The 57,671-nt window shown below is 66.6% G+C and carries 52 protein-coding genes (2 of these 52 running past the window's edge); 46 read left to right on the forward strand and 6 right to left on the reverse strand.

Annotated elements, in window-relative coordinates:
• Together glnD and map are read right to left on the reverse strand one after the other, a co-directional pair.
• On the reverse strand, positions 1–758 hold the start of the coding sequence (glnD, locus tag U743_RS05980; RefSeq protein ID WP_043766364.1) for a [protein-PII] uridylyltransferase. The gene continues 1,909 nt to the left of window position 1, outside the view; only the first 758 of its 2,667 coding nucleotides appear in the window; it begins with the start codon at positions 756–758; its stop codon lies beyond the left edge, outside the window.
• A gap of 7 nt (positions 759–765) precedes the next feature.
• Positions 766–1,548 (reverse strand): type I methionyl aminopeptidase, encoded by a 783-nt coding sequence (gene map / locus U743_RS05985; RefSeq protein WP_043766367.1) that lies wholly within the window; start codon positions 1,546–1,548, stop codon positions 766–768.
• A 211-nt stretch (positions 1,549–1,759) separates the two neighbouring features.
• Between map and rpsB the strand changes: the two genes are divergently transcribed.
• From rpsB to U743_RS06140, 31 genes are all read left to right on the forward strand, one after another.
• Complete coding sequence (rpsB, locus tag U743_RS05990) at positions 1,760–2,569, forward strand: 30S ribosomal protein S2 (RefSeq protein WP_043766370.1); 810 nt, start codon at positions 1,760–1,762, stop codon at positions 2,567–2,569.
• On the forward strand, positions 2,566–3,447 hold the full coding sequence (gene tsf / locus U743_RS05995; RefSeq protein ID WP_043766373.1) for a translation elongation factor Ts: 882 nt from the start codon (positions 2,566–2,568) through the stop codon (positions 3,445–3,447). Before rpsB ends, tsf begins: the two co-directional genes overlap by 4 nt.
• Before the next feature lie 105 nt (positions 3,448–3,552).
• Complete coding sequence (pyrH, locus tag U743_RS06000; RefSeq protein WP_043766376.1) at positions 3,553–4,272, forward strand: UMP kinase; 720 nt, start codon at positions 3,553–3,555, stop codon at positions 4,270–4,272.
• A 21-nt stretch (positions 4,273–4,293) separates the two neighbouring features.
• Positions 4,294–4,851, forward strand: coding sequence for a ribosome recycling factor (gene frr / locus U743_RS06005; RefSeq protein ID WP_043766379.1), 558 nt, complete (start codon positions 4,294–4,296; stop codon positions 4,849–4,851).
• 4 nt (positions 4,852–4,855) lie between these two features.
• Positions 4,856–5,572, forward strand: a complete 717-nt coding sequence (gene uppS / locus U743_RS06010) for a polyprenyl diphosphate synthase (RefSeq protein WP_043766382.1) — start codon at positions 4,856–4,858, stop codon at positions 5,570–5,572.
• The gene (locus U743_RS06015) at positions 5,573–6,391 is read left to right on the forward strand and encodes a phosphatidate cytidylyltransferase (protein ID WP_043766385.1); all 819 of its coding nucleotides are present in this window, start codon (positions 5,573–5,575) and stop codon (positions 6,389–6,391) included.
• Entirely contained in the window at positions 6,388–7,569 is a 1,182-nt protein-coding gene (dxr, locus tag U743_RS06020; protein WP_043766387.1) for a 1-deoxy-D-xylulose-5-phosphate reductoisomerase, read from the forward strand. The genes U743_RS06015 and dxr overlap by 4 nt, the downstream gene beginning before the upstream one ends.
• Complete coding sequence (gene rseP, locus U743_RS06025; protein WP_043766390.1) at positions 7,566–8,927, forward strand: RIP metalloprotease RseP; 1,362 nt, start codon at positions 7,566–7,568, stop codon at positions 8,925–8,927. The genes dxr and rseP overlap by 4 nt, the downstream gene beginning before the upstream one ends.
• Positions 8,928–8,949: 22 nt before the next feature.
• Complete coding sequence (gene bamA / locus U743_RS06030) at positions 8,950–11,253, forward strand: outer membrane protein assembly factor BamA (protein WP_043766393.1); 2,304 nt, start codon at positions 8,950–8,952, stop codon at positions 11,251–11,253.
• 50 nt (positions 11,254–11,303) lie between these two features.
• Positions 11,304–11,804: an OmpH family outer membrane protein gene (locus tag U743_RS06035; protein ID WP_043766397.1), complete on the forward strand. Its 501-nt coding sequence runs from the start codon at positions 11,304–11,306 to the stop codon at positions 11,802–11,804.
• Positions 11,805–11,815: 11 nt separating this feature from the next.
• Entirely contained in the window at positions 11,816–12,883 is a 1,068-nt protein-coding gene (gene lpxD, locus U743_RS06040; RefSeq protein ID WP_052367591.1) for a UDP-3-O-(3-hydroxymyristoyl)glucosamine N-acyltransferase, read from the forward strand.
• Positions 12,880–13,356: a 3-hydroxyacyl-ACP dehydratase FabZ gene (fabZ, locus tag U743_RS06045; RefSeq protein ID WP_269530599.1), complete on the forward strand. Its 477-nt coding sequence runs from the start codon at positions 12,880–12,882 to the stop codon at positions 13,354–13,356. Before lpxD ends, fabZ begins: the two co-directional genes overlap by 4 nt.
• Positions 13,353–14,135 (forward strand): acyl-ACP--UDP-N-acetylglucosamine O-acyltransferase, encoded by a 783-nt coding sequence (lpxA, locus tag U743_RS06050; RefSeq protein ID WP_043766400.1) that lies wholly within the window; start codon positions 13,353–13,355, stop codon positions 14,133–14,135. Before fabZ ends, lpxA begins: the two co-directional genes overlap by 4 nt.
• Positions 14,136–14,144: 9 nt before the next feature.
• A complete protein-coding gene (gene lpxB, locus U743_RS06055; RefSeq protein ID WP_043766402.1) occupies positions 14,145–15,284 on the forward strand; it encodes a lipid-A-disaccharide synthase in 1,140 nt (379 codons plus the stop codon).
• The gene (locus U743_RS06060) at positions 15,281–15,847 is read left to right on the forward strand and encodes a ribonuclease HII (protein ID WP_043766404.1); all 567 of its coding nucleotides are present in this window, start codon (positions 15,281–15,283) and stop codon (positions 15,845–15,847) included. Before lpxB ends, U743_RS06060 begins: the two co-directional genes overlap by 4 nt.
• Complete coding sequence (dnaE, locus tag U743_RS06065) at positions 15,844–19,365, forward strand: DNA polymerase III subunit alpha (protein ID WP_052367592.1); 3,522 nt, start codon at positions 15,844–15,846, stop codon at positions 19,363–19,365. The genes U743_RS06060 and dnaE overlap by 4 nt, the downstream gene beginning before the upstream one ends.
• Before the next feature lie 64 nt (positions 19,366–19,429).
• The gene (locus tag U743_RS06070; RefSeq protein WP_043766410.1) at positions 19,430–20,392 is read left to right on the forward strand and encodes an acetyl-CoA carboxylase carboxyltransferase subunit alpha; all 963 of its coding nucleotides are present in this window, start codon (positions 19,430–19,432) and stop codon (positions 20,390–20,392) included.
• The gene (gene tilS, locus U743_RS06075) at positions 20,370–21,701 is read left to right on the forward strand and encodes a tRNA lysidine(34) synthetase TilS (RefSeq protein ID WP_052367593.1); all 1,332 of its coding nucleotides are present in this window, start codon (positions 20,370–20,372) and stop codon (positions 21,699–21,701) included. The genes U743_RS06070 and tilS overlap by 23 nt, the downstream gene beginning before the upstream one ends.
• 112 nt (positions 21,702–21,813) lie before the next feature.
• Positions 21,814–24,459: a DNA gyrase subunit A gene (gene gyrA / locus U743_RS06080; RefSeq protein WP_043766413.1), complete on the forward strand. Its 2,646-nt coding sequence runs from the start codon at positions 21,814–21,816 to the stop codon at positions 24,457–24,459.
• A 13-nt stretch (positions 24,460–24,472) separates the two neighbouring features.
• Entirely contained in the window at positions 24,473–25,555 is a 1,083-nt protein-coding gene (gene serC, locus U743_RS06085) for a 3-phosphoserine/phosphohydroxythreonine transaminase (protein WP_043766416.1), read from the forward strand.
• Positions 25,556–25,588: 33 nt separating this feature from the next.
• On the forward strand, positions 25,589–26,761 hold the full coding sequence (locus U743_RS06090) for a phosphoglycerate dehydrogenase (RefSeq protein WP_043766419.1): 1,173 nt from the start codon (positions 25,589–25,591) through the stop codon (positions 26,759–26,761).
• Positions 26,761–27,867 carry a prephenate dehydratase gene (gene pheA, locus U743_RS06095; protein WP_043766422.1) on the forward strand — a complete coding sequence of 369 codons (1,107 nt, stop codon included), beginning with the start codon at positions 26,761–26,763 and terminating at the stop codon, positions 27,865–27,867. Before U743_RS06090 ends, pheA begins: the two co-directional genes overlap by 1 nt.
• Before the next feature lie 155 nt (positions 27,868–28,022).
• The gene (gene hisC, locus U743_RS06100; protein ID WP_052367594.1) at positions 28,023–29,165 is read left to right on the forward strand and encodes a histidinol-phosphate transaminase; all 1,143 of its coding nucleotides are present in this window, start codon (positions 28,023–28,025) and stop codon (positions 29,163–29,165) included.
• The gene (locus tag U743_RS06105) at positions 29,162–30,043 is read left to right on the forward strand and encodes a prephenate dehydrogenase (protein ID WP_043766425.1); all 882 of its coding nucleotides are present in this window, start codon (positions 29,162–29,164) and stop codon (positions 30,041–30,043) included. Before hisC ends, U743_RS06105 begins: the two co-directional genes overlap by 4 nt.
• Complete coding sequence (gene aroA, locus U743_RS06110) at positions 30,033–31,367, forward strand: 3-phosphoshikimate 1-carboxyvinyltransferase (RefSeq protein ID WP_043766428.1); 1,335 nt, start codon at positions 30,033–30,035, stop codon at positions 31,365–31,367. The genes U743_RS06105 and aroA overlap by 11 nt, the downstream gene beginning before the upstream one ends.
• Positions 31,364–32,038 (forward strand): (d)CMP kinase, encoded by a 675-nt coding sequence (cmk, locus tag U743_RS06115; protein WP_043766431.1) that lies wholly within the window; start codon positions 31,364–31,366, stop codon positions 32,036–32,038. The genes aroA and cmk overlap by 4 nt, the downstream gene beginning before the upstream one ends.
• A 16-nt stretch (positions 32,039–32,054) precedes the next feature.
• Positions 32,055–33,812 carry a 30S ribosomal protein S1 gene (rpsA, locus tag U743_RS06120; RefSeq protein ID WP_269530603.1) on the forward strand — a complete coding sequence of 586 codons (1,758 nt, stop codon included), beginning with the start codon at positions 32,055–32,057 and terminating at the stop codon, positions 33,810–33,812.
• A 132-nt stretch (positions 33,813–33,944) separates the two neighbouring features.
• Entirely contained in the window at positions 33,945–34,244 is a 300-nt protein-coding gene (locus U743_RS06125; RefSeq protein WP_043766437.1) for an integration host factor subunit beta, read from the forward strand.
• The gene (locus U743_RS06130) at positions 34,237–34,536 is read left to right on the forward strand and encodes a lipopolysaccharide assembly protein LapA domain-containing protein (RefSeq protein ID WP_052367595.1); all 300 of its coding nucleotides are present in this window, start codon (positions 34,237–34,239) and stop codon (positions 34,534–34,536) included. Before U743_RS06125 ends, U743_RS06130 begins: the two co-directional genes overlap by 8 nt.
• Positions 34,537–34,538: 2 nt before the next feature.
• Positions 34,539–35,696 carry a tetratricopeptide repeat protein gene (locus tag U743_RS06135; protein WP_052367596.1) on the forward strand — a complete coding sequence of 386 codons (1,158 nt, stop codon included), beginning with the start codon at positions 34,539–34,541 and terminating at the stop codon, positions 35,694–35,696.
• A gap of 46 nt (positions 35,697–35,742) precedes the next feature.
• On the forward strand, positions 35,743–36,741 hold the full coding sequence (locus U743_RS06140; protein ID WP_043766439.1) for an NAD-dependent epimerase/dehydratase family protein: 999 nt from the start codon (positions 35,743–35,745) through the stop codon (positions 36,739–36,741).
• A gap of 7 nt (positions 36,742–36,748) precedes the next feature.
• Here the strand turns inward: U743_RS06140 and U743_RS06145 are convergent, their stop codons facing one another.
• From U743_RS06145 to U743_RS06155, 3 genes are all read right to left on the reverse strand, one after another.
• Entirely contained in the window at positions 36,749–38,200 is a 1,452-nt protein-coding gene (locus U743_RS06145) for a M48 family metalloprotease (RefSeq protein WP_198021953.1), read from the reverse strand.
• A 94-nt stretch (positions 38,201–38,294) separates the two neighbouring features.
• Entirely contained in the window at positions 38,295–39,161 is an 867-nt protein-coding gene (gene asd, locus U743_RS06150; RefSeq protein ID WP_043766442.1) for an archaetidylserine decarboxylase, read from the reverse strand.
• On the reverse strand, positions 39,158–39,772 hold the full coding sequence (locus tag U743_RS06155; protein WP_043766444.1) for an SCO family protein: 615 nt from the start codon (positions 39,770–39,772) through the stop codon (positions 39,158–39,160). Before U743_RS06155 ends, asd begins: the two co-directional genes overlap by 4 nt.
• A 101-nt stretch (positions 39,773–39,873) precedes the next feature.
• Here U743_RS06155 and prmB point away from each other — a divergent pair, with 101 nt between their 5' ends.
• Together prmB and aroC are read left to right on the forward strand one after the other, a co-directional pair.
• Positions 39,874–40,815, forward strand: a complete 942-nt coding sequence (gene prmB / locus U743_RS06160) for a 50S ribosomal protein L3 N(5)-glutamine methyltransferase (RefSeq protein ID WP_052367597.1) — start codon at positions 39,874–39,876, stop codon at positions 40,813–40,815.
• Complete coding sequence (aroC, locus tag U743_RS06165; RefSeq protein WP_043766447.1) at positions 40,805–41,908, forward strand: chorismate synthase; 1,104 nt, start codon at positions 40,805–40,807, stop codon at positions 41,906–41,908. The genes prmB and aroC overlap by 11 nt, the downstream gene beginning before the upstream one ends.
• 26 nt (positions 41,909–41,934) lie before the next feature.
• Here aroC and U743_RS06170 read toward each other — a convergent pair whose 3' ends face one another.
• Positions 41,935–43,233: a S8 family peptidase gene (locus U743_RS06170; protein WP_052367598.1), complete on the reverse strand. Its 1,299-nt coding sequence runs from the start codon at positions 43,231–43,233 to the stop codon at positions 41,935–41,937.
• Positions 43,234–43,415: 182 nt separating this feature from the next.
• On the opposite strand from U743_RS06170, the gene leuC reads away from it, so the two are divergent.
• The 13 genes from leuC to U743_RS06235 form a co-directional block, all read left to right on the forward strand.
• On the forward strand, positions 43,416–44,819 hold the full coding sequence (gene leuC / locus U743_RS06175) for a 3-isopropylmalate dehydratase large subunit (RefSeq protein ID WP_043766450.1): 1,404 nt from the start codon (positions 43,416–43,418) through the stop codon (positions 44,817–44,819).
• Between the two features lie 3 nt (positions 44,820–44,822).
• On the forward strand, positions 44,823–45,473 hold the full coding sequence (gene leuD, locus U743_RS06180; protein ID WP_043771380.1) for a 3-isopropylmalate dehydratase small subunit: 651 nt from the start codon (positions 44,823–44,825) through the stop codon (positions 45,471–45,473).
• Positions 45,470–46,570, forward strand: coding sequence for a 3-isopropylmalate dehydrogenase (gene leuB / locus U743_RS06185; RefSeq protein ID WP_043766451.1), 1,101 nt, complete (start codon positions 45,470–45,472; stop codon positions 46,568–46,570). Before leuD ends, leuB begins: the two co-directional genes overlap by 4 nt.
• A gap of 37 nt (positions 46,571–46,607) precedes the next feature.
• Positions 46,608–47,630 (forward strand): aspartate-semialdehyde dehydrogenase, encoded by a 1,023-nt coding sequence (locus U743_RS06190; RefSeq protein ID WP_043766453.1) that lies wholly within the window; start codon positions 46,608–46,610, stop codon positions 47,628–47,630.
• Positions 47,631–47,741: 111 nt separating this feature from the next.
• Positions 47,742–50,672 carry a FimV/HubP family polar landmark protein gene (locus U743_RS06195; protein WP_043766455.1) on the forward strand — a complete coding sequence of 977 codons (2,931 nt, stop codon included), beginning with the start codon at positions 47,742–47,744 and terminating at the stop codon, positions 50,670–50,672.
• A complete protein-coding gene (locus U743_RS06200) occupies positions 50,673–51,362 on the forward strand; it encodes a hypothetical protein (RefSeq protein WP_043766457.1) in 690 nt (229 codons plus the stop codon).
• Entirely contained in the window at positions 51,359–52,138 is a 780-nt protein-coding gene (gene truA, locus U743_RS06205) for a tRNA pseudouridine(38-40) synthase TruA (protein WP_043766458.1), read from the forward strand. The genes U743_RS06200 and truA overlap by 4 nt, the downstream gene beginning before the upstream one ends.
• Before the next feature lie 21 nt (positions 52,139–52,159).
• On the forward strand, positions 52,160–52,807 hold the full coding sequence (locus tag U743_RS06210) for a phosphoribosylanthranilate isomerase (RefSeq protein ID WP_043766461.1): 648 nt from the start codon (positions 52,160–52,162) through the stop codon (positions 52,805–52,807).
• Positions 52,782–53,996 (forward strand): tryptophan synthase subunit beta, encoded by a 1,215-nt coding sequence (gene trpB / locus U743_RS06215; RefSeq protein ID WP_043766464.1) that lies wholly within the window; start codon positions 52,782–52,784, stop codon positions 53,994–53,996. Before U743_RS06210 ends, trpB begins: the two co-directional genes overlap by 26 nt.
• 151 nt (positions 53,997–54,147) lie before the next feature.
• Positions 54,148–54,957 carry a tryptophan synthase subunit alpha gene (gene trpA / locus U743_RS06220; protein ID WP_043766467.1) on the forward strand — a complete coding sequence of 270 codons (810 nt, stop codon included), beginning with the start codon at positions 54,148–54,150 and terminating at the stop codon, positions 54,955–54,957.
• A gap of 45 nt (positions 54,958–55,002) precedes the next feature.
• Positions 55,003–55,875 (forward strand): acetyl-CoA carboxylase, carboxyltransferase subunit beta, encoded by an 873-nt coding sequence (gene accD / locus U743_RS06225; protein ID WP_043766470.1) that lies wholly within the window; start codon positions 55,003–55,005, stop codon positions 55,873–55,875.
• Between the two features lie 10 nt (positions 55,876–55,885).
• Complete coding sequence (locus U743_RS06230; RefSeq protein ID WP_043766473.1) at positions 55,886–57,115, forward strand: bifunctional folylpolyglutamate synthase/dihydrofolate synthase; 1,230 nt, start codon at positions 55,886–55,888, stop codon at positions 57,113–57,115.
• On the forward strand, positions 57,112–57,671 hold the 5' portion of the coding sequence (locus U743_RS06235) for an SPOR domain-containing protein (protein WP_043766476.1). 88 nt of this gene lie beyond the right edge of the window; the window shows 560 of its 648 coding nt (coding positions 1–560); its start codon is at positions 57,112–57,114; its stop codon lies off the right edge, out of view. Before U743_RS06230 ends, U743_RS06235 begins: the two co-directional genes overlap by 4 nt.

Raw genomic sequence — 57,671 nt, forward strand, 5'->3', positions numbered from 1 at the left:
GAGAGAAAGCCGCGCTCGCGCAGGTCGGCGAGGGAGCGCGCGTCGAAATGCCGCTTGGCCACCCATGCGACGGTCTGGATGTCGCGCAATCCCCCGGGGCTTTCCTTGACGTTGGGCTCCAGCTTGTAGCCCGTGTCATCGAACTTGGCGTGGCGTGCCGCCTGTTCGGCCTTCTTGGCGCGGAAGAAGTCGGCGCTGGGCCAGACGTTATCCGGTCCCAGCTCGCGCTCCAGCGTTTCCACCAGCTTCGGGCTGCCGACGAGCAGACGGTGTTCGGTCAGTGTTGTGAAGATGCTGAGATCGTCGCGCGCCTGCTCGCGGCAGTCGGCGGGTGTGCGCACGGAGGCACCGACTTCCAGGCCGATGTCCCAGAAAAAGGCCATCATCTGCTCGATACCGGCGCGGTGGCGTTCCAGGCCTTCCTCGGAATGGAGAACGAGCAGGTCGATGTCCGAATGCGGTAGCAGCTCGCGGCGACCGTAGCCGCCGACGGCGAGCAGGGCGAGGTCGTCGCCGGCTTCGCCGACGTGTAGCTGCCAGGCGGCGTGCAGTAGCTCGTCGACGAGCTGAGCGCGGGCGCGCACCAGGTTTTCTGCCGGCGCGCCCTCGTGAAACAGGGCCGTCAGGCGCTCGCCGCCCCAACGCAGCGTGTCGCGGAAGCGCGCGATGCGCCCATCGGCATCGCCGCGCAGCCGCTTGCGGATGCTGTCCGGGCTGAAAGTGACGTCGTTCTCGCTAACGGCTTCGTCGAGATCCATGGTGGGCTCAGACGGCGCCGTTGCGCAGGGTCAGGACTTCGTAGCCCGAGTCGGTAACGGCGATGGTGTGCTCCCACTGCGCCGACAGCGAGTGGTCGCGGGTCACGACGGTCCAGCCGTCAGGCAGCTCGCGGGTGCCGGGCGCGCCGGCGTTGACCATCGGCTCGATCGTGAAGGTCATGCCGGTCTTCAGCACTTCGCCCGCACCGGGCTTGCCGTAGTGCAGCACCTGCGGGTCCTCGTGGAAGACACGGCCGATGCCGTGGCCGCAGTACTCGCGCACGATGGAGAAGCCCTCGGCCTCCGCTACCTGCTGGATGGCGTGACCGATATCGCCCAGAGTGGCGCCCGGGCGCACCTGCTCGATGCCGGCCACCATGGCGGTGTGCGCCGTTTCGGATAGGCGCCGGCCCAAGACTGTGGGCTCGCCGACGTAGAACATCTTCGAGGTGTCGCCGTGCCAGCCGTCCTTGATGACGGTGACGTCGATATTCATGATGTCGCCGCGCTTAAGCTTCTTGTTGCCCGGAATACCGTGGCAGACGACGTGATTCACCGAGGAGCAGATGGCGCCGGGGAAGGGCGGCCGGCTGCCACCGGCGGTATAACCGATGGTCGCAGAAGTGCAGCCGAGCGGACCGAGCACGTATTCCCGTGCTAGATCGTCGAGCTGGCCGGTGGTGACGCCGGGCTGCACGTGGTCTTCGAGGTACTGGAGCACGCTGGCAGCAGCCTGACAGGCGGCACGCATGCCTTCCAGCTCCTCGGCGTTCTTGATCGTGATAGCCATCGACGTCCCGCCATTGTTGGCAAAAGGCGCGGCATGGTATAAAGCGCGCCCCCGTTTGGCAATGCAGCATCCATGCCGTTCAGGGGCGTGGCCGGCTTTTCCCTCGTGGAAGTGTCCGGTGGCGTAATTCCATTCGCGCGACCGTCCTGGGTGGCCCTTCAAGGGTTCGAACGATGCGGCGCGCGATCTGCAGACAACCCAAGGAGTCAACATGGCTGACATCACCATGCGCCAGCTGCTGGAAGTGGGCGCGCATTTCGGTCACCGTACGCGGTATTGGAACCCGAAGATGGATCCGTACATCTTCGGGCACCGCAACAAGGTGCACATCATCAACCTTGAGCATACGCTTCCCATGCTCAAGGACGCTTGCAACTACGCTGGGCGGCTGGCCGCCAACGGCGGCACCATCCTCTTCGTTGGCACCAAGCGCGCTGCGCGCGATGTCATCGAGGAAGAGGCCAACCGTTGCGGCATGCCCTACATCAACCAGCGCTGGCTGGGTGGGGCGCTGACCAACTTCAAGACGGTCAAGGCCTCCATCAATCGCCTGCTCGATATGGAGCGGCAGGTCGAGGACGGCAGCATCCACCGCCTGCCCAAGAAGGAGCAGCTCGAGTTCCAGCGCGACCTCGCCAAGCTGCAGCGCTCGCTGGGCGGCATCAAGCACATGAACAGCCTGCCCGATGCGCTTTTCATCATCGATACGGGCTACGAGGATATCGCCGTCAAGGAAGCTCGCAAGCTGGGCATCCGCATTATCGCGGTGGTGGACAGCAACAACAGCCCTCAGGGAATCGACAGTGTGATTCCGGGCAATGATGACGCCACACGCGCGATCAAGTACTACTCGCAGTGCATCGCCGACGCGGTCATCGACGCCAAAGGCGCGAACTCGGTCGGCGGCGGCGCCGCGCGCGACGCCGAGAAGCAGATGGCGGCCGCCGCAGAGAAGACCGAAACGGCCGAGACGGCTGAGCCAGCTGAGCCGGCGGGTGATGCCGAGGAGGCTTCGGCATGAGCATTTCCGCCGCACAGGTCAAGGAGCTGCGCGAGCGCACCGGCGCTGCGATGATGGACTGCAAGAAGGCCCTGCAGGCCACCGACGGTGACATCGAGGCTGCCATTGAGCAGATGCGCAAGGACGGCATGGCCAAGGCCGACAAGAAGGCGGGTCGCGTCGCCGCCGACGGCATCATTGTTGTTGCCGAGGACGACAAGGCCGTCGCCATGCTCGAGTTCAACAGCGAGACCGACTTCGTCGCCAAGAACGAGGATTTCGTTGCGCTGGCGGATTCCGCCGCAAAGATGGTGCTTAAGCACCGTCCCGCCGATGTCGATGCGCTGCTGGCGCTGGATGACGGCAATGGTGATTTCGAGACGCAGCGCAAGGCCCTTGTCGCCAAGATTGGCGAGAACATGAGCCTGCGCCGTTTCGAGGTGATCGAGAGCACCGGCGGCGCTATGGCCTATTACCAGCACGGTGCCCGTATCGGCACCGTCGTAGCGCTGGCCGATAGCGACGACAAGCAGCTCGCCAAGGATCTGGCGATGCATATCGCGGCCTCGAATCCGCAGTATCGCAGCGCCGACGACGTGCCGGCCGATGTGCGCGAGTCCGAGAAGGAAATCCTGAAGTCGCAGGTTGCCGACAGCGGCAAGCCGGCCGACATTATCGAGAAGATGATCGAAGGCCGGCTGCGCAAGTATCTCGCCGAGATCACGCTCTACGGCCAGCCCTTCGTGAAGGATCCCGACATCACGGTCGAGAAGCTGCTCGCCTCCAAGGGGGCCTCGGTGGGGCGCTACGTTCGCTTCGAGGTCGGTGAGGGGATCGAGAAGCAGGAGAGCGATTTCGCCAGTGAGGTGGCTGCGACCGCGAAGGCGACGATGGGCTAGACTTTCGCGCGCCGCGCGGGGCTCTCGCGCGGCACGCGCCTTGCCTTGCGGGCGCGCTTGCGCGCCGCCAACCATTCCTCGCCCATACATGCCGGAGCCTTCCCGATGACAGATTCCTCCGCCTATCGGCGCATCCTCGTCAAGCTGTCCGGTGAGGCCCTGATGGGGGATCTGGAATACGGAATCTCCTCGCCGGTCATTGGCAAGATTGCCGCCGAGCTGATCAAGGTGGTGGAATCCGGGGTCGAAGTGGCGGTCGTCATCGGCGGTGGCAACATCTTCCGCGGCGAAGGCCTCGCTAGGGGCGGCATCCAACGGGTGACGGCCGACCAGATGGGCATGCTCGCCACGGTAATGAACGCCCTGGCGCTGCAGGATGCAGTCGAGAAGCAGGGTAGCGTCTCGCGCGTCATGTCCGCGGTGCGCATCAATCAGGTTTGCGAGGATTACATCCTGCGTCGCGCGGCTCGTCATCTGGAAAAGGGGCGGATCGTCATCCTCGCGGCCGGCACCGGCAACCCCTTCTTCACGACCGACTCGGCGGCGGCGCTGCGTGCCATCGAGCTGGATGCGCAGCTGATGATAAAGGCCACCAAGGTCGACGGTATCTACTCGGCCGACCCCAAGAAGGACGCCGGCGCCCAGCGTTACGACCGGCTGAGCTATGACGAGGTTCTGGACCGGCGCCTCGGCGTCATGGACCAGACCGCCATCGTGCTCTGCCGCGACCATCAGTTACCGCTATGTGTCTACGACATCACCCAGACTGGCTCGTTGGCGCGTATCGCCGCCGGCGACACCAGCGTGGGCACGATTGTCGTCTGATTTCCAACCGGAGCCTCTCGGATGATTGAAGAGATCAAGAAGGACGCCAGTCATCGCATGGATCGCGCGATCCAGGTGCTGGAGGCCGAATACGCCAAGCTGCGCACCGGGCGCGCCACGGCCTCGCTGCTAGATCATGTGCGCGTGGAATATTACGGTGCCGAACTGCCTGTTTCGCAGGCCGCCAATGTCACGGTTGAGGATGCCCGCACCATCTGCATCACCGCCTGGGAGAAGAGCATGGTGTCGGTCATCGAGAAGGCGATCATGAATTCCGATCTCGGCCTGAATCCGAATACGGCTGGTACGGTTATCCGCATCGTGTTGCCGCCGTTGACCGAGGAGAGGCGCAAGGACCTCGCCAAGGTCGTCCGCCACGAAGCCGAGAACGCGCGCGTAGCTGTGCGCAACGTCCGTCGCGATGCCAATCAGTCGCTCAAGGATCTGGTCAAGGAGAAGGAGATCAGTGATGACGACGAGAAGCGCGGCGAGACCGAGGTGCAGAAAATCACCGATCAGCACATCGCGCGAATAGAAGAGGTGATGGCAGCGAAGGAAAAGGAAATCCTGTCAGTCTGACGACGTGACGGACTCTTCCGAGCAAGCGCGAAGCGCAGTACCGCGGCATGTCGCCATCATCATGGACGGCAACGGTCGCTGGGCCCAGGCACGTGGACGGCCCCGCGCGCTGGGGCATCGGCTGGGCGTACAGGCAGCGCGGCGCGTCGTGCAGGCGGCCTCGGACCGTGGCATCCCTTACATCACGCTCTTCGCTTTCAGCCAGGAGAACTGGTACCGCCCCGAACGCGAGGTGAGTGTGCTCATGCGCCTCTTCGCGCGCAGCATGCGTCGCGAGCGGGCCGATCTGCAGCGCAACGGCGTGCGTATGCGCTTCATTGGTGACACCAGCGCCTTCGCCGAGTCTCTGCGAGCCGAGATGCGCGCGGTGGAGGCGGTGGATGTGCCGGAGCCGCGCATTCAGGTTCGCGTGGCGCTGGGCTACGGTGGCAAATGGGATATCTGCCAGGCCGCCGAACGCGCCCGCCAGGAAGGGGTGGCCATTGATGAAGAATCGCTGGCCGCCCGCCTGAGCATGTCCGATGTGCCGGACCCGGACCTGCTCATTCGCACCGGCGGCGAGCAGCGCATCAGCAATTTCATGCTCTGGCAGCTGGCCTATGCCGAGCTCTGCTTCGTCGATACCCTCTGGCCCGACTTCGAAGCCTCGGATCTGGATGCGGCGCTGGGCTGGTTCGCCCGTCGCCAGCGCCGCTTCGGTCGCGTCGCGGAGTCTCGCTGAATGCTGCTTCAGCGCGTCATCACGGCGGCGGTTCTGCTGGTCGCGCTGGCTGCCGCGCTGTGGTGGCTGGAAGGTGGCTGGCTGTACACGGTCTTCTGCGTCGTGGCGCTGGCGGCCGCCTGGGAGTGGGCGGGCATTGCGGGCTGGCTCACCGCCGCCGGGCACGCTCGTTATCTGCTGCTGACCGCTGCCCTGCTGGGTGCGGCCTGGTTCGGCGCCCGCGACCACGGACTGGCGCCCTGGATCTGGGCGGCCTCGGTCGCCTGGTGGCTATACGCCGTCTGGTTGCTGCGTGATTACGCAAGGCGGCTGTCGCTCGAGCGCTTCGGGCGTACGGCGCGTGCGGCAGCCGGCCTGCTCATGATCGTTCCGGTGCCCCTGGCGCTGAGTTACACGGTCGCCACGCCGGGCGGCCTGGTCGCGCTCGGGTTGCTCTTCGCCATCGTCTGGGGCGCGGATATCGGGGCCTACTTCGCCGGTCGTGCCTGGGGGCGTAGCAAGCTCGCACCCGCGATAAGCCCGGGCAAGACCCGCGAGGGGGCGCTGGGTGGCGCCGTCGTGGCGCTGGCCATCGTCTTGCCGGGGGCATATTCGGGGCTGCCGCTGTCAGGTGGCGCGTTCGCGCTTTTCTCGGTGCTGGCGGTTATCGCCGTCGCCACATCCATCCACGGTGATCTGGTGGAGAGCGCCTTCAAGCGGGTCTGCGGCATCAAGGATTCCGGCCGGTTGCTCCCCGGGCACGGCGGTGTGCTCGATCGGGTGGACAGCCTTCTCGCGGTGGCTCCGCTGTACGCGCTGGGTCTGAGCTGCTTGCTATGAGCGAAGGCCTGGCCATTCTTGGCGCAACCGGTTCGGTGGGTCGCAGCACACTGGACGTGCTGGCGCGGCAGCCCTCGGCCATGCCCCTGCATGCGCTCACCGCGCATAGCAACGCGGCGGCTCTCGCCGATCTGTGCCTGGCGCATCGACCGCGTTTTGCCGTCATTGCTGATCCGGCCGGTGAACCGGCGTTGCGCGACGCGCTGAGCGGGGCCGGGATTGCGGTGCGATCCGGCGCGGCGGCCCTCGTCGAGGTGGCGGCTGAGGCCGAGAGCGTGCTGTCGGCCATCGTCGGCGCTGCCGGCCTGCTGCCCACGCTGGCGGCCGTGCAGGCCGGCCGACGCGTGATCGTGGCCAACAAGGAACCGCTGGTCATGGCCGGCGAGCTTTTCCTGGCCGAGGCGCAGGCCAGCGGCGCGGAACTCATCCCCGTGGATAGCGAGCACAACGCTATCTTCCAGTGCCTTCCGGCGGGCTATCGCTGCGGGCAGCGCCCCGACGGTGTGAAGAAGTTGATCCTGACTGCCTCCGGTGGTCCCTTTCGGGAGTGGGATCTCTCGGCGATGCGCGATGCCACGCCGGCGCAGGCGGTGGCGCACCCGAACTGGGATATGGGCGCGAAGATATCGGTGGATTCGGCGACCATGATGAACAAGGGGCTGGAGGTCATCGAGGCGCACTGGCTCTTCGCCATGCCGCACGAGGCCATCGAGGTCGTCGTGCACCCTCAGAGCACGGTGCACTCGCTCGTGGTTTATCGCGATGGCTCGCTGCTCGCCCAGATGGGGGCGCCGGATATGCGCATCCCGCTGGCGCACGCCCTGGGCCTGCCGGAGCGGATCGCCTCCGGCGCCGATAGTCTCGATCTGATTGGCGCCGATCTTCGCTTCGAGGCAGTCGACATGACCCGCTTTCCGTGCCTGCGACTGGCGCGCGAGGCCATCGCCACCGGGCTGACCGCACCGGCGATACTGAACGCAGCCAATGAAGTTGCGGTCGAAGCTTTTCTGGGTGGGCGTCTGGCCTTCGGGCAGATCGCCGAGGTCATCGCCGCGGTGCTGGAAACGGCAGCGGGGCGGGCTCTGCCAGCGGCTACCGAGTTGCAGGCGGTGCTTGCCATGGACGACTGGGCGCGACAGCAGGCAACTACGACAATGAAGGGGTTGGTGCAGGCATGACAGGCGTAATCTGGTCGGTTTTCGGCTTCGTGGTGGCCATCGGCATCCTCGTGACTTTTCACGAGTTCGGACACTACTGGGTGGCGCGCCGCTGCGGCGTCAAGGTGCTGCGCTTTTCGGTGGGCTTTGGCCGCCCGTTGTGGTCGCGCCAGCTCGCTAATGGCACGGAGTTGGTGGTCGCTGCCATTCCGCTCGGTGGCTACGTCAAGATGCTCGACGAGCGCGAGTCCGATACACCGCTTCCGGAGGCGGAGCTCGAGCACGCCTTCAATCGCAAGTCCTTGGCGCAGCGCAGCGCCATCGTGGCGGCGGGGCCGGTATTCAACTTCATCCTTGCAGCCCTCTTTTACTGGGCGATCCACGTTATCGGCGTGCCGGATATGCGGCCGGTACTGGCGGAGCCGCCAGCGGGCTCCATGCTCGCCGAAGCCGGCGTAGCCGCCGAAACCGAGCTGCAGGCCGTGAATGGCAAAGAGACAGCGACCTGGACGAGCGTGCGCATGAGCGTGCTCGATGAGGTGCTGAGCGGTGAGGAACTGGTGCTCCACCTTCGCGCGCCGGAGGGCGCCCAGCGCGAGCTGCGGCTGGATACCAGCACTGTGCCGGTGGATCCTGAGCCGCTTTTCGCGAAATTGGGCCTGGAGCTGTACCGACCGTCGCTGCCGGTGGGTCTCGCGGAGATCGTGCCGGGTGAACCGGCCGCCGAGGCCGGCCTGCAGCCGGGGGACACCATCATCGCGCGCGACGGCACCCCGGTCTCTGATTGGCGCGGCTTCGTCGAGTGGCTGCGCGCCAACCCGGATACGGAAACGCGGCTCACCATCGAGCGTGATGGCCGTCAGATTGAGCGCGCGCTGACCGTCGGTAGCGCGATCGCGGAGGGTGAACAGGTCGGGCGCCTCGGCGCGCGAGTCGATGTACCCGAGGATTTGTGGCAGGATCTGCGCACCGTCCATCGCGAGGGCATCTTCGAAGCCGCCGTCACAGGGGTGAGCGAGACCTTTTCGGTGGCTTGGCTGACATTGCGAATGATGGGGCGCATGCTCATCGGCGATGTATCGGTCGACAACATCAGCGGGCCGCTTCAGATTGCAGAGTACGCCGGCTACACGGCGGCAGCGGGGATCGTGACCTACATCGGGTTTCTGGCGCTGATCAGCGTCAGCCTGGGGGTTCTCAATCTGCTGCCGGTGCCCATGCTGGATGGTGGGCATTTGCTCTACTACTTCGTGGAGGCCGTGAAGGGCTCACCGGTATCGGAACGGGTGCAGCTTATGGGGCAACAGATCGGCCTGCTGATGCTTGCCGCATTGATGACGCTGGCCTTCTACAACGACCTGTCGCGCTTGTTCGGCTAGACAACAAAGACGAGAGAACCTGATGCATCGAATTGCCACCGCTGGATGGCACACCGTCCTGTTGTTCCTGCTCCTGCAGAGCTTTGCCGTCTCCGCGGCCGAGCGCTTCACGATCGAGGACATCGAGGTTCGCGGCCTTTCCCGCCTCGAGCAAGGCACGGTCCTGAGCTATATGCCGCTGGTGGTGGGCGACGAGCTCAATAGCGAGACGGCACAGCAGACAATCCGCGAACTCTACGATAGCGAGCTCTTCGCCGATGTCCGCTTGCTGCGCGAGGGCAATACGCTCATCGTCGAGGTCACTGAGCGGCCGCAGATCGCGAGCTTCGAGATCGAGGGCAACGAGCAGATCGGCGGCGATGAACTGACCGAGTCGATGACCTCGCTGGGCCTGGCGGAAGGCGAGGTCTTCAAGCAGTCGCTGCTGGATCAGGTGTCGCTGGAGCTGCGGCGCCAGTATTTCGCCAACGGTTTCTATGACGTCGATATTGACGCGCAGGTTGACGAGTTACCCAACAACCGCGTCGCAATCAGCATCGATGTGGTCGAGGGCGAGTCGGCACGCATCCGCTCGATCAATATTGTCGGCAACGAGGTCTTTGACGACGACACCCTGCGCGACGTGCTGGCGCTGTCGGAAACCAACTGGATGCCCTTCCAGAAGAGCGACCGCTACTCCAAGCAGCAGCTCGGTGGCGATCTGGAATCGCTGACTTCCTATTACCAGGACCGCGGCTATCTGCGCTTCATGGTGGAAGACGTTCAGGTGCAGCTGTCGCCGGACAAGAGCGGCATCTACATCACCGTCTCGGTCGATGAGGGCGATGTCTATTCGGTCTCGGATGTGCGCTTCTCCGGCGAGACCGTGCTCAACGAGAAGTTTCTCGATGCACTGGTGACGACTTCGGCAGGCGAGACTTTCTCGCGCCGCAAGGCCACCGAGAGCGCCGATCGCATCGAATCGGCTCTGGCAAACGTGGGTTATGCCTTCGCCGAAGTACGCCCCGTTCCCGAGCCGGTCGAAGGTGACGAGCGTGCCATCAACATCAATTACGTCATCGACCCGAAGAAGCGCACTTATGTGCGCCAGATTCGTTTCCGCGGTAATGCCGGCACCAATGACGAGACATTGCGGCGCGAGATGCGTCAGCTGGAGGCTGCGCCCTTCTCCCAGTCGGCCGTGGAGCGCTCGCGGGTGCGTCTGGATCGTCTCAGTTTCATCGAATCGACCGAGGTCGACACCCAGCCGGTTTCGGGCACGGATGATCTCGTCGACGTCATCTTCACGGTCAAGGAGCGCCCGCCCGGTTCGGTGCAGGTCGGCGTCGGATTCTCGGGTGCCGACGGCTTCCTGATCTCCGGTTCGGTCACGCATGCCAACTTCCTCGGAACGGGTAATCGTGTGGCCGTCAACCTCGAGAACAACGCCTTCTCGCGGCAGGTGAGCCTCAGCTGGACCGACCCCTACTTCACCGAGGACGGCATTAGCCAGACAGTGTCCGGCTACTTCCGGAAATCGGATCGCATCATTCGTTTCAGCTCGGGCTTTTCCAGCAACGTGCTGGGTGGCGACCTGACTTACGGCATCCCGATCTCGGAGTATTCGACCCTGCGTGTCGGTGCCGGCGTCTCGGAAACCTCCATCGAAACCTTCGCCGGCCAGACCAGCGACGAGGTTATCGATTTCGTCAGCGAGAACGGCAAGCGCTTCACGGCATTCCAGCTGCGTACGGGCATCTCGCGCGATACGCGCAATCGCACCATTTTCGTCACCCGCGGCAACCTCATCCGTCTGAACGCCGATATCGTCGTACCGGGCTCCGATCTGCGTTACTTCAGCACCAGCCTGACCACGCAGCATCATATTCCTCTGCCATTCGAGTTCATCGCGCAGGTCAACACATCGCTGGGCTATGTCGATACCTACGGCAACGCCAACACCGTGCCGCCCTACGAGAATTACTTCGCTGGCGGTACGCGTACGGTGCGCGGTTACCGCGACGGCACGCTGGGCCCACGCGACACGCCCTTCGACAACCCCTTCGGTGGCAAGCTGCGCACGACCTCGCAGACCGAGCTGATCGTGCCCCTGCCTTTCGAGGCTGACGGGCAGTCCACGCGCTTCTCGCTCTTCTTCGACATCGGTAATGTCTTCGCCGAGCCGGGCGACTTCGAGACTGGCGAGTTGCGCCAGAGCGCGGGCGTGGCCTTCCGCTGGTTCACGCCCTTTTTGGGTATCCTGAACCTCAGCTACGGTTTCCCGCTCAATGAAGAGCCCACTGACGAAACTGACCGCTTCCAGATCAACTTCGGAACGGGCTTCTGAGCTCTTCCGTTGCGCCTGATTCTCCCATTCCGACAACTTTGGTAACGCCCATGACGAAAAAACTGATTCCGGCACTCGCTGCCGCAAGCCTCCTGATTCCCGGCCTGGCCAGCGCGGTGGAGATCGGCACCGTGCGCGCTCAGGAAGTCGTGCAGCAGTCGCCGCAATACGAGGAGGCCGAGCAGCGCATGCGCTCCGACTTCGAAGAGCGCGCAAGCACGCTGCAGGCCGAAGCACGCCAGCTGCAGTCCGATATCGAGACCTTCCAGAAGGAAGCCGACCTGATGGCGGCCGACGCTCGCCAGGAGCAGGAGCAGGAGCTGACCACGCGTCAGCGCGACTTCCAGCTCAAGCAGAAGCAGTTCCGAGAGGATGTCTCCAATCGCGAGCGCGAACTCTTCGAGGAGTTGATGGGCGAAGTGCGCGACATCATCGAGAAGGTGGCGCGCGAGAAGGGGCTCGATCTGATCGTTTCCGATCCGGTCTACGCCAAGCCCTCGATGGATCTCACCGATGAGGTACTGCGCCGGCTGAGCCAGCAGGCCGACTGACTGGCGCGGCGGTGGCCCCGAATCGTGAATTCGCGCTCGGCGAACTCGCCGAGCGCTTCGGGCTGACGCTGCAGGGTGATACCGACTGCCGCATTCGCGGGGTCTGCACGCTGAGTCCGGGCGAGCCCGGGCATATCGGCTTTCTCGCCAATCCACGCTACCGGCCGCAGCTGCGTGAAACGCGTGCTTCGGCGGTGATCCTGGCCGAGCGCGACGCGGCAGGCTGCGCCGGCAATGCCCTCGTTGCGAAGGATCCCTACCTCGCTTTCGCGCGAATCGCCCAGCTCTTCGTGCCGGCGCCGCCGGATTTCGGTGCGCGGCGGCACGAAAGCGCCGTCGTGCATCCGGACGCCCGGCTGGCCGAGGATGTGATCCTCGGCCCGCACTGCGTCGTGGGCCCTGACAGCGAGCTGGCAGCCGGTGTTCGCGTTGGCCCCAATTGCGTGATCGGCGCCGGCGTGCGCATCGGTGCCGACAGCGAGTTGGTGGCCAGCGTGAACATCGGCGACGGTGTGCAGATGGGTGCGCGTTGCCGCATGCATCCAGGCGTCGTGATCGGCGCGCGCGGCTTCGGCCTGGCGCGCGGTCCGGAGGGCTGGGAAGAGGTGCCGCAGCTGGGCAGCGTGGTGATCGGCGATGACGTCGAGATCGGCGCCAATTCGGCCGTGGATCGGGGCGCGATCGAGGACACCGTCATCGCCGACGGGGTAAAGATCGACAATCTGGTGCAGATTGCGCACAACGTGCGCATCGGCCGCAGCACGGCCATTGCGGGTTGCGCGGCCATCGCCGGCAGCACGCAGATCGGCGCGAACTGCATGATCGGAGGCGGGGTAGGGATCAACGGCCATATCCGCATCTGCGATGGCGTCATCATTCTCGGCTTCTCGATGGTCACCCATTCCATCGAAAAACCGGGACAATATGGCTCCGGCTGGCCGTTGGAGCCGGCTCGCGTGTGGCACGGCCAGCTGAAGCGGCTGCGCCGGCTGGACCGGCTGGAGTCGCGTGTTGCGGCGCTGGAGTCGGGCGGAGACACGCAGCAAGGCTCGGGACAAAATCAGGGAGAGCAGCAGTGAGCACTGGTGAATCGGGCGCCGCGGATAGTGGCGTCATTGGCATCGACGAGATCATGCGGGCGTTGCCGCATCGCTATCCTTTCGCGCTGCTGGACCGCGTCATCGAATGCGTGCCCGGCGAGCACGCCGCCGGCCTGAAGAACGTCACCATCAACGAGCCATTCTTTCAGGGGCACTTTCCGGATGCCCCCATCATGCCGGGCGTGCTGATTCTGGAATCGCTGGCGCAGCTCAGCGGCATTCTCGCCATTCGCACCGAGGTTGGTCGCACCCGTGAGCCCAGCCAGAAGCTCTACTTCGCCGGCATCGATGACGCCCGCTTCAAGCGCCCGGTCGTGCCGGGGGATCAGCTTCGGCTGGAAACCACGCTGCAACGCAGCCGCCGCGATATCTGGCGCTTCTCGGCGCGGGCCAGCGTCGACGGCAAGCTCGCGGCCGAAGGCATCCTGACCTGCGCGCTCAAGAGCGCATGAGCACCGCGATTCATCCCACCGCCATCGTCGAGGATGGCGCCGAGATCGCCGCCGGGGTACGTGTCGGCCCCTACAGCATCATCGGCGAGGGCGTGACCCTGGGGCCGGAGTGCGACGTCGGCCCGCATGTCGTGCTGCGCGGCCCGATGGATGTTGGTCGCGGCAACCGCTTCTTCCAGTTCTGCTCGATCGGCGAGATCTCGCAGGACTTGACCGCCAAGCAGGACGATCCCACTCGGGTCGAGATCGGCGACCACAACACCTTCCGCGAATACGTCACCGTGCAGCGCGGGACGATGAAGGACAAGCAGGTCACGCGCATCGGCGATCACAACCTGCTGATGAACCAGGTGCACATCGCTCACGACTGCCAGCTCGGTGATCGCATTGTGCTGGCCAATGGTGCCTCGCTGGCAGGGCACGTCGATATCGAGGATCACGCGATTCTCGGCGGTTTCACGCTGGTGCACCAGTTCGTGCGCATGGGGGCCCACTGCTTCACAGGCGGTGGCTCCGTCGTGCTGCGCGACGTACCGCCCTGGGTGATGAGCGAGGGGTCGCCGGCCGAGCCGCGCGGCGTCAACAAGGAGGGCCTGCGTCGGCGCGGCTTCGAGCCCGAGCAGATTCGCGAGGTCCAGACGCTCTATCGCCTGATGTATCGCGAGAACCGGCGACTGGCCGAGGTGCGCGAGCTGCTCGCCGAGCGCGCCGCCAGCTCGCCGCTGGCCGCTCAGCTGAACGCCTTCCTGGAGCGGTCGCAGCGCTCCATCCAGCGCTAGGCCCCGGCCGTGCGGGTGGTCCTGCTCGCGGGTGAGGCTTCGGGCGACCTGCTCGGTGCGGCCATCGTGCGCGCCCTGCGCGCGCGCAACCCCGATATCGAATGCCTCGGCATCACCGGCCCGCAGATGCGTGCCGCGGGCTGCTCCAGCCTGGGCGACATCGAGGCGCTATCGCTGATGGGTATCTTCGAGATCCTGCGCGAACTACCGCGCTTGGTCCGCTTTCGGCGCGAAATGCGCGAGGCCATCATCGCCGCCAAGCCCGATATCGTCGTCGGCATCGACGCGCCCGACTTCAATCTAGCGCTGGAAGGGCAGCTGCGTGAACGCGGCCTGCGCTGCGTGCACGTCGTCAGCCCGACGATCTGGGCCTGGCGCCCGAAACGACGCTTCAAGATTGCGCGCAACTGCGACGCCATTCTCTGTCTCTATCCCTTTGAGCCCGAGTGCTACGCCGACACCGGCCTGCGCGCCGACTTCATCGGCCACCCGCTCGCCGACGAGCTGGATGACAGCGTCACGCCGGCTCAGGCACGAGCGCAGCTTGGCCTAGATCCAGAGCAGCCTGTGCTGGGGGTGCTCCCGGGCTCACGGCGCGGCGAAGTTGCGCGCCTGATGCCCGACTATGCGCAGGCCGCGCGCTTGCTGGCCGAGAAACACCCGGGCATCCGCGCTGTCGTGCCGGTGGCGCACGAAGGCTTGCGTGAAGCCATCGCCGCGCATACCCAGGACGCCCCCGGGTTGGAATGGACGCTGCTCGAAGGCCAGTCGCGCGAGGTCATGCGCGCATCGGATCTTCTCTTGCTGACTTCCGGCACCGTGACGCTGGAGGCCTTGTTGTTGGGACGGCCGATGGTAGTGGCCTACCGCGCCTCGGCGGCCACCATCTGGCTGCTGCGTACCTTCCGGATGGTGCGCACCGCCCACTTCTCGCTGCCCAATGTGCTTACCGGCGAGCGCACCGTGCCGGAGTTGCTGCAGGATCAGGTCAGCGCCGAAAAACTGGTGGCCGAGCTGGAGCCGCTCTGGACCGATCCGCAGGTGCGTGCGTACCAGATGCGGCGCTTTGCCGAGGTGCGCGCGCAGCTGGCACGCAATGCCGGTGCCCGCGCCGCGGAGACCATCGAAGCGCTCGCCGGGCGCGCATGATCGCCGGCGTCGACGAGGCGGGGCGAGGGGCGCTTGCCGGGCCCGTGGTGGCCGCGGCGGTCATCCTGCCTGCGGCGGGCCTGCCGGGCCTGGGTGATTCCAAGACACTGAGCCCGCGTCGCCGCGAGTCTCTGGCGAGCACGATTCGCGAGAGCGCTGTGGCCTGGGCGGTCTGTGCCGTTGAGCCGGAAGTCATCGACCGAATCAACATTCTGCAGGCCAGCCTGCAGGCCATGGCCGCAGCGGTTGACGACCTGGCTACGGCGCCTTCAGAAATCCTGGTCGACGGCAGACAGCTGCCGGCCTGGCACTGGCCGTCGCGCGCCATCGTCGGCGGCGATGGGCTGGAGCCTGCGATCATGGCGGCTTCGATTCTTGCCAAGGTCCATCGCGACGCCCTGATGACGACCATGGACGCCGACTTCCCGCACTACGGCTTCGCCGGCCACAAGGGCTACCCCACGGCCACGCATCTGGCGGCGTTGCACGCGCATGGTGTCTGTCCACAGCATCGCCGCAGTTATGCGCCGGTGCGGCGCTGCCTGGCGGAGGCCGCGACATGAGCGGCTTCGTGCACCTTGCCGTGCACAGCGAGTATTCCCTCGTCGACGGCACGATCCGGATCGAGGCGGCGAAGAGCAAGCGTGACGATCAGCGCCTGCAGCCGCTGTCGGGGCGCGCCGCCGAGCTGGCGCAGCCGGCCATCGCGCTCACCGATCGCGACAATCTCTTCGCCATGGCCAAGTTCTACAAGGCCTGCGAGCGGGCCGGCATCAAGCCGTTGCTGGGCGTGGATCTTGGGCTGAGCTGCGACGGCGCGCCGGGCCGCGTCACGGTGCTGGTGCAGAACGGGCGGGGGCTGGCGAATCTGATGCGGCTGGTATCGCGCGTCTATACCGAGGGCACTGGCGGCACCGAGCATGCCGCGGCGCGCGAATGGCTGCTGGAGGCTCCTGAAGGGTTGATCGTGCTGTCCGGCGCCCAGGGCGAGATCGGGCAGAAACTGCTCGCCGGCGATGTGGTGGGCGCCGAAGCGGCGCTGAGCGAGTGGCGCGCCGCCTTCGACGACCGCTTCTATATGGCGCTGGCGCGCTGCGATCGACCGCACGACGAACTGCATGTGCAGGCCGCCACGGCGCTGGCACGGCGTAACGCGGTGCCGGTGGTGGCGGTCAACGATGTCTGCTTCCTGCGGCGCGAGGATTACGACGCCCACGAGGCACGCGTCTGCATCCTGCAGGGGCGTACCCTCGACGATCCGCGACGCAGCCGCGCCTTCACGCCCGAGCAGTATCTGAAGTCGGCCGAAGAGATGGCCGAGCGCTTCGCCGATATCCCGGAGGCGCTGGCCAATAGCGTCGAGATCGCGCGGCGCTGCTCGCCGCGGCTGCATTTCGGCACGAACTACCTCCCGGATTTCCCGGTGCCCGAGGGCAGCACGGTCGCCCAGCAGCTGCGCGCGATGTCCGAGGCCGGCCTGGAGGAGCGGCTGGCCAAGCACGGCGGCGTCGACGAGCGGAAGGTCTACGACGAGCGCCTGGAAACCGAACTCTCCATCATCGAGCAGATGGGTTTCCCCGGCTACTTCCTGATCGTGGCCGACTTCATCCAGTGGTCCAAGGACAACGGCGTCCCGGTGGGGCCGGGGCGCGGGTCCGGTGCGGGCAGTCTGGTCGCCTACGCCATCGGCGTAACCGACCTGGATCCGTTGGCGTATAACCTTCTCTTCGAGCGATTTCTCAATCCTGAGCGGGTCTCGATGCCCGACTTCGACGTGGACTTCTGCATGGAAGGCCGCGATCGCGTCATCGAGTACGTTACCGACAAGTATGGCGCCGACCGTGTCGGCCAGATCATCACCTACGGCTCGATGGCGGCGCGGGCGGTGGTGCGCGACGTCACCCGCGTCATGGGTCATCCGCACGGTTTCGGCGATCGCATCGCCAAGATGATCCCGGCTGCCCCCTCCTTCAAGGTGGAAGCCGGCGCGGCGGGCGCCACCGAGCTCGAGCATGCCCTCGACACGATTCCCGAGCTGCGCGCGGCCTACGAGGAAGAGGATGTGCGCGCGGTCATCGGCATGGGCCTGCTGCTGGAAGGGCTGGCGCGCAACATCGGCAAGCACGCCGGCGGCGTCGTCATCGCGCCGGGGCCGTTGACGGACTATGTGCCGCTGTTCCGCGTGCCGGACGCCCAGGGCGTGGTCACCCAGCTGGACATGAAGGACCTCGAGGAGATCGGGCTGGTCAAGTTCGACTTCCTGGGTCTGCGCACGCTGACGATCATCCAGTGGGCGGTGGACATCATCAACGCCCGCGATCCCGAAGCGAAGCTCGACATCCTGGCGATTCCCAAGGACGACCCGGCCGTCTTCGATCTCTTCACCCGGGGCGAACTGGCGGCGGTCTTCCAGATGGAATCAGCCGGCATGCGGCGGCTGGCCACGCAGATGCAGCCGAACCGCTTCGAGGACCTCATCGCGCTGGTGGCGCTGTTCCGGCCGGGCCCGCTGCAGTCGGGCATGGTCGAGGACTTCATCAACCGCAAGCACGGGCGCGAGGAGGTGCGCTATCCGCATCCGGCGCTGGAGGCGGTGCTGGAGGAGACCTACGGCGTCATCGTCTACCAGGAGCAGGTCATGCGCATTGCGCGCGAGCTGGCCGGCTATTCGCTGGGTGGTGCCGACCTGCTGCGCCGCGCCATGGGCAAGAAGAAGGCCGACGAGATGGCGCGCCAGCGCGAGGCCTTCCTCAGCGGGGCGGTGGAGCGCGACATCCCGGCTGAATCGGCGGGAGAGATCTTCGATCTCATCCAGATGTTCGCCGAGTACGGCTTCAACAAGTCGCATTCGGCGGCCTACGCCCTGGTCGCCTACCAGACGGCCTGGCTGAAGGCGCATCACCCGGCGCCCTTCATGTGCGCGGTGCTGTCGGCGGAAATGTTCAAGACCGACACGCTGGTGGCGCTGGTCGACGAATGCCGGAGCATGGGGCTGACCGTGCAGCAGCCCGATGTCAACGCCTCGGACTACCGCTTCCGGGTCGTCGACGACAAAACCATCTGCTACGGCCTGGGCGCCATCCGGGGCGTGGGCGAGGGCGCGGTCGAGAGCATCCGCGCCGCTCGTGCCGAAGGCGGCCCCTTCGCCAGCCTCTTTGACTTCTGCCGGCGCGTCGACCCCAAGCGCGTCAACAAGCGCGTCTTCGAAGCACTCATCCAGTCCGGCGCCTTCGACCAGCTGGGCGAGACGCGCGCGACGATGTGGCAGAACCTGTCGCGCGCAGTGGCCGCTGCCGAGCAGTCCTCGGCGCTCGCCGATGCCGGCCAGAGCGACCTCTTCGGCTTCGGTGATTCCGATACGGCTGCCGAGGAGCCGGCGCTGGCGCTGGATCGCGTGCCGGAGTGGCACGACCTGGAGCGCCTGCGGCGCGAGCGCGACGCGCTGGGCTTCTACCTCAGCGGTCACCCCATCGATAGCTTCAGCGAGTTGCGCGCACAGTGCAGCGACGGCAGCCTGCGCGCACTCTGCGAGGCGCTGCCGGACAGCGAGGAGGACAGCGGCAAGGCGCGCCGCCGCCAGCCGCGCGTCACGGTAGTGGGCTGGCTGCTCGATGTACGGCGTTTCGGCCCGCGCGCAGTGTTGACGCTGGATGATCGCAGCATGCAGATCAGCGTGCCGCTGTCGGAGGAGCAGTGGATGCAGCACGCCGAGCAGCTGCGCAAGGACAGCCTGCTGCTGGTCAGCGGCCGTCTGGGCCCGGACGATTTCTCGGGCGGCTACCAGCTGCGCCCGAATGAGATTCTGGATCTGGACACCCTCTATGCGCGGCGCGTGGCGCGGCTGGATCTACATCTGCGCGCCGATGCCGGCTATGCCGACGAACTCGCCGGCCTGCTGGAGGGTGCGCGCGCGAGCACTGGCTGCGCGCCGGTAGCGCGTCTGTCGGACGGTGGCGCCGAAGCTCTGTTGCGCTTTCCACCCGATCTGCGTCTGCGGTTGAGCGACCCGCTGCTGCGCCGCTTGCAGCAGCTGCTCGGCGAGTCTGCCGTGCAGCTGCGTTGGCAGTCCAGCGGCGAATAGGTCCGCACGGCGTCAGTAACTTGCGTAAGCTAGGGCGCAGTCCAGGACGGAGGAAGACGGGGGCATGAATCTGAATTATCTCGACTTCGAGCAGCCGATCGCGGAGCTGCAGCAGAAGATCGAGGATCTGCGCAACATGTCGGATGGGTCGCAGGTCAGCCTCTCCGAGGAGATCCAGCGCCTCGAAGCCAAGCAGAAGCAGCTGACCGAGCAGATCTTCTCCAAGCTCGAGCCCTGGCAGATCACGCAGCTCGCGCGCCATCCGCAACGCCCCTACGCGCTGGACTACATCGAGAGCCTCTTCACGGAATGGGAGGAGCTGCACGGCGATCGTGCCTTCTCCGACGATCCCGCCATCGTCTCCGGCATCGCCCGCATGGATGGTCGGCCGGTCGTGGTCATCGGCCAGCAGAAGGGGCGCGACGCCAAGGAGCGCATCCACCGCAATTTCGGCATGCCCATGCCGGAGGGCTACCGCAAGGCCCTGCGCATCATGAAGATGGGCGAGAAATTCTCGATGCCGGTGCTGACCTTCATCGATACGCCGGGGGCCTTTCCGGGCATCGGCGCGGAGGAGCGCAACCAGTCCGAGGCCATCGCTCGCAATCTGCTGGAGATGTCGCGGCTGCGCACACCCATCATCGCCACCGTTATCGGTGAAGGTGGCTCCGGGGGTGCGCTGGCGCTGGGCGTCGCCGACCACGTCATGATGCTGGAGTTGTCGATCTATTCGGTGATCTCACCGGAAGGCTGTGCCTCCATCCTCTTCAAGAGTGCCGAGCGCGCGCGCGACGCGGCCGATGCCATGAAGATTACCGCCAAAGATCTGCAGGGCTTCGGCCTGATCGACGAAATCGTCTCCGAGCCGCTCGGTGGCGCCCACCGTGATCCCGAGGCCATGGCAGCCAAGTTGCGCGAAAGCCTGGTGGAGCAGCTCGACCGGCTCTGTCGCCAGCCGTTGAGCAAGCTGCTGGAGACCCGCCAGGAGCGCCTGATGCGCTACGGTGCCTTCCAGCTGGAGCAGTAACGCGGCCCTCGATGTCGCGGCGCTTCTGCGCGAGGCGGCGCAGGCGCTGCCGGTCCACCGCGGCATCGCGGTCGCCTTCAGCGGTGGGCGCGACTCCACTGCCTTGCTCGCCGCGTTGCACGCGCTCTGCCCCGATCGGGTGCGCGCCATCCACATCCATCACGGCCTGCACGCCCATGCTGACGCCTGGGCCGAGCACTGCGCCGCCTTCTGCTTGGCCCGCGGTATTGCCTACGAGGCGCGCCGCGTGGCGGTAAGCGCCGACGGGACCGGGCCGGAGGCCGCAGCGCGCGAGGTGCGCTACGCGACGCTGCAGGCTGCTCTCGGGCCGGGCGAAATTCTGGCCGTCGCCCATCACGCTGACGATCAGGCCGAGACCGTGCTTTTTCGCCTGTTGCGTGGTGGCGGCGCGCGGCTGGGCATGCAATCGCTGCGGCGCCTGAGAGGGAGCACGGCGGAGAGCTGGCTTTGGCGCCCGCTGCTGGCGGTGCCGCGTGCGGCGCTCACGGCCTACTGCGAGGCGCAGGGGCTGGCCTATGTCGACGATCCCGGCAATGACGATGGCGCCTCGAACACACGCGCTCGGCTGCGCGCGCTGATGCCCGAGCTGGAAGCGGTGGTACCCGGTGCGGCGTCGGCGCTGTGCCGACAGCTTGCGTTTCAGGACGAGACGGCCGAGCGAGAGGCCATCCAGCTCGGTCCGGACATCGCCACGCGTCTGCACGACGGGACGCTCGCCATCGGCGGGCTGATGGCCTGGTCCGCCGCGCGGCGCCGGGCGCTGCTGCGCGCGTGGTTGCGGCTGCTTGGAGCGCCTGCGCCGGGCGCCGACTGGCTGGCCTGTTGCGAGCAGGAGGTCATTGGCGCGGTCGAGGACGCCCAGCCTGAGCTGGCGCTCGGTCCGTGGTGCCTCCGGCGCTTCGATGCCCGGTTGTGGCTGCTGCCGGAACTGCTGCCGGTGCCAGAAAGGTGGCAGGTCGAGTGGGAAGGGGAGGCGCCCATCGAGTTGCCCGGCGCGGCCGGGTGGCTGGAGTGCGTCGCTGGCCCCCCGCGGCCATTGCAGCTGCGCTTTGCCCGCCCGGGCGATGCGCTGGCGCTGCGCGAAGGCGGAAAGCGTCAGCGCCTCAAGCAGCATTTCCAAGCCGCGCGCGTGCCCCCCTGGGAGCGCTTGCGCACGCCGGTGCTGCTCTGCGGCGACACGCCCGTGCAGCTCGGCAATCGCCGTCTCGCCGGTGCCGACGCGATGCTCGGCGAAAGCCGGATCGCGTGGCTTCAGCGGGGCTGGCATCGACGCCCGGAGCCGGGTTGAGGCGGCCCGCAGGGGTCGGGAAAAAGGGCCGGACGTGCTAGACTGTCGTCTTTTCCAGGCCTTGTCACAGGGCGCTGCGCGTGCGCCGCGCGCAGCCTGAAACGGGACGCACATGAGCGAGTTTGCCAAGGAAGTCCTCTCGATCAACCTCGAAGAGGAAATGCAGCGCTCCTACCTCGATTACGCCATGAGCGTGATCGTCGGGCGGGCGCTGCCGGATGCGCGCGACGGCCTCAAGCCGGTGCACCGGCGGGTGCTTTTCGCCATGAAGGTGCTGGGCAACGACTACAACAAGGCCTACAAGAAGTCGGCGCGTGTGGTCGGTGACGTCATCGGTAAGTACCACCCGCACGGCGACTCGGCGGTCTACGACACCATCGTGCGCATGGCGCAGTCCTTCTCGATGCGCCACGTTCTGGTGGACGGCCAGGGCAACTTCGGCTCCATCGACGGTGACGCACCGGCCGCCATGCGCTACACCGAGGTGCGCATGGCCAAGCTCGCGCACGAGATGCTGGCCGACATCGACCGCGAGACCGTCGACTTCGTTCCCAACTACGACGAGTCCGAAACCGAGCCGGCGGTGCTGCCGACGCGCGTGCCGCAGCTGCTGGTCAACGGCGCCACCGGCATCGCCGTCGGCATGGCCACCAACATCCCGCCGCACAACCTCTGCGAGATCATCGACGGCTGCGTGGCGCTGATCGACAACCCGGATATCGATCTGGCCGGGCTGATGCAGCTGATTCCGGCCCCGGACTTTCCGACCGCCGGCCTGATGCTGGATGTCGGCGGCATGGCAGACGCCTACGCCACCGGCCGCGGTCGCGTCGTCGTGCGCGCGCGCACCCACTTCGAGGACATCGGCCCGGATCGCCAGGCGATCATCGTCACCGAGCTGCCCTATCAGGTGAACAAGGCGCGGCTTCTGGAGCGCATCGCCGAACTGGTCAAGGACAAGAAGGTCACGGGCATCTCCGAGATTCGCGACGAGTCCGACAAGGACGGGCTGCGCATGGTGGTCGAGCTCAAGCGCAGCGAGAACGCCGATGTCGTGCTGAATCACCTCTTCCAGCACACCCAGCTGCAGACGGTCTTCGGCATCAACATGGTGGCGCTGGATCAGGGCCAGCCGCGTACCTTCGGGCTCAAGGAGCTGCTGGAGATCTTCATCCGGCACCGCCGCGAGGTCGTCACCCGACGCACCCGCTACCTGCTGCGAAAGGCGCGCGAGCGCGCCCACGGCCTGGAAGGCCTGACCGTGGCGCTGGCGAACATCGAGGAAGTCATCGAGGTCATCCGTCGCGCGCCGACGCCGGGCGAGGCCAAGGCCGAGCTGATGTCGCGCGTCTGGCAGCCGGGGCAGGTCGTCGCCATGCTCGAGCGCGCCGGTGCCGACGCCTCCAAGCCCGAGGGGCTGGACCCGAAGCTGGGCCTGCAGGACGACGGCTATCGGCTGTCCGAGGCACAGGTGCAGGGCATCCTCGAGATGCGCCTGCAGCGCCTGACCGCGCTCGAGCAGGACAAGATCATCAATGAGTACAGCGAGATCCTCGACGCCATCGGCGAGTATCTGACCATTCTCGGCTCCGACGAGAAGCTCTTCGAGGTCATCCGCGCCGAGCTGCTGGCCATCCGCGAGGAGTACGGCGAGCCGCGCCGCACCGAGATCTCGGATGATGCGGTCTTCATCAACCGCGAGGATCTCGTGGTGCCGCAGGACATGGTCGTGACCCTGTCCCACGAGGGCTACGTCAAGAGCCAGCCGCTGACCGAGTATCAGGCCCAGCATCGCGGTGGCCGTGGCCGCATGGGCGCGGCTACCAAGAGCGAGGACTTCATCGACCGCCTCTGGGTGGCGCACAGTCACGACACCCTGCTGTGCTTCTCCTCGGCCGGCAAGGTTTACCGCCTGCGTGTCTTCGAGCTGCCCGAGGGCTCTAGAGGCGCGCGCGGCAAGCCCTTCGTCAATCTGCTGCCGCTGGAATCCAGTGAGCGCATATCGGCGGTGCTGGCCATCCAGAGCTTCGAGCAGGGCGGCTCCATCTTCATGGCCACCCGCCGCGGCACGGTCAAGAAGACGCCGCTGTCGGCCTTTGCCAATATCCGCAGCAACGGCATCATCGCCGTCGACCTGCGCGCCGACGACGCGCTGGTGGGCGTGACGCTCACCGGCGGCGAAGACGACATTCTGCTGATCTCCAGTTCCGGCCGCGCCATCCGCTTCAAGGAAGGCGACGTCCGCAGCATGGGGCGCGGTGCCACCGGCGTGCGCGGTATGCGCCTCATTGGCGCGACGGCCTCGGAGGATGATGAAGACGGCGATGCACCCAGTGGCGAGGCCTTCATCATCGCGCTGCTCAAGGCTGACGGCGGAGATGTGCTTACCATCTCCGAGTACGGCTATGGCAAGCGCACCAAGGTGGAAGATTTCCCGCTGCGAGGCCGCGGCGGGCAGGGCGTTATCGCCCAGCGACTGACCGACAAGAGCGGTAGCTTGATTGGCGCGATCGAGGTCGACGACAGCCACGAGATCATGCTCGTGTCGCACGCCGGCAATTTGATCCGTGTCTCGGCGAATGAGATCCGCACGCTCGGTCGTAACACCCAGGGGGTTCGCATCGTGCGGCCCGTGGCGGGCGACCGCCTCGTGGGCGTCGATCGCATCGCACCCGAGGACGGCGAGGCGGCGGAAGACGCCATCCCGTCTGCCGGGGACGCGGACGCCGGCGAACCCGACTCACCCATAAGCGAATAAGGAACCCAACCCGATGTCCCGAGTTTTCAATTTCAGTGCCGGTCCGGCCACGCTGCCGGAGCCCGTTCTCGAGCAGGTTCGCGACGAGATGCTCGACTGGCGCGGCACCGGCATGTCGGTCATGGAGATGTCGCACCGCGACAAGCCCTTCATGTCCATCGCCGCCGAGGCCGAGGCCGACCTGCGCAAGCTGCTGAAGGTGCCGGAGAACTACAAGGTGCTCTTCCTGCAGGGTGGCGCCACCGGTCAGTTCGCCTTCGTGCCCATGAACCTGATGCCGGCCGGCGGCAGCGCCGACTACGTCGTCACCGGTTCCTGGGGCAAGAAGGCCATCAAGGAAGCCGGCAAGTACGGCACTGCCAACACCGTGGCGCGGCCGGCCGACGACGTCTTCAACCACATCCCGGCGCGCGATGGCTGGAAGCTGGACCCGAATGCGGCCTATGTGCACTACACCCCCAACGAGACCATCGAGGGCGTGGAGTTTCACAACGCACCGGATGTCGGTGACAAGCCGCTGGTCGGCGATTTCTCGTCGACGATCCTGTCGCGTCCGGTCGATGTGGCTGCCCACGGCCTGATCTATGCCGGCGCGCAGAAGAATGCCGGCCCGGCCGGGCTGACCATGGTCATCGTGCGCGACGACCTCATCGGCAAGGCGCGCCCGGAGACGCCCTCGGTCTTCGACTACAAGGCCGCAGCCGACGGCGAGTCCATGCTGAACACGCCGCCCTGCTTCGCCTGGTATGTCAGCGGGCTGGTCTTCAAGTGGCTGCTCGATCAGGGCGGTCTCGAGGGCATGGCCGAGCGCAACCAGCGCAAGGCGCGGCTGCTCTACGATTACATCGACAGCGAGCCCTTCTATACCAACCCGGTGAATCCGGCGGATCGTTCCTTCATGAACGTGACCTTCACGCTGGCCAATCCGGAGCTGGACGCGGCCTTCCTGGAAGGTGCCAAGGCGGCCGGCATGCCGGGCCTGAAGGGGCATCGCTCGGTGGGTGGCATGCGCGCCAGCATCTACAACGCCATGCCCGAAGAGGGCGTGAAGGCGCTGGTCGACTATATGAAAGACTTCGTCAAGAAGAACGGATAAACCATTCAAAGCAAAGAGGATATCGCTATCCCCATGTACCGTATTCAAACGCTGAACAATATCTCGCCCCGCGGCCTTGAGCATCTGCCGCGCGACCGCTACGAAGTCGCCAGCGAGATCAGCAACCCCGATGCCATCCTCGTGCGCTCCTACAAGATGCACGACATGGAGATTCCCGAAACCGTGCGCGCCATCGGCCGTGCCGGCGCGGGGACCAACAACATCCCGGTCGAGGCCATGAGCGAGCGCGGCGTGCCCGTGTTCAACGCGCCCGGCGCCAACGCCAACGCCGTCAAGGAACTGGTGGTCGCCGGCATGCTGATGGCGGCGCGCAATATTCCGCAGGCGCTGCGCTTCGTCGAGAGCATCGATGCCGACGACGCCAAGGCGGTCGAGGATGGCAAGAAGAAGTTTGCCGGCTACGAACTCCCTGATCGCAGCCTCGGCGTCATTGGTCTCGGTGCCATCGGCGTTCGTGTCGCCAACGCCGCTTACGATCTCGGCATGAAGGTCACGGGCTTCGACCCCAAGATGACGGTGGAGAACGCCTGGCTGCTGTCCTCCGGTGTTCAGCAGTCGGTCTCCGTCGATGAGCTCTGCGCCAATTCGCAGTTCCTTACCGTGCACGTGCCGCTGATCGAGGCGACGCAGAACCTGATCAACGCCGAGCGCATCAAGCTGATGCCCAAGGGCGCGGTGATTCTGAACTTCGCGCGCGGCGGCATCGTCGATGAGGATGCTGTTCTGGCTGCGCTGGACGAGGGGCATCTGCACGCCTACATCTGCGACTTCCCGTCGAGCAAGCTCAAGGCGCACGACAAGGTCGTCGCGCTCCCGCATCTCGGCGCTTCGACCGGGGAAGCCGAGGAGAACTGCGCGATCATGGTGGCGCGTCAGGTACGCGACTTCCTCGAGAACGGCAATGTCACAAATTCGGTGAACTTCCCCGAGTCCGTTCTGCCGCGCGTCGAGAACGAGCCGCGGTTGTGCATCGCCAATGCCAACGTGCCGAACATGGTCGGTCAGATCACCACGGCGCTGGCCAAGCACGACCTCAACATCGCCGACATGCTCAACAAGTCGCGCGGCAACGTCGCCTACACCATGGTGGATGTGGATTCCGACATCCCTGAGTCCGTGGCAGAGGAGCTGCGCGCCATCAAGGGCGTGCTCTCCGTGCGCCTGCTCGACGCCCCGGCTGCGTGATGAGCGGGGACCGCCTGAGCCAGGCGCGGTCGCGCATAGACGCCCTGGATGCCGAGATCCAGGAGCGCGTCGTAGAGCGCGCCCGCGTCGCGCAGGAGGTGCGCGACATCAAGCGCGAGGCCGGTGATCTCTCCGATCACTACCGCCCCGCGCGCGAGGCGCAGGTGCTCAAGGCCGCGGTCGAGCGCAACAAGGCGCTGGGCAGCCCGCTTTCCCAGGCGGCGATGACCAGCATCATGCGCGAGATCATGTCCGCCTGTCTGGCGCTGGAGAGCCCGCTGTCGGTGTCCTATCTGGGCCCCGAAGGCACCTATACGCAGTCGGCGGTCTACAAGCACTTCGGTCACCAGGTGTCCACACGTGTGGCGCCGGCCATCGACGACATCTTCCGCGATGTCGAATCCGGAACGGCGGCCTACGGCGTGGTGCCGGTGGAGAATTCGACGGAAGGCGTGGTCTCCAGCACGCTGGATCTGCTGCTGGCCACGCCGCTGTCGATCTGCGGCGAAGTTATGTTGCCCGTGCACCACCATCTGCTGTCGGGGCACGAGGACATGGCGCGCATTGACGTGGTCTATGCGCATCCGCAGTCCTTCGCGCAATGCCGGCGGTGGCTGGACAACAATCTGCCCAATACGCCGCGCGAGCCGATGGCCAGCAACGGCGCGGCGGCGCGGCGCGTTGCCGAGACCAAGCGCGGCGCGGCCATTGCCAGCGCGGCGGCCGGGGTGCTCTACGGTCTGAACGAGCTGGCCGCCAATATCGAGGACGACCCCAACAACACGACGCGCTTTCTGGTCATCGGCCGGCAGCAGCCGGAACCGACCGGCGCGGATCGCACGTCGCTTGTTTGCTCGGCGCCACAGGGCGGCGAGCCGGGAGCGCTGTTCTCGCTGCTGGAGCCCTTCGCCCAGGCGGGGGTCAACCTCAGCAAGATCGAGTCCCGGCCCAGCCGCAGGGCCGCCTGGGATTACAATTTCTACCTGGATCTCGACGGCCACCAGGCCGACCCGAAGGTGGGCGCGGTCATCGACGACGTGCGCAGCCGCTCCGCTTTCTTCAAGATCCTCGGTTCCTACCCACGGGCCAGCGATCAGAGCATTTGATTTGGTTGAGCTACGGATTGCACAGATATTCACAGAGTAGTGTCGGGGTTGCGCGAAGTATCTAGCCTCTGCGAAGAAGTGCCTCAGCGCTTAAGACTGATCTTCTAATCCCTTGAATCTGTGTAATCTGCGGCCCCTTCTTGACAGGCACAGGCATGGCTGAACCTGAATTTTTGCAGCGCGTACCGGAAGGCATTCGCGGCATGGCGCCGTACCAGCCGGGCATGCCCATCGACGAGCTGCAGCGACGGCTCGGGCTGTCCGATGTCATCAAGCTCGCCTCCAATGAGAATCCGCTGGGTTGCAGCCCGCAGGCGGCGGCGGTGCTGCGCGGCGAGCATCAGCTCGCGCGCTACCCGGATGGTGGCGGCTTCGCACTGAAGGCGAAGATCGCGGCTTTTCATGGTGTTGCGCCGGAGCAGGTGACGCTGGGCAACGGTTCGAACGATCTGCTGGAATTCGTTGCGCGCATCTTCCTCGGGCCAGGCAGGGCGGCGATGTACTCGCGGCACGCCTTTGCGGTCTATCCGCTGGCGGCTGCTGCGCAGAACGCGCCCAGCGTGGTGGTGCCGGCGCGGCCGGTCGACGCCGAAGATGCCTATGGCCACGATCTGGTGGGCTTTGCGCGCGCGCTCAGCGACGAGGTCGCGGCGATCTTCATTGCCAATCCGAACAATCCCACTGGCACCTGCCTGCCGGGCGGCGCGGTGGCTGATTTCCTCGGCGAGGTGCCGGAGTCGACCATCGTCGTGCTCGACGAGGCCTATTGGGATTATCAGGATCCCTCTACACGGCCCGATATCGACGCGCTGCTGGCGCGCCACCCGAATCTGCTGGTGACGCGCACCTTCTCGAAGATCTATGGTCTGGCCGCGCTGCGCTTGGGCTATGGCCTGTCGCATCCGGCTCTGGCCGATCTGCTCAATCGCGTGCGCCAGCCCTTCAACAACAACAGCCTCGCGCTGGCCGCCGGTGAGGCTGCGCTGGCCGATCAGGCCTTCGTTGCGGAATCGGTGGCGCTGAATGCCCGCGAGCGGGCGCGGCTGGAGCGCGAGCTAAGTGCACGCGGCCTGCAGGTGCTGCCGTCGCACGCCAATTTCGTGGCCGTCGGCTTCGGGCGTGATGCGGCGCCCATCCATCAGGGCCTTTTGGAAGCCGGCATTATCGTGCGTCCGATGGGCAGCTACGAGATGCCACACTTCCTCCGCGTGTCGGTGGGCACCGAGACCGAGAACGACCGCTTCCTCGCCGCGCTCGACGGCATCATGGGCACAGCCCGGGACGCCGCCGCCGGATGACGGCGCCGAATCGCGTCGCCATCGTCGGCCTTGGGCTGATCGGTGCCTCGCTGGCGCGCGCGCTGCGTGTCGCGCCCGCCGCTCCCCGCGTGCTGGGTTGGGACGCCGACGCGGCCAGCCTGCGCACGGCTGTCGAGCGCGGTTATATCGACACCGCCGTTGACAGCGTGGAAGCCGCGGCGCGAGAAGCCGACTTGCTCATCGTGGCGACACCGGTGCGCAGCATCGCCGGCATCGCTGCCCGCGCGCTGGCTGCCGACAGCAAGGTCATCGTCAGCGATACGGGCAGCGTCAAGCAGGCCGTGCTCAGCGGGCTGGAAGGCGAGGGGGGCGATCTCCGCCGCTTCGTCGCCGGGCACCCGGTGGCCGGCAGTGAACGCTTCGGCGTCGACGCCGCCGACGACACGCTTTTCGCTGGGCGGCGCGTCGTGCTGACGCCGACCGAGACCACGACCGAGACGGCGCTGGCTGTGGTCCGGGCGACCTGGGAGGCGGCCGGCGCGCGCGTGGAATGCATGTCGCCGGACCACCATGACGAGGTGCTGGCCGCCACCAGTCATCTGCCGCACGTGCTGGCCTACGCGCTGGTCGACTGCCTGGCCGGCATGGAGGGCAACCGCGAGCTCTTCGCCTACGCCGCCGGCGGCTTCCGCGATTTCACGCGCATCGCCTCCAGCAGCCCGGAGATGTGGCGCGACATCCTGATGGAGAATCGCGCCGCGCTGGAGCCGACGCTGGAAGCCTTCGAGACCACGCTGAGCGCCATGCGCGTCGCGCTGCGTAGCGGCGATGAAGCCAGCGTGCTGGCCACCCTCCAGCGCGCGCGTACCGCGCGCGAGCGATTCCTCAACCTCATGGACGCCCCCGATGCCCGCTGACGTCGACTACCTCTGCCAACCGGTGCGCTCGTTGAGCGGCAATCTGCGCGTGCCCGGCGACAAGTCGATCTCCCATCGCGCCGTCATGCTGGCTGCGCTGGCGGAGGGCGATACGCGTATCACGGGCTTCCTGCCCGGCGAGGATTGCCTCGCCACCATGCATGCCTTCGCGGCGATGGGCGTGCCCATCGAACGCAGTGGCGATACCGAGTTGCGTGTTACCGGTGTGGGCATGCATGGCCTGCGCGCGCCGGCGGCGCCCATCGATCTGGGCAACTCCGGCACCTCGATGCGGTTGCTGGCGGGGCTGCTCGCGCCGCAGGACTTCGCGGTGACGCTGACCGGTGACGAGTCACTGACGCGCCGGCCCATGCGCCGGGTTACAGATCCGCTGGCGCAAATGGGCGCGAGTATCCGTACCAGCGAAAGCGGCACCGCGCCCCTGGAGCTGCTGCCGCCGACGGCGCCGCTGCATGGCATCGCCTTCGAGTCGCCGGTGGCCAGCGCACAGGTGAAATCGGCGCTGTTGCTGGCTGGTCTCTATGCAAAAGGACGTACCGAAGTGCGCGAGCCGCAGGCTTCGCGCGATCACACCGAGCGCATGCTCGCAGCCTTTGGCGTGACGGTGACCGCACAGCCGGGCTTGGCGGCGGTGGAAGGCGGCCAAAGCCTGCGCGCGGCCGATGTGGAAGTGCCGGCGGATATTTCCTCCGCGGCCTTCTTCCTGGCGGGAGCGGCCATGACTCCCGGCGCCGATATCCTGCTTGAGACCGTGGGCCTGAATCCCACACGCACCGGTGTCATCGACATCCTGCAGGCCATGGGCGCGGATCTTGTCGTGCAGAACGAGCGGCAGCTTGGCGGTGAGCCGGTGGGCGATATCCGCGTGCGCGGCGGCAAACTGCGCGGCGCCGAGATCGCCGGCGAGGTGGTCGCCCGCGCCATCGATGAGTTCCCGGCGATCTTTGTTGCAGCTGCCTGCGCGACTGGCGAGACGGTCATCCGCGATGCCGCCGAACTGCGCGTCAAGGAGTCGGACCGCATCGGTGTCATGGTGCAGGCGCTGCGCAGTCTGGGTATCTCGGCGGTGGCTGCTGAGGACGGTGCGCGCATTCTGGGTGGGCGCATTCACGGTGGTGTGGTTGATGCCCACGGCGACCATCGCGTGGCCATGAGCCTGGCGATGGCCAGCCTGCGTGCCGAGCAGCCGATCCGTATCCGCGACTGCGCCAATGTACAGACTTCCTTCCCGGGCTTTCGCGAGCTGGCCTGCGACGCCGGCCTGGAGATTCGCGCGGTGCCCGGCAGCGGGGAGCGCCCTTGAGCGCGCCGCTATGCACCATCGACGGGCCCTCCGGCGTTGGCAAGGGCACGGCGGCCAAGTGGTTGGCTGGACGGCTGGGCTGGCATTTGCTGGATTCCGGTGCCATGTACCGGGTGGCCGGCATCGCCGCCGAGGATGCGGGTGTGTCGCTGGACGATGCCGAGGCCGTGGCCGCCCGCGTGCGCGACATGGAGGTAGCCTTCGACGGCGGCTTTGACGATGAGCACATCCTGCTCGACGGCCGCGAGATCGGCGGGCGGGTACGTGAAGAGGCGGCCGGCATGGCGGCCTCGCGCATCGCCGTATTCCCCGCCGTGCGCGAGGCGCTGCTGGAGGCTCAGCGTGCCTTCCGCAAGCCGCCGGGGTTGATCGCCGACGGTCGGGACATGGGTAGCGTGGTCTTTCCGGACGCGCCGCTGAAGATTTTTCTCGACGCCAGCGCCGCCGAACGCACGCGCCGTCGCTGCAAGCAATTGTGGGAGGCCGGCAAGCAGGCTACAATAGCCGATGTTTTGGCCGACATCGAGGCGCGTGATGCACGCGATCGGGGTCGTGCGGTGGCGCCGCTGGCGCCGGCACCGGATGCCGTGGAGATCGATACCACGCATCTGGATGTCGACAGCGTATGCAACCGCATTCATGGCCTGATCATGGAGCGCGGCCTCGTCTGAGGCTTAGATTTTTCGGGTGCTGCAAGGACGCGGCGCCCATTGTCCACAACCTGGCCGGGACGGATTCCGGGCAGCACATCGAGTAGATCACAACTTTATGAGCGAAAGTTTCGCCGAACTCTTTGAACAAAGCCTCGCACAGGGGCAGTCCATGCAGCCGGGTGCGCTGGTGCGCGCGACGGTGCTGGAAGTGAAGTCCGACGTCGTCATCGTCGACGCCGGCCTGAAGTCGGAAGGGGTCATCGCCCTGGACGAGTTCAAGAACGAGATGGGCGAGGTGTCCATCAGCGCGGGGGACGAGGTCGAGGTTGCACTGGAAACCGTCGAAGACGGCTTCGGCGAAACCAAGTTCTCCAAGGAGAAGGCCGAGCGCATCAAGACCTGGGAGCGTCTGTCCCAGTCCTTCGAGAATGGAGAGATCGTCAACGGTCTCATTACCGGCAAGGTCAAGGGCGGCTTCACCGTCGACATTGGCGCCGTGCGCGCCTTCCTTCCGGGCTCGCTGGTCGACGTCCGGCCGGTGCGCGACACCGCTTATCTCGAGGGCAAGCCCCTCGAGTTCAAGGTCATCAAGCTCGACCAGCTGCGCAACAACATCGTGGTTTCGCGTCGCGAAGTGCTCGAGGCCGAGTACAGCGCCGAGCGCGAGCAGTTGCTTGAGACGTTGCAGGAAGGCGTGGTGCTCAACGGCGTGGTCAAGAATCTCGTCGACTACGGCGCCTTCGTCGACCTCGGCGGCATCGACGGCCTGCTGCACATCACCGACATGTCCTGGAAGCGCATCAAGGACCCGTCGGAGGTCGTTGCGGTCGGTGACGAGATCGAGGTCAAGGTTCTCAAGTACGATCGCGAGCGTCGTCGTGTCAGCCTCGGCCTGAAGCAGCTGGGCGAGGATCCCTGGGTCGATATCGCACGCCGCTATCCGGAAAAGACGCGTCTCTTCGGCAAGGTCACCAACATCACCGACTACGGCTCCTTCGTGGAGATCGAGTCCGGTGTCGAGGGCCTGGTCCACGTCTCCGAGATGGACTGGACCAACAAGAACGTCAACCCGAACAAGGTCGTGACCATCGGCGACGAGGTCGAGGTCATGATCCTGGACATCGACGAGGAGCGTCGCCGCATTTCGCTCGGCATGAAGCAGTGCGTGCCGAATCCCTGGGAAGAGTTCGCGCAGAACTACCAGAAGGGCGACAAGGTTCGCGGCACGATCAAGTCGATTACCGACTTCGGCGTCTTCATCGGCATCGATGGCGGCATCGACGGTCTCGTGCACCTCTCCGACCTGTCCTGGAACGAAAGCGGCGAAGAGGCCGTGCGCCGTTACTCCAAGGGTCAGGAGATCGAGGCGACCGTTCTTGCCATCGACGCAGAGCGCGAGCGCATCTCGCTGGGCGTCAAGCAGATGACTGCCGATCCGATCGCGCAGTTCATGGCCGACAACAAGCGCGGCGAGCAGGTCACCGGCACCGTGCGCGAAGTCGAAGCTCGAGGCGCGCTCATCGAGCTGGCTGACGGCGTCGAGGGCTATATCAAGGCCAACGATCTCGCCCGCGAGCGTGTCGAGGACGCCACCAAGGTGCTCGCGGTCGGCGATGAGCTGACTGCCACCTTCATCGGCATCGACCGCAAGTCGCGTGTCATCCAGCTCTCCGTGCGCGCCAAGGAGCTGCAGGAAGAGGAGGAGGCTGTATCCGAGTACAGCAACAGTCGGAACGCCACCACCGGGCGTACCTCGCTGGGCGATCTGCTCAAGGAGCACATCGGCGATTAATTCGGCGAGGAGCTTCGAGCATCATTGAGATGTCTCGTCTATCCTCCTGAAAAGGAAGCTGAAGAAAAGGGGCGCGCTTGCGCCCCTTTTTCTTTTCACCTATCGTGAAACGACTTTTCCGGGCCTGTCTTCATGACGAAATCCGAGTTGATCGACCGCCTTGCCGAGCGCGTGGCGCCGCTGCAGGTACCCCACGGCGACGTCGAAATGGCGGTCAAGCTGATTCTGGACACCGTCAGCCGCGAGCTGGCGGCGGACCGTCGGGTCGAGATCCGCGGCTTCGGCAGTTTCTCGGTACATCACCGGGATGCGCGCACCGGCCGCAATCCGCGTACCGGCGTGACCGTCGATATTCCGCCCAAGCGGGTGCCGCATTTCAAGCCCGGCAAGGCCCTGCGCGAGCGCGTCGACCGCGGGAACGGCAATGTATAAGCTGCGTCAGGCGGTGATCATCGTACTGGTGCTCCTGATGCTGGTGGGCGGCCTGTCGCTTGGGCTGTTCAACAGTCAGATGGTGCGTTTCGACTATCTGGCGGGACAGGTCGAGCTTCCGCTGATCGCGTTGCTGGTGTTGGCGGCGGTCTTCACGCTGCTGCTGGCTGCGTTGGCGAGCACCATCCCCTATCTCCGTCTGCGGCGCCGTGTCTCCCGACTGCAGAAGGATCTCGACCGGGTGCAACAGAAGGACGCCGTAGCGACGCGACTGCCCGCGAATCGGCAGTAGCCATGCTCGGCAGCTTCGGCATGGCCGTTCTGCTGCTGCCGCTCGGTCTGGCGCTGGGATGGCATTTGCGGCGACTCGCGGACGAGACACCGGAGTCTCGAAACGGCACGCCGGTATCCGCGGATTATCTGGAAGGGCTGCAGCTACTCGCCAGCGGCGATCCGGATCGCGCCATCGCGGCATTGATACGCGCGGTGGCGGTCGACCAGGACACCATCGAGCTGCATCTGACGCTGGGCCGGCTATTCCGCAAGCGCGGCGAGGTCGATCGCGCCATGCGCATCCACCAGCACTTGATGACGCGCGAGGGCCTGCCTGCCGAGCAGATCAACCATTTGCGGCTGGAGCTGGCGCGCGATTATCACGAAGCTGGGTTGCTCGACCGCGCCGAGGCGCTGTATCGCGAACTGGTCGACGATGGCATGTATTTGGAAGAGGCACTGCAGGCCTTGCTGTCGATCTTCGAGCAGACGCGCGATTGGGACAATGCCGAAGCCACCGCGCGACGACTGCAGACGGTGGCGGGGCGATCTCAGGCGCGCCTGCTGGCGCACTATGCCTGCGAGCGCGCCGATGCCGCGCGCGCCAGCGGCGACGTTGGGCTGGCGCTTGAGCACGCGCAGCGTGCGTTGCGCGTCGACGATGATTGCGTACGCGCCAGTCTGCTTCTCGGCGAGCTGCGCGAAGCCGCTCAGGACCATGCCGGCGCGCTGCGTGCCTATGAGCACGTGGCGGAACAGGATCTGCGGTTCTTCCCGACTGTACTCCCGAGGCTGCGTCGTGTGCACACCGAGACCGGCGGTGGCGATGGCTATCGCCGCTATCTTCTTGCAGCAGAGAAGCACTACGAAAGCGTGGCGCCGCGACTGGCGCGGCTGCGCCTGGATGTGGAGGACGGCGGCGCCGTCGTCGACGAGCTCGCCGAGATTTGCCGCGCGCAGCCCACCTGGACGGGATTGCGCATGCTTGCCGAGCTTCGCGCCGAAGAGGATGCGCTCGCGCAGGTATTGCACGAAGGCCTCGAGATCGCTTTGCAGTCCCGAGCGCAGTATCGTTGCGAGAACTGCGGGCTGACGCCGCGTCTTTTGTTCTGGCAATGCCCAGGCTGCAAGCAGTGGGCTACGATTCGTCCAACCAGTGACCTTCTGCAGGACACCTGAGACAGTTGCGAATCGAAAGCGCATAACCACCGGCAGGGGAGACAGCATGAAGGATTCCGAGCAGCGCGCGCCCAGCCTGGTGGTCACAGGTGCCAGCGGCTTCCTCGGAGGCGAGGTCGTACGGCAGGCGCTCGCGGCCGGCATGCGCGTGCTCGCGCTGTGTCGCCCGGGCAGCGAGGGCGAAATGCCCGTACACGCCAACCTGAAGACCCACGAGGTGGACATCCGTGACGTCGATGGCATCGATGCCGTCGTCCCCGCGGAGCCATCCGGAATCATCCATTGCGCGAGCAACACCAGTCTCTGGCGGCGCAACGGCGGCGAGCAGATGCGGGTCAATGTGCGCGGCACGCGTGCACTCGTGCGGCTGGCAATGGCACGGCGCACCCGGCTCGTGCACATGTCCTGTGCACTGGCTTACGGCCAGCATGGGGGCGTCATCAGCGCCGATACGCCGCGCCTCGGGCGCAACTCCGCTATCGCCTACGTGCGGAGCAAGGCTCTGGCGGAGAATGAGGTGGAGCACGCCATGCGTGCCGGCGCCGATGCAGTCGTGCTGCATCCGGCCTTCATGCTGGGTGCGGGCGATCGCAATGGCTGGTCACGCATGGTCAGTCTAGTGGCGCAACGGCGTCTGCCGGGGGTTCCTCCCGGTGGCGCAACCTTCTGCAGCGTGCAGGGCGTAGCGGCCGCGGCGCTGGGCGCTCTCGACCCGGAAGTGCCCACGGCCAGCCGCTGGCTCATCGGTGGCGTTAGCGCCAGCTATGTCGGTCTGGCGCGTGAGATCGGTTCCCAGCTTGGGCACCGGCGCTTTCTACGCCCGGTACGTCCGGGCATTCTGCAGGCCTATGCTCGGGTCGAGGAAGCAGTTGCTCCTCTGCTGGGCCGCGATCCGGAGGTCACCGTCGAGGCCGTCGCGTTGCTCAGCGGGAACATCTACTGTGAAGGTCGAGATGCGGAGCGACACTTCGGCCTGCAGACGCCCGGTCTGGAAGCCCTTGTTGGCAGTTGCATCGGCTGGATGCGAGATAGCGGGAGGCTTTGAGGCGGCGTCACTCGCGCCGGCGCCGCTCTTCTTCGGGGCGCCAATTGTCCGGGAGACTTTCGCGCACCTCGGTACGGAAGCTGCGCAGTCGGGCGCGTTGCTTGTCGCTAAGTCCCTCGTGGCGCAGCCCGGCATCGATGTGTCGGATGGCACCGGGCGAGTCGCCGCGCCGCCAGGCGTAGGCCGCGCTCTGGAAAGCGAATTCGGCGCGGTCACCGGAAGCTCGAGCTGCGCGTGCGAGCACCTGATGGGCGCCGGGGAACTCGCCGATATGCTTGAACTCGTCGAGCAGGAACTGGCGTGCGCGGTCGGCCTGGCCGGCGTCCATGAGTGTCTCTGCGCGCGCGAAGATCAGCGGCGCATAGCGCGGATGCCGATCCAGCGCCTCGTCGATGGTCGCCAGCGCAGCGTCGATGTCGCCGGTGCGCCGCTGGTTGTGCGCGTGTAGCAGCATGAGGTTGGGTTGGTTCTCGTGCGCTTCCAAGAGCGGAGCAAGCGATTCCGCTGAGTCGGTGTAGCGCCCCAGTTCGTGCAGCGCCAGCGCCGCGCCATAGTGCTCGGCAGGATCGTCGGAAGTGCGCTCCAGGCGCCGCCGGAAATGGTCGAGGGCGGCCGAGGGACGCTCGGCCGTGAGCACACGTGCCCGGGCGCGCATGAGCTGAAAGGTCAGCGGTCGCTCGGCATCGGATCCATCGCTCTGACGCTGCGCGCGGGCCCGAGCCTCGGCGATACGGGTGGTGTTGACCGGATGCGTGCGCAGGATCTCGGGCATGCCCGAACCGTAGAGCCGTGACTGCTGCTCCAGGCGCTGGAAAAAGCTCACCATGCCGGCCGGATCGAAGCCGGCGCTCATCATCGTGCCGATGCCGATGCGGTCGGCTTCCAGCTCGTGGTTGCGCGTGTAGTTGATCTGACGCTGCAGGGTCGCGGCCTGACCGAGGGAAAGCGCGCCGAGCACGACGTCCGGGGCGGCTGAGCCGGCAATGATCGCCGCCAGCACGGCCGCCCAGGTGGCGATGTCGGCGACGCGGGTCCCCTCCATGGTGCGGGCGATGTGGCGCTGGGTGACGTGTGCCAGCTCGTGGGCCATGACGCCGGCGAGTTCGCTCTCGCTTTCTGCCGCCATCAGGAGGCCGGCATTGAAGCCCATGAAGCCGCCGGGCAACGCGAAGGCGTTGATGCGCGGGTCGCGCACCATGAAGAACTGCAGGTGCTCCGGCAGATCGCGCGAGTGCGAAGCGATGTGCCATCCCAGCCGAGTGATGTATTCCACCAGCTCGGGATCCTCCAGCGCATAACCGGCAGAGTGAATCTGCGCGGTGATGCGGGCGCCGATCTCGTACTCTTCGCGCGGCGACATGGCAGCGTCCGCCGGCTCGCCGAGCTTTGGCAGCTGGATATCACTGATGCTGGCCTGGAGTCCCTGGTGGGTCGTCAGCATCGCAAAGGCAGCGCTCATCAGTAGCGTGGCGAGTGGGCGCCACCGGCGCGGGCGGAGGGGGGGAGTGGCGCGATTAGGCATTCTCATCTCGACTAGGACGCCCGCGGCGGCCTTATGGTTCGCCGCTGAGGCTGCCTATGGGCTGACCCATGCGCAAGCTCTGCCCAGGGACCAGTTCCGGGTGCCAGTCGAGCAGGCCAGGCGTGGCCAGCAGGATGACCGTCGATCCCATATTGAAGCGCCCGATTTCGGCGCCGCGTGCGTATTGGCCATTGGCCGGCACGAAGGGGCCGGGGCGGCGATGGTGCGGCGGGCAGATTCGTCCAGCCCAGACGGTATCAACCGAGCCGACGAGCAGCGCGCCCACCATCACCACCGCCAGGCGGCCAGCGGCGCAGTCGAACTGCGCGACCACGCGCTCGTTGCGCGCGAAGAGCGCAGGGCGCGCGCGCGCCGTCGCCGGGTTGACGCTGAACAGACGGCCCGGAATGTGCCGGTGCCCGCGCAGATCCAGATCGGCCGGGGCGTGGATACGGTGATAGTCGTAGGGCGCCAGATAGATCGTGCAGAAGGTACCGTCGCGAAATGCTTCGGCTGGCTCGCCGAGCAGCGCCTCGGCGCTGTAGCGCATGCCCTTGGCCTGTATCAGCATCCCATCGCTGATCCGGCCGAGTTGACTGAGGCTGCCATCCACCGGACTGACCACAGCACCTTCGTCTTCGGGCAGCGGACGTGCGCCGGGTCGCAGCGCGCGCGTGAAGAAAGCGTTGAAATGCGTGAAGGCATCGGGAGCCTGCTCCTCGGCTTCGCGCATGTCGACGTTGAAGCGGCGGATGAAGATCCGGATGAGCGCGTTCTTGATCGGCGATACCCGCCAGTGCGCGATTGCGTGGACCGCGCGCGACAGCGCGCGCGTGGGCAGGCAGGCCTGCAGCAGCACGAGCAGGCGCTCGCGCCAGGACGCAGCGTGCGCGCTCACGAGCGGCTGGCCGCGGCCTTGCGCAGATCGGCGCTCAGGCTGTCCGGGCGGTAAGGCGGCTGCAGAAAGCCGGCAACCCTTCCCTGTGGGTCGATCAGCACGATGGCCGCGGTATGGTCCACCGTGTAGCCGCCGTCCTCATTGGGCGTGTACTGATAAGCCACCGAGAGATCCTTGGCCAGCCGGCCGATGATGTCCTTGTCACCGGTCAGCGCCTTGAACTCCTTGGAGAAGTAGCCAACGTACTCGCGCAGGGCTTCGGGACGATCACGCTCCGGGTCCACCGTGAGGAAGACGACCTGCCAGTCCTCGGCGCGATCGCCCAGCGTCTCGTAGGCCGTGCGCAGGACGCCCAGGGTCGTCGGGCAGATGTCCGGGCAGTTCGTGAAGCCGGGGAATATTGCGGTCCAGTGGCCTTCGAGCCGCTCTCGGCCGAAGGGCTGGGCATCCTCGTCGAGCAGCTCGAAATCGCGCACCGGCCGCGGCTGCTCGAGCAGCACGCCGCCGCTGAGCTGGCGGCCGGGCTCCGGCGGCTGCAGCAGGCTCAGCGCGATCGTGACGCCAGCGACGAGGGCGGCGAGGGCCAGGATAGGGGCGAGGATACGGCGCATGCCGAGCGGCTCCGCGTTGCGGGATGGGGTTGGCGCTTTCATACTACCAAGTCGCACCCCTAAGAAGGCCCCGCGCGGCACTGTCCCGCGCCGGCTCCGCCATGTCCGAAGAACGCGCTACCGCCGCTGGCGATCCCACCGATGTGCTCTGCACGCCGGCTGACTACGTCCGCTGGGCGGCGAGTCGCTTTGCGGCCGCGGGCTTGCACTACGGGCACGGTTTCGACAACGCGCTGGACGAAGCCTTCTATCTGGTTCGCCATACGCTGGGGCTGCCGCATGAGCTGCCCGAGGTCTATCTGCGCGCCAGGCTGATGCCGGACGAGCGCGACCGGCTCCGAGCGCTCATCGATCGCCGCGTGACAACGCGCGAGCCGGTTGCTTATCTCACCGGCGAGGCCTGGTTCTGCGGCATGAGCTTCCGCGTCGACGAGCGCGTCATCGTGCCGCGCAGCCCTATGGCCGAGTTGATCGCCGAAGGCTTCGCCCCCTGGCTGAGCGCGCCGCCCGAGCGCGTGCTGGATCTCTGCTCGGGCTGCGGCTGCATCGCCATCGCCTGCGCCGCGGCCTTTCCCGATGCCGAAGTGCACGCCGTGGAGCTGGATTCGGGCGCCTTTGCGTTGCTCGAAGCCAACATCGTCGACTACAACCTGGGCGAGCGCGTTTACTCGCATAAGGGCGATCTCTTCGCGCCGCTGGCTGGTGAGCCGCCTTTTGATCTGATCGTCAGCAACCCGCCCTACGTGCCCGAGGCCGAATGGGCCGCGCTGCCCGAGGAGTATCATCGCGAGCCCAAGCTGGCGCTGGCCGCCGGCGAAGACGGCATGGCGGTAGTGGCTCGGCTACTGGAAGAGGCGCCGCAGTGGCTGCAGCCCGATGGCGTGCTCATCTGCGAGATCGGCAGCTCGGTGGCCGAGCTGGAGGCGCGCTTTCCGGGCCTGCCTGCCTACTGGCCGGATTTCGAGCGGGGCGGCAGTGGGGTGTTCGTGATCGATCGGGCGAGTTTGGTCGCCTGGCAGCAGGGAGAGGTCCATGTCGGGTAACACGCTGGGGAAGCTGTTCTGCGTAACGAGCTTCGGCGAATCGCACGGACCGGCCATCGGTTGCGTGATCGACGGCTGTCCGCCGGGATTGGCGCTTTCCGAGGCGGATATCCAGCCGGCGCTGGATCGGCGTCGGCCCGGGCGCTCGAAGTTCGTTACCCAGCGCAAGGAAGCCGACACGGTGCGCATCCTCTCCGGCGTCTTCGAGGGCGAGACCACCGGTACGCCCATCGCGCTGCTTATCGAGAACACCGACCAGCGCAGCTACGACTACGACAAGATCGCGCAGGTCTTCCGGCCGAATCACGCCGACTACGCCTACATGCAGAAGTACGGCCGGCGCGATCATCGCGGTGGCGGCCGTTCCTCGGCGCGCGAGACGGCCGTTCGGGTCGCCGCCGGCGCCGTGGCGGCCAAGTATCTGCACGAGCGCCTGGGTGTTCGTATCCGTGCCTGCCTGACGCAGATCGGCGAGCACCAGCTCGCCATCAGCGACTGGACGGCGGTGGAGGCCAATGCTTTCTTCTGCGCCGATCCTGATCGCGTACCGGAGTTGGAGGCCTACGTCGAGCAGCTGCGCCGCGACGGTGACTCGGCCGGTGCCTGCATCCAGGTCGAAGCCAGTGGCATGCCGCCGGGTCTCGGCGAGCCGGTCTACGACCGGCTCGACGCCGAGATCGCCTACGCGCTGATGGGCATCAACGCGGTCAAGGGCGTGGAGCTCGGCGACGGCATGGCCGTGGCCGGCATGCGCGGTACCGCCCACCGCGACGAGATGCGCGCCGACGGCTTCAAGTCCAATCACTCCGGCGGTGTGGCCGGCGGTATCAGCACCGGTCAGGATCTGGTAGCCCGACTTGCGATTAAGCCCACTTCCAGCATTACCACGCCGGGAGATTCCATCGACGAGACAGGCGCGGATGTGGAGATGCGTACTACCGGCCGCCACGATCCCTGCGTCGGTATCCGCGCCGTACCCATCGCCGAGGCCATGGTCGCTCTTGTGCTGATGGATCACTGGCTGCGACACCGCGCCCAATGCGGTGACGTCGAGCCGACGACGCCGCGCATTCCCGCGCAGCGTCCGTCCTAGGCTGGCTGAAGCGGGTCCGGCTAGGGCTAGTCAGCGCCGACGAAGAGCAGGCGGTCCGGTGAGCCGTCAAGCTCGCGCAGCGCGCCGGTGGTGGCCTGATCGCGCAACAGAGTCGCAATATCGGCCGGAGTCCGCGTCGGCTGCTCGCTGAGCAGCAGGGCCGCGGCACCGGCGACGTGCGGACTTGCCATGGACGTGCCGCTGATCGTGTTCCGCGCGGTTCTGCTGGTGTACCAGGCGCTGGTGATGCGGCTGCCGGGCGCCATCAGGTCGATGCAGCCGCTGCCGGGAGAGAAGCTGCTGCGCCGGTCCTCGCGATCGGTGGCACCCACGGTCAGCGCGCTTGCCTCGCGGGCTGGAGAGGCCGTGCAGGCATCGACGTCGCTGCCGGCTGCCACCACCGTGATGCCGGCATTGACCGCCGCCCGAACGGCGTCGTCCATGGCACGCGAGTCACTGCCGCTGAGGCTCATGTTCACTACGGCGGGCGATTCGTGATTGCGGATCACCCATTCGAGACCGGCGATAACCGTGCTGGTGGCGCCTTCGCCGCTGCAGTCGAAGACGCGCACGGCGTGCAGCCAGGCCTGCTGCGCCACGCCGAGACTGGTGCCTGCCGCCGTTCCGGCGACATGCGTGCCGTGGCCGTTGCAATCCCTGAAGTCCGCGGCGTCGTCTCCGGAGGCGGCAGTGCCGAAAAGAGGGCGAGGGGCAGCTGAAGCGTTTCTTTCCACTAAGTTGTGGCCGCCGCGCAACCGCCCGTCGAACTCCTCATGCTCCGGATTGATGCCGGTGTCAAGCACATAAAGGTGCACACCGGCGCCATCGCCTTCCGGCCGGTAACGCCCGTCGAGCGGTCGATTGCGCTGGTCAATGCGGTCCAGTCCCCAAGTCACCTGCGCATCGTCGAGCACGGCGCGCGGCGCCAGCGAGAGACGCCGATCCTGCTCGATGTAGAGCAGGCCAGGGGTATCCGCCATCATCGCCGCCACACTGCTGTAGGGCGGTAGTACGCCGTCGACGATCTCGACAACGAGCGTGTTGAGTGCCACGAAAGGGCCGATCAGCGCATTGAGCACATCGTCCAGGAACAGATCGTTGACGAAGCTCAGCAGCTGGATGAGCTGACCATCCTGATCGAGAACGGTGGATTGTCGAATCTCGACGACGTCGGGATCGAAGACGAGGATGTAACGGCCCGGGATGGGATCGCCGCTCGTGTGTGACTGCGCTTCGCTGTCGGGCTCGCTGGAACCGGAGCAGGCCACGGCCAGGGCAGCGCCGAAGGCGACAAGGCATCGGCAGATCAGGTGTCGCAGGCGCATGCACGGCTCCGGTCACAACAAGCGTTCAGTTTGCGGTCTTCTCGTGAAGCGAGCAAGACGACGAGCGCGCGACGCCGGGACAAGGCATAGACACAGCCCATCGCGGGCTTAGCGCGCTGCATGCGGCAGCGCGCCCCGAGAGCCACTAGAATGCGCGTCCCGACAAGGCCAGTGAGGCTGCAGTGGCCGGCAAGACGCTCTATCAGAAAATCTGGGACGCCCATACCGTCGTCGGCTACGACGACGGCAGCGCGCTGCTGTATATCGACCGGCATCTGGTGCACGAAGTCACCAGTCCGCAGGCCTTCGAGGGGCTGCGCTTGGCCGGCCGCAAGCCTTGGCGCGTGGACGCCAACCTGGCGGTTCCGGACCACAATGTGCCGACGCGCGACCGCATCAAGGGGATCGCCGATCCGATCTCGCGCGCGCAGCTCGAAGCGCTGGACACCAATTGCGCCGAGTTCGGCATTACCAAGTTCGACCTGATGGATGTGCGCCAGGGCATCGTGCACGTCATCGGCCCGGAGCAGGGCGCGACGCTGCCCGGCATGACCGTCGTCTGCGGCGACTCGCATACCTCGACGCACGGCGCTTTCGGTGCGCTGGCCTTCGGCATCGGCACCTCCGAGGTCGAGCACGCGCTGGCCACGCAGACGCTGGTCATGTGGCCGGCGAAGACCATGCGCGTCACGGTGCGTGGTCACGTTGGCAAGGGGGTGACCGCCAAGGACATCGTACTCGCCGTGATCGGCCGTATCGGCACCGCCGGCGGCACCGGTCATGTCATCGAGTACGCCGGCGAGGCCATCCGCGATCTTTCCATGGAAGGCCGCATGACCGTCTGCAACATGAGCATCGAGGCCGGCGCGCGCGCCGGACTGATTGCGCCGGATGACCGCACCATCGACTACGTCGAGGGCCGCCCCTTCGCCCCCAAGGGTACGGACTGGGAGAAAGCCGTGGCCGCCTGGCGCGAGTTGGGCAGCGACGACGATGCCGTCTTCGACCGGGAAGTGGTGATCGAGGCTGACGAGATCGCGCCGCAGGTGAGCTGGGGCACGTCGCCGGAGATGGTGGTTCCGGTCACCGGGGTCGTGCCGGACCCGGCCGAGCAGACGGACGCCGGCAAGCGCGAGGGCATGGAGCGTGCGCTGGCCTATATGGACCTCAAGCCCGGCATGGCCATGCGGGATATCGCGCCGGACAAGATTTTCATCGGTTCCTGCACCAACGCCCGCATCGAGGACCTGCGTGCGGCCGCCGAGGTCGTGCGCGGCCGCAAGCGAGCCGACAACATCAAGCTGGCCATGGTCGTGCCCGGCTCCGGGCTGGTGCGCGAACAGGCCGAAGCCGAGGGCCTGGACAAGATCTTCCTGGATGCCGGTTTTGAATGGCGTGAACCGGGGTGCTCGATGTGCCTGGCGATGAACGCCGACCGCCTCGAGCCCGGCGAGCGCTGCGCCTCCACCTCCAACCGCAACTTCGAGGGCCGGCAAGGTGCGGGCGGGCGCACGCACCTGGTCAGCCCGGCCATGGCCGCGGCCGCCGCGGTTGCCGGTCACTTCGTCGACGTCCGGGAGCTCTAGATGATGCAGCCCTTCACGACCCATCGCGGCCGCATGCTGCCGCTGGATCGCGCCAATGTGGACACCGACGCGATCATTCCCAAGCAGTATCTGAAGTCGATCAAGCGCACGGGCTTCGGGCCCTTCCTTTTCGACGACTGGCGCTATCTGGATCCGGGCACGCTGGATGTCGATCCGGCGACGCGCCGCCCGAACACTGACTTTGTGCTCAACGAGCCGGGCCGCGAAGGCGCCAGCGTTGTGGTCGCGCGCGACAATTTCGGCTGCGGCTCCTCGCGCGAGCACGCGGTCTGGGCGCTGGCCGACTACGGCATCCGCGCCGTCATCGCGCCGAGCTACGCCGACATCTTCTTCAGCAACTGCATGAAGAACGGCTTGCTGCCCATCGTCCTGAAGGGCGACGAGGTGGAACAGCTCCTGCGCGTTGCCACCGCGTCGCCGGCGCGCGAGGTCGCCATCGATCTGGCCGCGCAGACGGTACAGAGCGACGATCTGCGTTTCTCCTTCGAGATCGACCCCAAGCGCAAGAAGAATCTGCTCGAGGGCCTCGACGAGATCGGCATCACGCTGACCCAGGCCGACGCCATCCGCGCTTACGAGGCAAGGCGCCGTCAGGAAGCCCCCTGGCTCTTCGCCGACGGAGAATCCGCATGAGCGCACGTCTTCTTCTGCTGCCCGGCGATGGCATCGGCCCCGAAGTGGTCGCCGAGGCCGAGCGCGTGCTCGCTGCATTGCGCGACCGATTCGGTCTCGAGGTGGAATGGTCGGAAGGCCTGATCGGCGGCGCCGCCATCGACGCCGAGGGTGACCCGCTGCCGGCGAGCACGCTGGAAGCCGCGCGCGTTGCCGACGCCACGCTGCTCGGGGCGGTTGGCGGCCCGAAGTGGGAGGCCATCGAGCGTTCGATTCGGCCGGAGCGCGGTCTGCTGCGCATCCGCTCGGAGCTGGGGCTCTACGCCAACCTGCGCCCCGCCATGCTGTTCAAGGAGTTGGCCGGCGCCTCGTCGCTGCGCCCGGAGCTGGTGGCCGGCCTCGACATCCTCATCGTGCGCGAGCTTACCGGCGGTATCTACTTCGGTCAGCCGCGCGGGATCCGCCAGGGAGAGCCACATCCGGACGGCCGTCCGGGCGGGCAGCGCGTCGGTTTCAACACCCTGGTCTACAGCGAGTTCGAGATCGAGCGCATCGCGCGCAGCGCCTTCGAGGCCGCACGCAAGCGCGACAAGCGGGTCTGCTCGGTGGACAAGGCGAACGTCCTGGAGTGCTCCGAGCTGTGGCGCGAGGTCGTCACCCGCGTGGCGGCCGACTATCCGGACTGCGAGCTGAGCCACATGTACGTCGACAACGCGGCCATGCAGCTGGTGCGCGCACCCAAGCAGTTCGACGTTATCGTCACGGGAAACCTCTTCGGCGATGTCCTGTCCGATATCGCCGCGATGCTGACCGGCTCCATCGGCATGCTGCCTTCGGCTTCGGTCAACGAGAAGGCGCAGGGGCTCTACGAGCCGGTTCATGGCAGCGCGCCGGACATCGCCGGTCAGGACAAGGCGAACCCCTTGGCGGCGATCCTGTCGCTGGCCATGCTGTTGCGGCATTCGCTGGATCGCGGCGATCTGGCCGATCGCGTCGAGGCTGCCGTGGCCGGCGTGCTCGCCGACGGCCTGCGTACCGGCGATCTGGCGGGCGAGGGCGGCACCCCCGTCGGCACCCGCGCCATGGGCGAGGCGGTGGTCGCCCGCCTCGGCAACTGATGACGGCCCACCATTCAACAGGGCGAGACGAAACGAGATGAGCAAGCAATACGATGTGGCAGTGGTTGGCGCGACCGGCGCGGTCGGGCAGGAGATGCTCAAGATCCTGCGCCAGCGCAAATTCCCGGTGGGCAAGGTCTACGCGCTGGCCTCGGCGCGCTCGGTCGGCGAGGAACTCGACTTCGGCGCCGACGAGCTCTACGTCGAGGACCTGGCCGGATTCGACTTCTCGAAAGTGCAGATCGGCCTGTTCTCACCGGGCGCGAGCGTCTCCGCCGAGTACGCCCCCAAGGCCGCGGCGGCAGGCTGTGTGGTCATCGATAACACCTCGCAGTTCCGCTACGACCCGGATGTTCCCTTGGTCGTTCCGGAGGTCAACGCGCACGCCATCGCCGGCTATACCAAGCGCGGCATCATCGCCAATCCCAACTGCTCCACCATCCAGATGCTGGTGGCGCTGAAGCCGATCCTGGACGCGGTGGGCATTGAGCGCATCAATGTCGCCACCTACCAGTCCGTCTCCGGCACCGGCAAGGAAGCCATTGAGGAGCTGGCCGATACCAGCGCGCGCGCGCTGAGCGGGCAGGACTTCGAGTCCAAGGTCTATCCCAAGCAGATCGCCTTCAACTGCCTGCCGCACATCGACACCTTCCAGCCCAATGGCTACACCAAGGAAGAGATGAAGATGGTGTGGGAGACGCACAAGATCTTCGAGGATGATTCGATCCAGGTGAATCCCACCGCCGTGCGCGTGCCGGTCTTTTACGGTCATTCGGAGGCACTGCACATCGAGACGCGCGAGAAGATCAGCGCCGATCGCGCTCGTGAACTGCTCGCGGCCGCGCCCGGCATCAAGGTGATGGACGAGCACGTCGACGGCGGCTACCCGACGGCGGTGACCGAGGGTGCCCACCACGATGAGGTCTTCGTGGGCCGCATCCGCGAGGACATCTCGCATCCGCGTGGGCTTGATCTCTGGGTGGTGTCGGACAACATCCGCAAGGGTGCGGCGCTGAACAGCGTGCAGATCGCGGAGTGCCTGATTGCGGAATATCTCTGACTCGGACGACAAGCGGTAGCGCACAGCGTTTTTGGCGTGCCCAGAATGGGTTACAAGCGCTTCGTAATGCAGTAGTCTCAGTTCCGGAACCAATCGGGGGTTGCCAGAACCATGTCCGTCGTTAAGCGCATCTCGCTGCTCTGCGCGCTTCTTTGTGCCGCCGGCGCGGCACATGCCATCAGTCTGGGCGCGATCGAGCTCGAGTCGGCGCTGAACCAGCCGCTGCAGGCGACCGTTCCGCTACGCGGCGTCGCAAGCGACGAGCTGTCCGGTTTGCGCGTACGTTTGGCCCCGGCCGAGCGCTTCGAGGCCGCGGGCCTCATTCGCGACGACTATCTGCGCAATCTGCGCTTGTCGGTGGAAGAGGGTCGGGACGGCCGCCCGGTCGTGCGCATTCGCGGCGAAGGTCCGCTGCGCGAGCCGATGCTTGATCTCCTTATCGAGCTGCGACAGGGGCGCCAGAACGTGCAGCGCGGCTACACGCTGCTAGTGGATCCGCCGGAGATGGCGCGCGAGCCCAGCGCTGCTGTTCCAGAGCCGGCGGAAACTCGGCCGGAACCAAAGTCGGAACCAGCACCCGAGCCAGAGCCGGAATTCGAAGGTGCACCCGAATCACGTCCGGCAGCAGAGCGCGTCGGGGCCGACGCCCAGGACGCCACCACACCCATGGCAAGCGAGGGCGATGGGCAGGAGGCTTCTCCGACGTCCACGGAAGACGGAAGCGCCGCCGAGCCCGAACAGTCCGCCAAGCAATCGCCACGCTTCTTCGAGGAGCGCGAGCCGGCGAGCGAGCGGCAGCTGGACCCCGAATTGCTGGCTGAAATCGAGGCCGGTCGAGATCGGCCGCAGCCGCGCGCAGCCCGCGCCTCGACGCAGGCGCTGCCCGCGCGCAGTGCCGAAGATGGCGTCTACGTAGTCCGTGCCGGCGAAACGCTTTGGCGAGTGGCCTACAACACGCGTGGCGCTAGCGGCGAAGTCACCATGGCGCAGCAGATGCTGGCTATCGTGATCGCCAACCCCGAAGCCTTTGATGAGGGAGACGCCACAGCGCTGTTGCGGGGCAGCCGCCTGCGCATCCCGCCACCAGACGCGGTACGTCGTATCGATGCCGCTGAGGCGGATAGGACGATGGCGGCACTGACGGCAGGAGACCGCCGAACCGACGCCGTCAATCCGGACTTGATGCGCACCGAGGACGGTCCGGAGTCGGACGCGGCGCAGACATCCACGACTATGGATGACGCTGATGCTGCTGAGAGCCAGCCCGAAGCCGACGATGCGGATGACGGCGGCGGCAAAGGGACCGTGGTGACTGAGGATAGCGAAGCGCAAGCGGACGCCGCTCCTGATGCCGCCGCTTTGCTGGTGGATCGCGAGCTCACGCGAGCCCAGCAACGAGCAGCGGAGGCCGAAGCCTCGGAGCAAACCGAAGTCGAACCGGTTCCCGAACAGGCACAAAGCGATGACGCTGAGCCGAAGGCCGACACCGAGCAAGCCCCCGACACGTCTGGCGATGATGCGGCAGCTGTGGGTGAAGGCGGAGCGCAACCTGCCGAACCGCCGTCTCCCGCGCCAGCAGGCGAAAGCGAAGGTGGTTTCGACCTGCGACTGCTGGGCGCCGTTGCGGTGGTTGTCCTGCTGCTGGTCGCCCTGTTGGTCTGGCGCCGGCGGCGCGCGGAAGCCGAGGTCTTCGCCAACGACGACGAGGAGGCCAGCGATCTCGTGCCGGCCTCCTTCGAGACCAGTGACGATGTCGCGGCCGTCAATGGTGATGACGCGTCCGATCCGAGCGAAGCACCCAGCGATGGCGGTAGTACGGAGCCCCCGGAACCACGAGGCACAACCGGCGAGGGCGACGACCCCATGGCCGATGCCGACTTCCGCATTGCCTATGGCATGTTCGATGACGCGGAAGCGCGGTTGCAGGAGGCAATCCGGCGCGAGCCGGAGCGCGCCGATCTGCGGCTGAAGCTCGCCGAAGTGCACCATGCTTCCGAGCAGCGCGAAGCCTTTCTCGAGGCAGCGGATGCCGCCAGCGGTTGTGGGCTCGATGAGGAGCAACGTGGCGAGCTGGCGCGCATGGCGGATCGCATCGCGCCGGATTCGCGGCACGCCAGTGGGCTCGCGGCCGGAGCAGCCATAGGTGCGACGCTCAATGCCGAGAGCGAAGATCCCGCGACTGCCGAGCCCGCAGCGAGCGAACCCACCCCCGCCGAAGGGGTGCCGGGCGAGGTGACAGCGCCGCCAGAACAAGGGCTGGATGTCGACCTTGCCGGGCTCGATACGGAGACCGGCGGAACTCTGGATGAGTCAGACAGTGCGGGCGAGGGCGGTCTGGATTTCGATCTCGACCAGCTCGACGACCTGCAGAGCGACGACGTCAAGGACTCCGTCGCACCGGCGCTGGACGAGGGCTCCGCGGATAATCTGCTTGATTTCGATCTGGATGCCCTGGAAACCGGGGACTCCGACAGTCCGAAGGTGGCGGAGGAGCCGGCCACTCGCACCGATGATGAGAACAGCCTGGACTTCGACCTTGACGCGCTTGATTTCGATGCCGACGACAGCGCTACCGCCGATTCAGGCGCCGCGAGTAGCTTCGATGAAGAGCGCGCGCTCGATCTGACGGAAAACGAAGTCGACGCCGGCGCCGAAGAGCCCGCTGCACAGCCTGCCGCAGAGCCAGAATCTGATGCCCCCGATCTGGATCTGGATGATTTCTCGCTGGCCGATTTCGATGTCTCCGGAGATGACGAGGGCGCTGAGTCCGAGCCTGCCGCCGAGCCGATGGCAGCCCCAGCCCAGGACCCTGCCGCGGGCGGCGGAGACGAGGATTTCGCCATCGGCGGGCTGGATCTGGAGCCGGAAGGCGAGCCCGATGCGGACGACGCGGGCGCCATGGCCGGGCAGCTGGATATGGCCAGGGCCTACGTTGATCTCGGTGATGTCGAGCTCGCGCGGCCGATGCTGCAGGAAGTCGCCGAGCGCGGCGACGCCGAGCAGCAGCGCGAGGCCGCCGAGCTGCTCGACAAGCTGGGCTAGGTGAGCGGCGCGGGCGTATCCGCCGGAGCGCCGCCCCCGGGGCCGCACTGCGGGATACGGCTGCTCGCACTGCTCGCCTTTGCGGCAGCGCTTCCGGCGCTACCGCTGTCCGCTCTCTGGCTGGCGGGGCTGGTGGCACTGCTCTGGCTGCGGCGCCACTCCATCACCGACGCGCGCTTTTTCCTCAATGGCCTCTGGCGCCTGCGCTGGCTATTCTTCGCCATCGTTGCATTGCATCTATGGCGCGGCGGTGGCGACCCGATCTGGCCGACGTTGCCCGGGCTTACGGATATGGGCGCCAGCGAGGCGCTGCGGCGCTGCGGCGTCCTCGTCGCACTGCTGGGGGCCGTTGTCGTGCTGACCCGGCGCACGCCGCCGGCCTGGCTCGCGGCCGGCATCATCTGGTTGCTGGCACCCCTGCGCGCGCTGGGCGTACCGGTTTCGCGTTTCGCGCGGCGTCTGGCGATGGTCTTCGCGGCGGTCGATGGTGCGCGCAGCGAGGCTGCGGGACTGCGCCAGCAGGGTGAGGGGCTGGACACCGCCGCGGCGCGCCTGCTATTGCGTGCCGAACACGGCGCGCTGGCGGGGGAGCAGATCGCGGAGATTCCGTACGCGGGCCGCCCCGGAGCAGGCGATATGATTTTTCTCAGTATGTTGCTAGGCGCCGTGATCTTGTTGTATCTGGCATGACTCGCTGGGTTGCCGGTGTCGCCTATGCGGGCACGGCCTACAGCGGCTGGCAGCGGCTGGCACACATCGACAGCGTGCAGGGGCGTGTCGAGGCAGCGCTGTCAAGCGTGGCGAACCAGCCAGTCACGATCGCCGCCTCCGGGCGCACCGATGCCGGTGTGCACGCGGCCATGCAGGTCATCCATTTCGACAGCGGTGCGCCGCGTGGCGTCGATGCCTGGTTGCGCGGCGGCAACAGCCAGCTACCTGCCGATATCGCGCTGCAGTGGGTGATGCCGGCGCCGGAGGGCTTTCACGCGCGTTATGCCGCCGTGGCTCGGCGCTATCGCTACGTCATCGCGAATACGCCGGCGCCGCCGGCGCTCTGGCGCGCGCGCAGCGCCTGGCTGCGCCACCCCCTGGATGCCGCGCGCATGGATGCGGCAGCCCGGCAGTTGCTGGGCGAACACGACTTTTCGGCTTTCCGCGCGGCCGAGTGCCAGTCGCGTACGCCGATGCGGCGTATCACCGATATCAGCGTGCAGCGACGCGGTGAGTTCGTGTTGCTTGATGTGCGCGGCAACGCCTTCCTGCATCACATGGTGCGCAACATCGTCGGCTCGCTGATGGTGGTGGGGCGGGGACAGCAGCCGACGGACTGGATCGGCATGCTGCTTGCCGGCCGCGACCGCCGGCGGGCAGCCGCCACGGCGCCGGCGGAGGGACTCTATCTGCTTGGCGCCGAGTATCCGGAGCATCCGGACATCGCCTCGCCGGCCGATCCGGTCTTCCCCTGAGCGGCGTACAATCGCGCCCCCATGACGCATCGAACGCGCATCAAGATCTGCGGCGTGACGCGGCCCGAGGATGCGCGCCACGCCGCCGCCTGCGGGGCCGACGCCGTGGGCGTGGTCTTTGTGCCCGCGTCGCCGCGCAACATCGATGTTGAAGCGGCGATGGCGGTGCGCGCGGCCGTACCGCCCTTCGTGCAGCTGGTAGCGTTGTTCATGGATGCCGATGCTGCGCAGGTGCGCGCCGTTTGCGAGCGGGTCGGCCCCGATCTGCTGCAGTTCCACGGCGCCGAGGACGCGGCCTTCTGCGGCAGCTTCGGTCGCCCCTACATCAAGAGCGTGGCGACGGCGGCGGGCGCCGATCTGACGGCGGCGGAGCGCGCCTACCCGAACGCGATCGGCCTGCTCGTCGATGGTCACGACGTCGGCGAGATGGGGGGCAGCGGCCGCGGCGTGCGACCGGAGCAGCTTCAGGGCGCAACCCGCCTGCCGCTGGTGCTTGCCGGTGGTCTGCGCCCGGACAATGTGGCGGCGTCGGTGGCGGCCTTCCGGCCGTGGGCGGTGGATGTCTCCAGCGGTGTCGAATCGGCACCGGGAATCAAGGCGGCAGAGCAGGTTGCCGCCTTCATCAGCGAGGTGCAAAAGGCAGATGAGCAGCGATCCAGCCAGCTATAACTTTCCCGACGCGCGCGGGCACTTCGGCCCCTACGGCGGCCGTTTCGTCGCCGAGACGCTGATCGAGCCCTTGCTCGCGCTGGAGAAGGCCTATCTCTCCCTGCGCGACGATCCGGACTTCCGGGCCGAGCTCGACCGCGATCTCAAGCTCTACGTCGGCCGACCGTCGCCGCTCTACCCGGCCGAGCGACTGACCGCGCGCTGGGGTGGGGCGGAGATCTATCTCAAGCGCGAGGATCTCAATCACACCGGCGCGCACAAGATCAACAACACGGTCGGCCAGGCGTTGCTAGCCAAGCACCTCGGCAAGACGCGCATCATCGCCGAGACCGGTGCCGGGCAGCACGGCGTCGCCAGCGCCACCATCGCCGCCCGCCTGGGCCTGGAATGCGTGGTCTACATGGGCGCAGAAGATGTCGAGCGGCAGTCGCCGAATGTCTACCGCATGAAGCTGCTGGGCGCGCAGGTGGTGCCGGTCAAATCCGGCACACGCACCCTCAAGGACGCCATGAACGAGGCGCTGCGCGACTGGGTGACCAATGTCGACGACACCTTCTACGTCATCGGCACCGTCGCCGGCCCGCATCCCTATCCGATGCTGGTGCGCGACTTCAATGCCGTGGTCGGCCGCGAAGTCCGCGAGCAGGCGATGGAGGCCTGGGGCGGGTTGCCGGACGCGCTGGTGGCCTGTGTCGGCGGTGGCTCGAACGCCATCGGCCTTTTCCATACCTTCATTCCCGATACCAGCGTGCGCATGGTGGGCGTCGAGGCTGGCGGCCACGGTATCGCCAGCGGCGAGCATGCCGCGCCGCTGTCGGCCGGTTTCCCGGGCGTGCTGCACGGCAACCGCACCTACATCATGGCCGATGAAAACGGTCAGATCAGCGGCACGCACTCGATCTCTGCCGGCCTGGATTACCCCGGTGTCGGGCCCGAGCACGCCTGGCTGAAGGACAGCGGCCGCGTCGAGTACGTCAGTATCAACGACGACGAGGCTCTCGCGGCCTTCCACGAATGCACGCGCATTGAGGGCATCATTCCGGCCCTGGAGACTTCGCATGCGCTGGCTTGGGCAAAGAGGATGGCTCCAGAGCTGGGCGCCGGCAAGCGCATGGTGGTGAACCTCTCCGGCCGCGGCGACAAGGATCTCTACACCGTCGCGCGCATGGACGGCATCACCCTCGACTGAGCGGAGCGTCTTAGAGAGGAAGGGAGCCACAGATTGCACAGATTCACACAAAGTCCAAAAAAACAATAAATTATGTCTGTTTTTTAACCAATACATTGGGTCGCAACTCTGTGAAATCTGTGGCTCTTGATGAAACCCAAAAGGAACTTGAATGAGCCGAATTGCCGACACCTTCTCGCGGCTGCGCACCGAGGGCCGGCGCGCGCTGGTGCCCTATATCACCGCGGGTGACCCGCATCCGGATCACAGCGTCAGCTACATGCACGCGCTGGTGCGCGGCGGTGCGGATGTGCTGGAGCTGGGCGTGCCCTTTTCCGACCCGATGGCGGATGGCCCCATCATCCAGCTTGCCTGTGAGCGGGCTCTGAAGCACGGCACCTCCTTGCGGGACGTGCTGGGGATGGTGGCGCGCTTTCGTGCCGACGATGACGCGACCCCCGTTGTGTTGATGGGCTATCTGAATCCCATTGAGCGTTTCGGCTTCGAGGACTTCGCGCAGGCCGCACGCACCGCCGGTGTCGACGGCGTGCTCATCGTCGATCTGTCCGTGGACGAGGCGCCCGATGTCGCGCCGCAACTGCGCGCGCAGGGGCTGGACTGCATCTTCCTGCTGGCGCCGACCAGCACCGGCGCGCGCATGAAGGCCATCGCCTCGCTGGGCTCGGGTTACGTCTATTACGTCTCGCTCAAGGGTGTCACCGGTGCGGCCAGCCTGGACCCGGCGGATGTTGCGACCCACGTTGCCGAGATTCGCGAGAATCTGGAGCTCCCGGTGGCGGTAGGCTTTGGTGTGCGCGACGCTGCCGGCGCCCGCGCTGTCGGGCAGCACGCCGACGGTGTCGTCGTCGGCAGCGCGCTGGTGCAGCGCATCGCCGAGTTGGCCGAGACGCCCGATGCCGTGCCAGCGGTCCTCGAGCAAGCGGCGCGCGAATTGCGCGACGCCCTCGATGCGCTAGCATGAAGCCTGCCGATTGTCGGCATCCGACCCCTTAGCCACGGAGCTGCCTTGAACTGGCTCGACAAGATCCTGCCTTCGCGCATCGACACCAGCGAAACCGACCGCAAGAAGAGTGTGCCGGAAGGCCTCTGGACCAAGTGCGAGGAGTGCCAGTCGGTCCTCTATCGCGCAGAGCTGGAGCGCACCCTGCAGGTCTGTCCGAAATGCAGCGCGCATCGCCCCATCAACGCGCGCACGCGCATCCGGCATTTCCTCGACGAGGATTCTGAGCAGATCGAGATCGGTGCCGACGTGCGGCCGACCGATCCGCTGCGCTTCCGCGATTCCAAGAAGTATCGTGATCGCCTTGCCGATGCACAGAAGAGCTCTGGCGAGACCGATGCGATGGTGGTGATGCGGGGCAAGCTGCAGGGCATGCCGGTGGTCACCGCCAGCTTCGAGTTCTCCTTCCTCGGCGGCAGCATGGGCAGCGTCGTTGGCGAGCGCTTCGTGCAGGGCGTGCAGCATTCCATCGACGAAGGCCTGCCGCTGATCTGCTTTGCCGCCAGCGGTGGCGCGCGCATGCAGGAGGCGCTGTTCTCGCTCATGCAGATGGCCAAGACCTCGGCGGCGCTGGCGCGGCTCGCGGATCGCGGTCTGCCCTTCGTCTCGGTGCTCACGCATCCGACCATGGGTGGTGTTTCGGCCAGCCTCGCCATGCTGGGCGACATCAATATCGCCGAGCCGGGCGCGCTGATCGGCTTCGCCGGCCCGCGCGTCATCGAGCAGACCGTGCGCCAGACCCTGCCCGAGGGCTTCCAGCGCGCCGAATTCTTGCTAGAGCACGGCGCCATCGATGCCATCATCGATCGACGCGAGATGCGCAGCCGCCTGCACAGCATGCTGGCCCTGCTCATGCACGCCCCCTCTGCCGCCGCCTGACGTCACGATCATGACGGCGCCCCGTCCGGAACCGGGCTGGTCGCTTGCCGACTGGCTACAGTGGCTTGAGCAGGGTGCCCGCGGCGAAATCCTTCTCGGATTGGAGCGGGTGCAGGTTGTACACGCGCGCCTCGGCCTGCGCCCGCGACCGACGCTCACCATCGCAGGCACCAACGGCAAGGGCAGCTGCGCGCATGCCGCCGAGGCGATCGCGCGTGCGATAGGGCAACGCACCGCGCTCTACACCTCGCCGCATCTGCTGCATTTCGGCGAGCGCATGCGGGTCGATGGTGTAGCCGCCAGCGACGAGGCCATTGTCGCCGCGCTGGCCCGCGTCGAAGCCGCGCGCGGCGAGGTAGCGCTGACCTACTTCGAGCACGCCACCCTGGCCGCGCTTTGCCTCTTCGATGAGGCCGATATCGACCTGCAGATCCTGGAGGTAGGCCTCGGCGGACGCCTGGACGCGGTCAATATCGTCGACGCCGAGGCCTGCGTCATCACCAGCATCGGCCGCGACCATGTCCGCGAGCTGGGCGAGTCGCTGGCCGGCATCGCCGCCGAGAAGGCCGGCGTCGCGCGGGCGGGCCGTCCCGCTGTGGTGGCGCAGAATCCGGCGCCGGAGGGCTTGCACGCGGCGCTGGCTGCGCGCGGAGCGCGCATCCTGCAGATGGGAGCGCTGGAGGAGACCTCGGAAAACTGGAGCCCACCGGGCTGGGGGCTGAGCCTGCCCGCGCCGCCTGCGGGCGGCCTCACACTGCGCCGCAATATCGCAGCAGCGGCGCTGGCGCTGGAAGCGATGGCATGGTCGCGTTTGGCCATCGCCGACGCATTGACGGGCCTTGTCGCGGATTTTCGCTTGCCGGGCAGGTTGCAGACGCATCGCGGCCTGACGCTCGACGTGGCCCATAACGCCGAAGCCGCCGCCGAGCTTGCCGCGAACTTATCCGATATCGCGCCGCGCTGGCGGCTGGTGCTCGGCATGCTGGCGGACAAGCCGGTGGAGCAACTGGCGCAGACGCTGGCGCCGCTCTGTGACAGCATCATCTGTGCGCCGCTGCCGCCGCCACGAGGCTTGAGCGGCGAAGCGCTCGCCAAGCGTCTCGGCGACGCCGGCGTCGCCGCGGGCTGCGCCGGAAGCGTGGCGGAAGCTATCACCGCGGCGCGCGCGGGATGGCCTGCCGATAGCGGAATTCTCGTCACGGGTTCCTTCCTGACCGTAGCCGCAGCGCTGCAAACATGAGCGGCGAAGATGAACTGTTGCTCCGCCGCCTGATCGGCGCAGCCGTCGTCTTCGTCGGCGCCTTTCTGCTGGCATGGCTACTGCCACAGCCGGAGGCGGGCAAGAGCGAGGAGGAGGGCACGGTCGTTCTCAGAATGGGTGCGCCGGAGCCCGCGCCTCGACTCGAGCGGGCGCCGCGGGCGGCCGAAGTCGCTGAAGCTTCGGATCGGTCGGGCGAGAGAGCCGCGTCCGGCGCGCGAGAAGCATCGGTGGAGACGCCGCCGGATCCTGCGCGAGTATCCGCTGCGGTGGCCGAACCAGCTCCCGAGCCGAAGCCGAAGCCCGAATCGAAGCCTGAACCGAAGCCAGAAGCTGCGTCCGAGCCGGACCCGCCCGCGCCCGAGGCAACGGTTGCTGATGGTGGCGACTGGTGGATTCAGGCTGCCGCCTACAGCGACCAGGCGGCAGCGCGACGTGGACGCGAACGAGTTGAAGAGGCTTTCTCGACGGGCAGTCGCCTGCGCGAAGTACGCGTCGACGGCCGGCGCTTCTGGCGACTGCAGGTCGGCCCGCTACC

The sequence above is a fragment of the Algiphilus aromaticivorans DG1253 genome, from assembly GCF_000733765.1.
Lineage (GTDB): Bacteria > Pseudomonadota > Gammaproteobacteria > Nevskiales > Nevskiaceae > Algiphilus > Algiphilus aromaticivorans.

What these genes read in the sequence shown, in the direction of transcription:
- U743_RS06145 (WP_198021953.1), bottom strand. Translation starts at nt 38,200, where the DNA reads ATGAGCGCTGCCTTTGCGATGCTGACGACCCACCAGGGACTCCAGGCC.
- U743_RS06195 (WP_043766455.1), top strand. Translation starts at nt 47,742, where the DNA reads ATGTCCGTCGTTAAGCGCATCTCGCTGCTCTGCGCGCTTCTTTGTGCC.
- map (WP_043766367.1), bottom strand. Translation starts at nt 1,548, where the DNA reads ATGGCTATCACGATCAAGAACGCCGAGGAGCTGGAAGGCATGCGTGCC.
- hisC (WP_052367594.1), top strand. Translation starts at nt 28,023, where the DNA reads ATGGCTGAACCTGAATTTTTGCAGCGCGTACCGGAAGGCATTCGCGGC.
- frr (WP_043766379.1), top strand. Translation starts at nt 4,294, where the DNA reads ATGATTGAAGAGATCAAGAAGGACGCCAGTCATCGCATGGATCGCGCG.
- U743_RS06230 (WP_043766473.1), top strand. Translation starts at nt 55,886, where the DNA reads ATGACGGCGCCCCGTCCGGAACCGGGCTGGTCGCTTGCCGACTGGCTA.
- U743_RS06135 (WP_052367596.1), top strand. Translation starts at nt 34,539, where the DNA reads ATGCTCGGCAGCTTCGGCATGGCCGTTCTGCTGCTGCCGCTCGGTCTG.
- U743_RS06035 (WP_043766397.1), top strand. Translation starts at nt 11,304, where the DNA reads ATGACGAAAAAACTGATTCCGGCACTCGCTGCCGCAAGCCTCCTGATT.
- U743_RS06190 (WP_043766453.1), top strand. Translation starts at nt 46,608, where the DNA reads ATGAGCAAGCAATACGATGTGGCAGTGGTTGGCGCGACCGGCGCGGTC.
- dxr (WP_043766387.1), top strand. Translation starts at nt 6,388, where the DNA reads ATGAGCGAAGGCCTGGCCATTCTTGGCGCAACCGGTTCGGTGGGTCGC.
- rseP (WP_043766390.1), top strand. Translation starts at nt 7,566, where the DNA reads ATGACAGGCGTAATCTGGTCGGTTTTCGGCTTCGTGGTGGCCATCGGC.
- trpB (WP_043766464.1), top strand. Translation starts at nt 52,782, where the DNA reads ATGAGCAGCGATCCAGCCAGCTATAACTTTCCCGACGCGCGCGGGCAC.
- bamA (WP_043766393.1), top strand. Translation starts at nt 8,950, where the DNA reads ATGCATCGAATTGCCACCGCTGGATGGCACACCGTCCTGTTGTTCCTG.
- prmB (WP_052367597.1), top strand. Translation starts at nt 39,874, where the DNA reads ATGTCCGAAGAACGCGCTACCGCCGCTGGCGATCCCACCGATGTGCTC.
- rpsB (WP_043766370.1), top strand. Translation starts at nt 1,760, where the DNA reads ATGGCTGACATCACCATGCGCCAGCTGCTGGAAGTGGGCGCGCATTTC.
- U743_RS06130 (WP_052367595.1), top strand. Translation starts at nt 34,237, where the DNA reads ATGTATAAGCTGCGTCAGGCGGTGATCATCGTACTGGTGCTCCTGATG.
- serC (WP_043766416.1), top strand. Translation starts at nt 24,473, where the DNA reads ATGTCCCGAGTTTTCAATTTCAGTGCCGGTCCGGCCACGCTGCCGGAG.
- U743_RS06140 (WP_043766439.1), top strand. Translation starts at nt 35,743, where the DNA reads ATGAAGGATTCCGAGCAGCGCGCGCCCAGCCTGGTGGTCACAGGTGCC.
- pheA (WP_043766422.1), top strand. Translation starts at nt 26,761, where the DNA reads ATGAGCGGGGACCGCCTGAGCCAGGCGCGGTCGCGCATAGACGCCCTG.
- aroC (WP_043766447.1), top strand. Translation starts at nt 40,805, where the DNA reads ATGTCGGGTAACACGCTGGGGAAGCTGTTCTGCGTAACGAGCTTCGGC.
- U743_RS06090 (WP_043766419.1), top strand. Translation starts at nt 25,589, where the DNA reads ATGTACCGTATTCAAACGCTGAACAATATCTCGCCCCGCGGCCTTGAG.
- lpxA (WP_043766400.1), top strand. Translation starts at nt 13,353, where the DNA reads ATGAGCACCGCGATTCATCCCACCGCCATCGTCGAGGATGGCGCCGAG.
- truA (WP_043766458.1), top strand. Translation starts at nt 51,359, where the DNA reads ATGACTCGCTGGGTTGCCGGTGTCGCCTATGCGGGCACGGCCTACAGC.
- U743_RS06015 (WP_043766385.1), top strand. Translation starts at nt 5,573, where the DNA reads ATGCTGCTTCAGCGCGTCATCACGGCGGCGGTTCTGCTGGTCGCGCTG.
- leuD (WP_043771380.1), top strand. Translation starts at nt 44,823, where the DNA reads ATGCAGCCCTTCACGACCCATCGCGGCCGCATGCTGCCGCTGGATCGC.
- U743_RS06105 (WP_043766425.1), top strand. Translation starts at nt 29,162, where the DNA reads ATGACGGCGCCGAATCGCGTCGCCATCGTCGGCCTTGGGCTGATCGGT.
- U743_RS06070 (WP_043766410.1), top strand. Translation starts at nt 19,430, where the DNA reads ATGAATCTGAATTATCTCGACTTCGAGCAGCCGATCGCGGAGCTGCAG.
- U743_RS06155 (WP_043766444.1), bottom strand. Translation starts at nt 39,772, where the DNA reads ATGCGCCGTATCCTCGCCCCTATCCTGGCCCTCGCCGCCCTCGTCGCT.
- dnaE (WP_052367592.1), top strand. Translation starts at nt 15,844, where the DNA reads ATGAGCGGCTTCGTGCACCTTGCCGTGCACAGCGAGTATTCCCTCGTC.
- U743_RS06210 (WP_043766461.1), top strand. Translation starts at nt 52,160, where the DNA reads ATGACGCATCGAACGCGCATCAAGATCTGCGGCGTGACGCGGCCCGAG.
- trpA (WP_043766467.1), top strand. Translation starts at nt 54,148, where the DNA reads ATGAGCCGAATTGCCGACACCTTCTCGCGGCTGCGCACCGAGGGCCGG.
- U743_RS06060 (WP_043766404.1), top strand. Translation starts at nt 15,281, where the DNA reads ATGATCGCCGGCGTCGACGAGGCGGGGCGAGGGGCGCTTGCCGGGCCC.
- pyrH (WP_043766376.1), top strand. Translation starts at nt 3,553, where the DNA reads ATGACAGATTCCTCCGCCTATCGGCGCATCCTCGTCAAGCTGTCCGGT.
- aroA (WP_043766428.1), top strand. Translation starts at nt 30,033, where the DNA reads ATGCCCGCTGACGTCGACTACCTCTGCCAACCGGTGCGCTCGTTGAGC.
- leuB (WP_043766451.1), top strand. Translation starts at nt 45,470, where the DNA reads ATGAGCGCACGTCTTCTTCTGCTGCCCGGCGATGGCATCGGCCCCGAA.
- gyrA (WP_043766413.1), top strand. Translation starts at nt 21,814, where the DNA reads ATGAGCGAGTTTGCCAAGGAAGTCCTCTCGATCAACCTCGAAGAGGAA.
- tsf (WP_043766373.1), top strand. Translation starts at nt 2,566, where the DNA reads ATGAGCATTTCCGCCGCACAGGTCAAGGAGCTGCGCGAGCGCACCGGC.
- U743_RS06170 (WP_052367598.1), bottom strand. Translation starts at nt 43,233, where the DNA reads ATGCGCCTGCGACACCTGATCTGCCGATGCCTTGTCGCCTTCGGCGCT.
- U743_RS06125 (WP_043766437.1), top strand. Translation starts at nt 33,945, where the DNA reads ATGACGAAATCCGAGTTGATCGACCGCCTTGCCGAGCGCGTGGCGCCG.